Source organism: Enterobacter sp. UCD-UG_FMILLET, assembly GCF_000762975.1.
Classification (GTDB): domain Bacteria; phylum Pseudomonadota; class Gammaproteobacteria; order Enterobacterales; family Enterobacteriaceae; genus Enterobacter; species Enterobacter dykesii.
In genome coordinates this window covers 1-56,414 of sequence record NZ_JRJC01000040.1, presented here as the reverse complement: position 1 = coordinate 56,414, position 56,414 = coordinate 1, and the positions used below count along the sequence as shown (strand labels likewise).

Genomic DNA, 56,414 nt, shown 5'->3' with positions numbered 1-56,414 from the left:
GAATATGCGCCACCGAAAACCATTGATGCGCAAAAAGCGCGTCAGCGTATGCTGGACGTTATCGCGGCCACCATCGCCGTGCTCGGCATTGCGCCAAACAAGCTGGTGCTGAAAACCCGCGAGCGTCAGAAAGGGAAAAATCAGTACCAGAAGATGGGCGAGAAGGGCGACTTCATCGAAGTGGGCGAATACAACGCCCGCCTGTGGGTGAACCTGACCGACTATCTGGATACCGGCCTGTTCCTCGACCACCGTATCGCCCGTCGCATGCTGGGTCAGATGAGCAAGGGGAAAGATTTCCTCAACCTGTTCTCCTATACCGGGAGCGCCAGCGTGCACGCCGGTCTCGGCGGCGCGCGCAGCACCACTACGGTGGATATGTCCCGCACCTATCTGGAGTGGGCCGAGCGCAACCTGCGTCTCAACGGTCTGACAGGACGTCAGCATCGCCTGATGCAGGCAGACGTGCTGGGCTGGCTGCGCGATACCGACGAGCAGTTCGACCTGATCTTTATCGATCCGCCGACCTTCTCTAACTCCAAGCGTATGGAGGATAGCTTTGACGTTCAACGCGATCACCTGCGCCTGATGACCGACCTGAAGCGCCTGCTGCGCAAAGGTGGCACAATTATGTTCTCGAACAACAAACGCGGCTTCCGTATGGATCATGACGGTTTAGCAGCCCTGGGACTGAAAGCACAAGAAATCAGCCAAAAAACGCTGTCTCAGGACTTTGCCCGTAACCGTCAAATTCATAACTGCTGGTTGATTACCGCGGCCTGAAAGGAAATATAAATGTCTTTAATTAGTATGCACGGCGCGTGGCTCTCTTTCAGCGACTCGCCGCTTCTCGATAATGCAGAGCTGCATATCGAAGATAACGAACGCGTCTGCCTGGTGGGCCGTAACGGCGCGGGTAAATCCACGCTGATGAAAATCCTCAACCGCGAGCAGGGGCTGGATGACGGCCGCATCGTTTACGAGCAGGATCTGATCGTCTCCCGCCTCCAGCAGGATCCGCCGCGTCACGTGACCGGCAGCGTTTACGATTTCGTGGCGGAAGGCATTTCTGAGCAGGCCGAATACCTGAAGCGCTATCACGAGATTTCGCATCTGGTGATGACCGACCCGAGCGACAAGAACCTCAACGAACTGGCGAAAGTGCAGGAGATGCTCGATCACCACGGTCTGTGGCAGCTTGAAAACCGCATTAACGAGGTTCTGGCCCAGCTTGGTCTGGAAGCGGACATGGAGCTGTCGGCGCTCTCCGGCGGCTGGCTGCGTAAAGCGGCCCTGGGCCGCGCGCTGGTCAGCGGGCCGAAGGTGCTGCTGCTGGACGAACCGACGAACCACCTGGATATCGAAGCGATTGACTGGCTGGAAGGCTTCCTGAAAACCTTCAGCGGCACCATCATCTTTATCTCGCACGACCGTTCGTTTATTCGCAACATGGCGACGCGTATTGTCGATCTCGACCGCGGCAAGCTGGTCACCTATCCTGGCGATTACGACACCTATCTACTGGAGAAAGAAGAAAACCTGCGCGTGGAAGAGCTGCAGAATGCGGAGTTCGACCGCAAGCTGGCGCAGGAAGAGGTGTGGATCCGCCAGGGCATCAAGGCCCGCCGTACTCGTAACGAAGGTCGCGTGCGCGCTCTGAAGGCAATGCGCCGTGAGCGCAGCGAACGCCGTGAAGTGATGGGCAGCGCCAAAATGCAGGTGGAAGAAGCGTCCCGTTCCGGCAAGATTGTCTTCGAAATGGAAAACGTCAACTATCAGGTTGATGGCAAAGTGCTGGTGAAGGATTTCTCCGCCCAGGTTCAGCGCGGCGACAAAATTGCGCTTATCGGCCCGAACGGCTGCGGTAAAACCACGCTGCTGAAGCTGATGCTGGGCCAGCTGCAGGCCGACAGCGGCCGCATTCACTGTGGAACTAAGCTGGAAGTGGCCTACTTCGACCAGCACCGCGCGGAGTTGGATCCGGACCGCACGGTGATGGATAACCTCGCCGAAGGCAAGCAAGAGGTGATGGTAAACGGCAAACCGCGCCACGTGCTGGGCTATCTGCAGGACTTCCTGTTCCATCCGAAACGTGCGATGACCCCAGTGCGTGCGTTATCTGGCGGAGAGCGTAATCGTCTGCTGCTGGCGCGTCTGTTCCTGAAACCAAGTAACCTGTTGATTCTCGATGAACCAACGAACGACCTGGATGTCGAAACGCTGGAATTACTCGAAGAACTGATTGACGGTTATCAGGGGACCGTGATGCTGGTTAGCCACGATCGTCAGTTTGTGGATAACACCGTAACCGAATGCTGGATCTTCGAAGGTGAAGGGCGAATTGGACAATACGTAGGCGGTTATCACGATGCAAAAGGACAGCAATCGCAGTCTCTGGCGCAGAAACAGTCAAAGTCCAAAATAAGTCCAGAACCTGCTGTAACAAAAGCAGAAACTGTTAAAAAATCTCCTGCTAAAATGAGTTATAACCTGCAGCGCGAACTCGAGGGGCTGCCTCAGCGCCTTGAAGAGCTGGAGGCCGCTCTCGAAACGTTGCAGATGCAGGTCGCTGATGCGTCATTCTTTACGCAGCCGCACGACTATACTCAGAAAGTACTGTCAGAACTGTCCGCGGCTGAAAAAGCCCTGGAAGAAGCATTTGAGCGCTGGGAGTACCTTGAGTCTCTGAAGAACGGCGCATAAACAGGGATAACATATGTGTGACCAGCACCATGCCGACAGGCATATTTTATGCTCGCAATGCGATATGCTCGTGGCGTTGCCAGAGCTTGGTCACGGACATAAAGCCCTGTGTCCACGTTGCGGCGCAACGTTGACAACCGAGTGGGACGCGCCGCGGCAGCGTCCCACTGCTTACGCTCTTGCAGCATTGTTCATGCTGCTGCTCTCCAATCTCTTCCCCTTCATCTATATGAAGGTGGGGGGGATAACCAGCCAGGTGGATTTGCTTGAAATCCCGGGCGTGATGTTCTCGGAAGATTACGCCAGCCTCGGCACCTTTTTTCTCCTGTTTGTCCAGATAGTCCCGGCTTTCTGCCTTGTCGTTATCCTTTTACTGGTCAACCGCGTCAGGATGCCGGCATTACTGAAAATCCGGCTCGCGCGAATCCTGTTTCAGCTCAAAAGCTGGGGTATGGCCGAAATTTTTCTGGCGGGCATTCTGGTCAGTTTTGTGAAGCTCATGGCTTACGGCGATGTGGGGATCGGCAGCAGTTTTGTTCCGTGGTGCCTGTACTGTGTCCTGCAGCTGCGCGCGTTCCAGTGCGTGGACAGGCGCTGGGCGTGGGATGACATCGCCCCGGCACCGACGCTTGCGCAGACGGTAAAAGTCGGCGTGCCCGGCATTCGCCAGGGGCTGCGTTCCTGCCCATGCTGTACCGCCGTGCTGCCCGCCGATCTCGACGTTTGTCCGCGCTGCAAAACGAAAGGTCACGTACGCCGTAAAAATAGCCTTCAGTGGACGATGGCGCTGCTGGTCACGTCCATCATGCTGTATCTGCCTGCCAATATTCTACCGATCATGATCACCGATTTGCTCGGCGATAAAATGCCCTCGACGATCCTCGCCGGGGTGATCCTGCTGTGGGGCGAAGGTTCCTATCCCGTCGCCGGCGTGATCTTTATCGCCAGTATTATGGTACCAACCTTAAAAATGATCGCCATCGCCTGGCTCTGTTGGGACGCTAAGGGCCATGGAAAACGCGACAGCGAACGCATGCACCTGATTTATGAAGTGGTCGAGTTTGTCGGACGCTGGTCAATGATTGACGTGTTTGTCATCGCCGTTCTCTCTGCACTGGTGCGGATGGGCGGTTTGATGAGTATTTATCCCGCGATGGGGGCTTTAATGTTTGCACTGGTCGTGATTATGACCATGTTTGCGGCCATGACCTTCGACCCTCGTTTATCGTGGGATCGTGAGCCTGAATCAAGCCATGAGGAAGAGTAAGAGCATGGAAAATAAGAGTGGAGAGGCGAAAGTGCAGAAGGTCAAAAACTGGTCGCCGGTGTGGATTTTCCCCATCGTGACCGCGCTGATCGGTGCATGGATCCTGTTTTATCATTACAGCCATCAGGGACCCGAAGTCACGCTGATAACCACCAATGCCGAGGGGATTGAGGGCGGTAAAACGACCATCAAAAGCCGTAGCGTGGACGTGGGCGTGGTCGAAAGCGCAACCCTGACCGACGATTTAACCCATGTGGAGATTAAGGCGCGCCTTAATGCCGGCATGGAAAAACTGCTGCATGGCGATTCCGTTTTCTGGGTCGTTAAGCCGCAGGTGGGACGTGAAGGGATCAGCGGTTTGGGGACGCTGCTCTCCGGGGCCTATATCGAACTGCAGCCAGGTGCTAAGGGTAACCAGCCAGCCCAATACCAGCTTCTGGATTCACCGCCGCTTGCACCGCCTGATGCCAAAGGTATCCGCGTGATCCTCGACAGCAAAAAAGCAGGGCAGCTCACGGCGGGCGACCCGGTCCTGTTCCGCGGTTACCGCGTCGGGTCGGTTGAGAAAAGCACGTTTGATCCGCAGAAACGCGCGATCAGCTATCAGCTCTTCATTAATGCGCCAAACGATCGCCTGGTCACCAGCAACGTCCGTTTCTGGAAAGACAGCGGGATCGCCGTGGATCTGACCTCGGCAGGTATGCGCGTTGAAATGGGGTCGCTGACCACGCTGTTTGGCGGTGGCGTGAGTTTTGACGTGCCGGAGGGTCTGGATTTGGGCCAGCCGGTTGCAGAGAACACCGCTTTCCGTCTCTTTGACGATCAAAAAAGCATTCAGGATGCGCTCTATACCGATCACGTTGACTTCCTGATGTTCTTTAAAGACTCCGTTCGCGGCCTGCAGCCGGGGGCGCCTGTTGAGTTCCGCGGCATTCGTCTCGGTACGGTTGGGCAAGTGCCGTTCTTCGTTCCGGGCCTTCAGCAGGTGCTGGACGATGATTACCGCATTCCGGTACTGATTCGCATTGAACCAGAGCGTCTGCTTAACCAGATTGGTGAAAATCAGGATATCGCTACCCATATCACCCAACTGATGGAACGCGGTTTACGCGGGTCGCTGAAAACCGGCAACCTGGTAACCGGTGCGCTGTATGTGGATATGGACTTCTACCCGAAAGCACCGCCGATTACCGGTATCCGTGAATTCGGTGGCTACAAGATCATCCCAACGGTGAGTAGCGGTCTGGCTCAGATCCAGCAGCGTCTGATGGAAACGCTGGATAAGATCAACAATCTGCCACTGAATCCGATGATTGAAGCGGCGACGAACTCTCTTAGTGAAAGCCAGGCAACGATGCGTCGCCTGCAAACCACGCTGGATAACATCAACAAGATCACGGCGAGCCAGAGCATGCAGCAGCTGCCGCAGGATATGCAGAAAACGCTGCGTGAGCTGAACCGCAGTATGCAGGGCTTCCAGCCGGGTTCAGCGGCATACAACAAGATGGTGGCAGATATGCAGCGTCTTGATCAGGTCTTGCGTGAACTGCAGCCGGTGCTGAAAACGCTCAACGAGAAGAGCAATGCGCTGGTGTTCGAAGCGAAAGATAAAAAGGATCCTGAGCCGAAGAGGGCAAAACAATGAAAAAGTGGCTATTGATGGTTGGCGCTCTGCTGTTAACGGCGTGCAGTTCAGGGGTAGATAATAAAAGCTACTATCAGCTGCCTGTGGCTACCCACAGCGGTGGACAAAGCACGGCCAGCCAGGGAAACCGCCAGCTGTGGGTTGAGCAGGTTGCCGTGCCGGATTATCTGGCAGGGAACGGCGTGGTCTATCAGACCAGCGACGTTAAATACGTGATCGCGACGAACAACCTGTGGGCCAGCCCGTTGGATCAGCAGCTGCGCAACACGCTGGTGGCCAATCTGGGCAGTCAGCTTCCGGGCTGGGTTGTCGCGTCGCAGCCGCTGGGTAACGACCAGGATACGCTTAACGTCACGGTCACGGGCTTCCACGGCCGTTATGACGGTGCGGTGGTGATCAGCGGCGAGTGGTTGCTGAACCATCAGGGGCAGCTGATTAAGCGTCCTTTCCATCTGGAGCTGAAGCAGCAGAAAGATGGCTATGACGAAATGGTGAAAGTTCTGGCTCAGGGTTGGGCACAGGAGTCGGCCAGCATCGCGAGAGAAATTTCCCGGCTGCCATAAGTAAAATTCATCATCAAAAACCGCAGTTGGCCTGTTGCTGATTGCGGTTTTTTTTCGTTTTCAGTTCAGATTGTTACTTGTGCCACGTCACAATTTTTGTACAAATGAACTTCTGGCTAGCTCACAAATATGACACCCGTATGAATTTTGAACATTGACGATGCGACTAATTCGGGGTATTCGTTATCTGTGCCTGTGCAGATAGTGCAGACACTGTTTTCTTTCCACCAGACAAAAGAATGAGGGAAACGAGGCATGAAGAGACAGAAACGAGATCGCCTGGAACGGGCTCATCAACGTGGTTATCAGGCCGGCATCGCTGGACGTTCTAAAGAAATGTGTCCTTATCAGACGATAAATCAAAGGTCACAATGGCTTGGAGGCTGGCGAGAAGCCATCGGCGACAGGGCACTCATAGCCTGATAACGTCTCTTTTAAAAAAGAAACCTCCGCAATGCGGAGGTTTCGCCTTTCTGGGGGTGCCAAAAGCACGATCAGAAAGCTGAAGTGTCCTGGAACAGGCCAACTTTCAGGTCGCTTGCGCTATAGATCAGACGACCGTCAACAAGCACTTCGCCATCTGCCAGGCCCATAATCAGGCGGCGGGTTAACGATGCGCTTGAAGTGAATACGATAGGTCACTTTCTTCGCTGTAGGCAGAACCTGGCCAGTGAATTTTACTTCGCCCACGCCCAGCGCGCGGCCTTTACCTTCGCCACCCAGCCAGCCCAGATAGAAGCCAACCAGCTGCCACATTGCATCGAGGCCCAGGCAGCCAGGCATTACCGGATCGCCAATAAAGTGGCAACCGAAGAACCACAGGTCCGGGTTGATATCGAGTTCTGCTTCTACGTAACCCTTATCGAAGTTACCGCCGGTTTCGGTCATTTTCACGACACGGTCCATCATCAGCATGCTTGGGGCCGGTAACTGTGGGCCTTTTGCGCCAAACAGTTCACCGCGACCAGAGGCAAGAAGATCTTCTTTTGTATAGGATTCGCGTTTATCTACCATGTTCTCAGTAAGCCTTATTTTAGTGAAGGACGCAGGATAGCTAACACGTGTACGCTGAACAAGTCCGATCAGTTCGAACTAAACCAGCCCAACCAGCGTAACGGCCATGGATAACGATGACGAGCATCCTGCTGTGTCGCCTGAGCAATGCGCTCCTGGATAGTCTGCATCAGGGTAGTTTGCCCTTCGCCATCCCAAACCAGATTTGTCAGTAAGGGTAGCGCATCCTCAATCCCTTCGATGGCCCAGATGGCGAATTGCTCTTGCTCAACTGCATCCAGAATATCCTGACTGAGGCTCAAATGGCGTGCGTTGGGAGCAGGAATAATCACACCCTGTTTGCCGTTTAAACCGCGCTGCTGACAGATGGAGAAGAAGCCTTCAATTTTTTCGTTGAGGCCTCCCACTGGCTGGGCACGACCGAACTGGTCCACCGAACCGGTGATTGCGATGTTCTGATTGATGGGCACTTCCGCCAGGGCGCTGATTAAGGCGCACAGCTCGGCCATAGAGGCGCTATCGCCATCCACTTCGCTGTAGGACTGCTCAAACGTCAGCGAGGCGGAGAAGGGGATCTGTTGCTCAAGCTGCAGCTCTGACATCAAAAACGCCTGCATGATCATCATGCCTTTCGCGTGAATGTTGCCGCCCAGCTCGGCTTTCCGTTCGATATCGGTGAACTCGCCATCGCCAATGTGCACAACGCAGCTGATACGGGACGGTTCCCCGAATGCGCGCGGATGGCCGGGAAATTCAATCACCGACAGGGCGTTGATCTGCCCGACGCGTTCGCCTTCGGTCTCTACCAGAATTTGTTCCAGCAGAATTTCATCCTGCATACGGTCGGCAAGATAGCCTTCTCGCCACTCACGCTGAGCCAGCATCTGAGTGAGCTGTTCGCCGGTGAACGCTCCGTCACCGCTGATCACGCCCACTTCACGCAGCTGTTTACCGATCCAGAGCGGGCAAAGCGGCAGCGTTTCCTGGTCACCGGTGTAGCGCACGGCTTCGCGGATTAAGCCCGGCCACGCGTCAGCCGCAGGGGTTGGTAGCGCAAAACGTTCAGCAACGGCCATCACCCACTGGCACCACTGCGCCATATCGTCGGCGTCAGCAATCTGGATGTTGTCTTCGTATTCGCTATACACCGCCTGCTCAGCGAGTTCCGGCTCCATTTCCTGGAAGTCCGCCAGCGATTCGCGGTCGCCCGTCAGCACGACGGTCAGCGACAGCGGCATAGACGGAACGGAGACAGGAAGAGGACGAGACTCATCGTAGCCCACCCAGTCGAAACGCTGCTGGTGCACGATGGTTTTCAGACGCATCCACAGCAGCGGCTGCGAGAGCAGGGTACGCAGTGAGATGATGAGAACACCGCCATTTGCGCGATGTACCAGCCCCGGCTGCAGCGAAAGCTCGCCGTTAAACTGGCGCAGACAACCAAAGAGTTGTTCCGCCTCGACCCAGTTAGCGGTAATCACCTCGCCCTTAGCGGCAAAACGACCATCGGCCTGCGCCGCTGGTTCGAAAGTGACATCATGTCCCGCAATACGATACTGACCGCCAAAAACTGCGTTCGCTTCCGGCTTCAGCTGGCGCACGGCATCTCCGAGCAGCGTCAGGTATTCCGCTTCTTCCGGGGCCTTGAGCAGCATGAAGGGCGCGGTTGCCCATGGGCTTAACACCTGCTCCAGCGCATAATGCAAACGAGGCTGCGTATCGCTAAGGATGAATTCGTGTTCTTTTGCGAGTTCGGGCTGTGCAAACAGTTCCTGGTAACTTTCGGTATCCGGAACAAGGTCACGCCATGCAAGTTTCGTAATGGTCAAAGTTGATGTTTTTTAGTCAGATGTAAAAGCGTGGAGTATACCGTAAGCGGGGGGCTGTACCCAAGCAGGATTGGGTATTTCGGCAGGGCGATTGGCTGCATTCACTCACAGGATATGATTTCTTTTCAGCAGATTGCTAAAAAACTGATATTCTGAACAGAGTTACGTGGTAACACTGAGATAGCAATGAAATATCAACAACTGGAAAATCTCGAAAGCGGCTGGAAATGGAAGTACCTGGTCAAAAAGCACCGTGAAGGGGAGCTGATCACCTGCTACGTCGAAGCCAGCGCTGCGCAAGAAGCCGTGGATATTTTGCTGACCCTCGAAAATGAACCGGTACAGGTTAACGGCTGGATTGAGAAACACATCAATCCTGCACTGTTAAACCGGATGAAGCAAACTATCCGTGCGCGACGCAAACGGCATTTTAATGCTGAGCATCAGCACACTCGCAAAAAATCAATCGACCTGGAATTTGTTGTCTGGCAGCGACTGGCCGGGCTGGCACAACGACGGGGCAAAACGCTGTCGGAAACCATCGTGCAGCTGATTGAGGATGCAGAACATAAAGAGAAATACGCCAACCAGATGTCGACACTGAAGAACGACCTTCAGGCGCTGTTGGGTAAAAAGTAGATTAGTTTACTTTTCTTCAGACAATAAAAAACCCCGCATTGCGGGGTTTTTTTATAAGACGATAACTTATGCCGCTGGCTGAGTTACAACGTCTTTGATGCCTTTAACTTCGATCTCTACGCGACGATCTGGAGCCAGGCAGTCGATCAGTGCAGCGCGAGCTTTCACGTTGTCACAGGTGTTGCCAGTAACTGGGTTAGATTCGCCCATACCACGTGGGGAGATCTTGTTAGCTGGGATACCTTTAGAGATCAGGTAATCAACAACAGACTGAGCACGTTTCTCAGACAGTTTCTGGTTGTAAGCGTCAGAACCGATACGGTCGGTGAAGCCCAGAACCACTACGGAACCGTCTTTAGGATCCAGGTTGCTCAGCTGGGTGTACAGCTGATCCAGTGCCTGCTGGCCTTCTGGTTTCAGAGTCGCTTTGTTGAAGTTGAACAGAACGTCAGACTTCAGAGTGAAGTGCTTGGTCTGTACTTCTGGAGCTGGAGCCGGCGCTGGAGCAACAACTGGTGCTGCTTCTTCCTGCTGGCCGAAACGGTAGGAAACACCTACGCTCAGCATGCCGTTGTCTGGACGAACACCAACGGTGTTGCCGTCGCCGATGTTGTTAACCCACTGGTATTCCAGACGGGTAGCGATGTCACGGGTCATAGCCCACTCAACGCCACCAGCGAATACTGGGGAAACACCGGTGTCATGGTTGTCACCAGAAATGTTGTTGCTGGAGTCTGCACGCCATACCATGCCGCCCAGACGGGTGTACACGTCCAGATCGTCAGTGATTGGGTAGCCCAGTTTAGCGGTCAGTTGAACGCCCTGTGCTTTGAAAGCGCCGTTGATGGTGTCGCCTTTGTATGGCATACGACCTAACCAGTCGTAACCCATTTCAAAACCAACATACGGGTTAACCTGATAGCCACCGAACGCACCTGCACCAAGCTGGCTCTCGTGAGTAGGGCCATCATTGTTCAGGCTGCTGTTGTACCAGCCGGTGTCGTGGAACTGAGACCAGCCCAGTTTACCACCTGCATACCAGGTATTATCTTTCGGAGCGGCCTGCGCTACGGTAGCGAAGCCAGCCAGTGCCACTGCAATCGCGATAGCTGTCTTTTTCATTTTTTGCGCCTCGTTATCATCCAAAATTCGCCATGAAAGTCTCAGGAGAGAATCACGGTTAAATCCTTCACCGGGGGGCGTGGTCAAATATAAATCTACCGATATCTTCGGCTTAGGCCGAGCACCCCTGGCGATGTAAAGTCTACAACGTAGCTGAAAACTTACAAGTGTGAAGTCCGTCAGGCATATGAAAAAAAAAGTTCCGTATACCGATTATTTAACATTTTTCGAACGAATTTTGTGCAATAAAATTAAGAAGAACCGCACCAGACAAGCCTTGCCGCAATTTTCAGACCGGGAACTTAAATCCCATCTTGTGGTCAAAAAAAATTCCAGGAAAAATCTTAATTTCACTCAATGATACAAATTTGAGTGAATTTTTAGCCCAGAAAGTTGTCCTCTGCGGTAAGAATCCGATCGAACCGGACGCATAATGAACCCGATTGCATTCCCTTCTTCAGCTGCTTCAGTCAGACGGAAATGTTCCTCTTCCGTCAATTCTTCCGGTAACCATCCAATCACCACGCTGTAATTTCCGGTGCGTAACGCGCGGATCATCGACTCAACGGTATCGCACGGCGGAAGCTGGTTAATTTGCATGACCTTAGTTAGAGGAAGGCCTGCGGACTGAACCCACTCACGGCTCAGTTTTTGCTGAGGCGTGAGCCAGAGCTGCCAGCGCGATTGCTGACCAAGCTGTTGCAATAACGGCAACAACAGAAGTTGCGTCAACAGGGGCTGGTCTTCACGATAAACCACTTCACTGATAAGCCCCGTGGAAACACGCTCGACGGAATTCTGCGCGACATTGCCTGCGGTAGAAGAGAGAGAGGTTGAGCGATTTGCATAGCCTGAAGTGTGCATATTCATTCCAGCCCTGTAGTTACTGTATGGATATACAGTAACCCCTGTATGCATAAAGATCAACCTCATTTTCGGAAAGCGACTCGCAAAATTCATTCAATGTTGATGTCCCTCGAAAAATCATCTTGCTCATCGGCGATAAGTTGCCTATTTTCCTGCTAACGGATCCGCTAGTAAGAAATTTCGTTGTTACTTTATGATTTTGAAGGGAAATATCATGAAAAAGATATCTTATGAACGGATTTATAAATCCCAGGAATACCTCTCCCCGTTGGGCGAAATTCATCACCGGGCTCTGTTTGGAGGCTATACCCTGGCGGTAGATGATGCGGTGTTTGCCATGGTGTCAGACGGCGAACTTTATCTTCGCGCCTGTGAGGAGAGTGCGAAATACTGTGTAAAAAATGCCTCCTCTTTTTTGACGTTGATGAAGCGAGGCCGCCCGGTGCTGCTCAACTACTATCGTGTGGATGACGGATTATGGCAGGACAGGGAGCGGTTGCTTCAGCTCTCCTCGTTTGCGCTTAGTGCGGCAAGAAAAGAGCGCTATCAGCGCCATCAACGAAACCGCTTAAAGGATCTGCCAAACCTGACCTTTCAGCTTGAAGTCTTGCTCTTTGAAGCAGGCATCACTAATGAGGAAACGCTGCGGGCGCTGGGTGCCAGAGAGAGCTGGCTGAAGATGCGGGCAAAAAACAAAGCGCTCGGTATTAAGGTTCTCTTCGCGCTGGAAGGGGCTATCGAGGGGCTGCATGAGGCGGCACTCCCGGCAGGCATTCGCCGGGAGCTGACGGAGTGGTTTAATGCGCTGCCTGAGCCACAGGAGAATCACTCCTCCAGGTAGCGATTTGCTGTTGCAGCCGGCAAATTTCAGGCAGCAGAGCGATAAGCAGGCCTATCTGCTGAAGTACCAGCGGCGCTTTGCTGTCGTTTCCAGGGTCAAGATGCGCAATGCGTTGAGCCAGTTCATCCAGCGCCTGTTGCACGCGCGGCTCATCGGCCGGTCGGTGATGAAGTGCGTCATCGACATAACAGACGGCGTCATCGAGCAGATTGAGAATACCCGGGTTGGTGAGTTTCTCGCGGTGGGCACCGAGCGTCGAAATATAGCTGGTGAACGTATGGTTCAGGCAGAGCAGGCGGAACGCCGTCTCACGAATCTCCGCCGTAGCGCGAGGCTCCGTTGACATATTAGAGACAACGGAGGCCAGTTCTGCGTCACTGTTATGCGCGTCGCGACGGGCTATCCGGTAAGCCAGGCGGTTATCGCGCCCCTGGTGGTACTGCTCCAGGATTGCGTCAAGGTATCGACAGTTGGCGTTCATTGCCCTGTCTACCACGCGCGGCAAATTGCGGAAACGCCAGTCCGGCCAGATAAAGCTGACCGCGGCCCAGGCAATCGCACAGCCAATCAGGGTATCGATCACGCGGGGCAGGGCAACTTCAAACCCTTCACCCAGCAGGTTAAAGCAGAGCAGCACCAGCAGTGTGATGAACATGGTGGCGTGGGCGTACTGCACGTTGCGAAACGCGAAGAACAGCACGCCGGTGATCACAATCAGGATCAGTTGACCTTCTACGGAGGGCACAAAATAGAGCACCGGAAGGCCGATCGCGACGCCGACCAGCGTGCCGATAATGCGCAGCGCAAGACGGTGTCGGGTGGCGTTATAGTTCGGCTGGCAGACGAACAGGCTGGTCAGCAGGATCCAGTAGCCGTGGTGCAGCCCGGTTATCTGGATAAAGGCATACCCCACGCACAGCACCAGCGACATTCTCACCGCGTGGCGAAAGAGTGCCGACTCCGGCGTAAAGTTGCGGCTCAGCCGTAGCCACATATCGCTAACGCTGTGCACGCTGTCATCAGCAAGCTGATTTTCCACCTCACTGCCCGGCAGCGCCATCGCCTGTTCGGACTCGATTGTCGCCAGCTGAGCATCAATTGCCCGCAGGTTGTTCAGCAGAAAGCCCAGCGCTTTGATGTGCTCCGGTGACGTTCCGCTGGCCTGAACGCGGTCGAGCGCCGCATCAAGGTGGCTGAATACGCGTTCAAATCGGGGGTCATGTTGATAGGGCGTGCGCAGCAGAATGGAGCGCGAGAGCTGCTGGCACGCGTGAGACTGCATGGACAGCAGGCGCTGGAAGCGGAACATCACGTCGCTGTAGCGGAACTTCTCACGCAGGGCCGCGTATTGAACGTGCGAGGAGCTGGCACGTTCGTGAATGTCCTGGGCGGCAAAATAGTAGTGTAAGGTCCTTCGCGTTCCGCGCTGACCGCGATCGCCGCGCAGACGGGTAAGCAGAGAGGCTTTTGTCTGGTTAAGGGTGGCGACCAGCTGGCCGTTTGCCAGCGCCAGATCGTAGAGCGGAGCCTGGCTTTCTTCCTCAATATCCGGGTCGAACAGCCGGGATTTCAGTTCCAGATAGTGGGCTAACTGCTCAAAGCTGCGGGCAAGATTATCCTGCAGCGGGCGAACGGGGAAGATCAGATGACCGGTTAGCGTCAGCAGGTTATACCAGATGGCGCCCAGCAGCAGGAGAACCGGCTGCTGGTACCACTGGTCGTACAGGGAAACGCCCAGCATGGTGTAGATGGCAATCAGCAATGCACCAAACGCGATGGTGGCATAGCGCTGCCCGAGGCCGCCCAGCAAAATAAACCCGCTGGTTGAGAGCGTAAGACCCAGAGCAAACAGCCAGGGCCACGGAAAAAGCAGCTCAACGGACGCTGACGCAATGAAAAAGCAGACGAGCGTAATGACCAGGTTACGTAAGCGCCCGGCCAGACGATCGTCCAGGTCCGCCAGCGCCCCGGCTACAACCCCCAGCGTAAGCGGAATGGTGAGCTTGACATCATTCAGCCACCAGGGCAGGGCAACCGTGCCGCAAAGCGCGATAAATATCCTGACGTTGTATAGCCAGGTGCTGTTCCAGGTATAACGGCGAAGCAGTGGGCTTAGCATAAACGCGGCCGGTCCTTATTTACTGAAAACGACGACGCGCGTTTGCTTCACGCGCCGCCTGGGCCACTTCTACCGGAACAACCCTGCGACCGACGGGCCAAAGAGCGATAGCGGCGATCTTAAAATTCGCGATCCCCACCGGAATACCAATAATCGTGATGCACTGTGCAATACCGGCAAAAATATGCATGATGCAGAGCCACCAGCCGAAGAAAATCAGCCACAGTATGTTCAGCAGGGTTCCGCCCGTATTCATCAGGGCGTTTTTGCTCTCCGGATTCAGCTCGTCAACGTGGATGGCTTCATTCCCGTAGGGGATTAAGGAGAGTTTTGTGATTTCCCAGCAGGAACGGGTCAGGGGAAGCGTGAAAATCAGGACGATGCTCACCAGCGTGGCAAAAAGCCAGGAAAGGGTGGTGGCAAAACCGCCCAGCACAAAATTCAACACATTCAGAACGGTACGCATAAACCCTCACTTCCTTTCGATAAAATTAACGCCCAATGATTGTAACGTTTTTTTAGGCTGGAGCACCTTAAAACTGGCAGTTAAACTGTCAGGTAAATTATCTCTTCGTGGATTTGGCGGAACATGGAACTGAAAGCAACCTCGTTAGGCAAACGCCTGGCGCAACACCCTTACGACAGGGTGGTTCTCCTTAATGCCGGAGTGAAAGTCTCCGGGGAACGCCACGAATACCTTATTCCGTTTAATCAGCTTCTGGCTATCCACTGTAAACGCGGGCTGGTGTGGGGCGAGCTGGAGTTCGTTCTGCCTGACGATAAAGTCGTGCGTCTTCACGGCACCGAGTGGGCGGAAACCCAGCGTTTCCATCATCACCTGAACGCACTCTGGCAGCAGTGGAGCCAGGATATGAGCGTGATTGCCGCCCAGGTGCTCCAGCAGGTGCTGGACGATATCGCGCAGAGCAACGCGCAACACGCGTGGCTGACCCGTCAGCAGACTGCCGGGCTGCAGCAAAAGATTCGACAGGCACTCTCGGCGCTGCCGCTCTCCGTGACGCGTCTCGACGAATTTGACAACTGTCGCGACGCCTGGCGCCAGTGTCAGGCCTGGCTGAATGACAAGGATAAAAGCCGTCTCGCCCATAACCAGGCGTGGACGGACGCCATGCTCACCCAATACGCCGACTTTTTCAGTACGGTGGAATCTTCACCGCTCAATCCGGCCCAGGCGCGCGCGGTGGTCAACGGCGAGCAGTCGCTGCTGGTGCTGGCGGGGGCCGGTAGCGGTAAAACGTCGGTGCTGGTGGCGCGTGCCGGCTGGCTGCTGACGACCGGGGAAGCGGTAGCCGATCAAATTCTGCTTCTGGCCTTTGGCCGTAAGGCTGCTCAGGAGATGGACGAACGTATCCAGGAACGTCTGCACACCCGGGATATCACGGCCAGAACCTTCCATGCCCTTGCGCTGCATATTATTCAGCAGGGCAGTAAAAAAGTGCCTTCCATCAGTAAGCTGGAAAACGACGCGCAGGCGCGTCAGGCGCTGTTCATCAAAACGTGGCGCCAGCAGTGCAGCGAGAAAAAGGCGCAGGCGAAAGGGTGGCGTCAGTGGCTGGAAGAGGAGCTCAGCTGGGAGGTGCCAGAGGGCAGCTTCTGGCAGGATGACAAACTGGCGCGTCGGCTGGGTTCGCGACTTGACCGCTGGGTCAGCCTGATGCGAATGCACGGTGGATCGCAGGCAGAGATGATTGAAAGCGCGCCGGAGGCGATCCGCGATCTGTTTGCGAAGCGGGTCAAGCTGATGGCTCCGCTGCTGAAAGCCTGGAAAACCGCGCTGAAAGAGGAAAATGCCGTCGATTTCTCCGGTTTAATCCATCAGGCCATCATCATTCTTGAGAAGGGACGTTTTGTCAGTCCGTGGAAACATATTCTGGTGGATGAGTTCCAGGATATCTCACCGCAGCGTGCTGCATTGCTCTCGGCGCTACGGGCGCAAAATAAACATACGTCGCTGTTTGCGGTAGGGGACGACTGGCAGGCCATCTATCGCTTCAGCGGGGCGCAGCTCTCCCTGACGACCGCGTTCCACCACTATTTTGGCGAAGGAGACCGCAGCGATCTGGACACCACCTATCGCTTCAATTCACGCATTGGTGAGATCGCCAACCGCTTTATCCAGCAGAACCCGCATCAGCTGGCAAAGCCGCTCAATAGCCTGCGCCCAGGGGATAAAAAAGCGGTCACCCTGCTGGCGGATGACCAGCTGGAGCCGCTGCTGGACAAGCTCAGCGGCTACGCGAAGCCCGATGAACGTATTCTGGTGCTGGCGCGCTACCATCACCTTAAGCCCGCGGCGCTGGAAAAAGCCGCCACCCGCTGGCCGAAACTGCAGCTTGAATTTATGACCATTCACGCCAGCAAAGGGCAGCAGGCTGACTATGTGATTCTGGTGGGGCTGAAAGAGGGGAGCGACGGTTTCCCGGCCCCGGCCCGCGAGTCGGTGATGGAAGAGGCTCTGCTGCCTGTGCCGGAAGACTTCCCGGATGCCGAAGAGCGGCGTTTGCTGTATGTGGCTATCACCCGCGCGCGGCATCGCGTGTGGCTGCTGTTCAATAAAGAGGAGCCATCCGTGTTTGTCGATATTTTGAAGAGTATAGATGTACCGGTGGCGCGGAAGCCATAACGCCGCCGGGCAAGGATGGGTAGGCCGGGTAAGGCGTCGCCGCCACCCGGCAAAAAAGCTACTTCAGTCTGTCGGAAAGATAACGCTGATAGTCCGGAATAAGAATATCAACCGGCGAGTTAAACTGCGGCGATTCGATGATGAAATCCGCCGTCGACAGGTTTGTCGCCACCGGAATATTCCACACCGTCGCCAGGCGCAGCAGGGCTTTGACATCCGGATCGTGCGGAACCGCGTTCAGCGGGTCCCAGAAGAAGATCAGCACATCAATTTTCCCTTCGGAAATCTGCGCGCCGACCTGCTGGTCGCCACCCATCGGGCCGCTCAGCATGGCATTCACCTGCAGACCCGTTTCGCGCTGGATCAGGTTACCGGTTGTGCCGGTCGCCGACAGGGCGTGCTTTTCCAGCGAAGGCTGATGGCGGCGAACCCAGTTAAGCAGCATTTGTTTACAGTGATCGTGCGCCACAAGAGCAATGTGTTTGCGCTCAGGCAGCGTGCGTGTTGTCAGTTCCATAATCATATCCATCAGGTTAACTGACTACACGATGACGGGAACCGTGTGACGCTGCAAGAGAAAGGCGTAAAAAATGTGGCTTATGATGAAGGTTGTTGTTTTGCCCATTGTAAAAAACGGGCCCGCGTGTCGGGATCGGCCTGCTGGAACCAGAATTTAAGGCGCTGTTCCGTCAGGGTCTGGGACTGGGGAGGAATAACGTCCAGTTCAGAGACGCCGGATAAAAGCGTACTGTCATCCGCCATCATGGTGGCAAACTGCGGAAGCGATGCGCGTTTCCCCGCTTTGTTATAGGTCTGGGTCGCGGCCTCGTAACCCGGGCCTTTCGGCGAGGTCGTTAACGCCAGAATATCCAGCTTCACCGGAATCGGCATCGCATTCCCGTCCAGCAGTTCAACGCGGGGTGAAGCGTCGAAGGCCGCAGATTCCTTCTCCGTTTCAAGGCGAGGCAGGGTGATGTTCACCTGACTGATTTGCCGCGTATTAAAGCTGACGATTAGCGGCGGGGAGATGTACATGCGTTGCTCGTGATTCGCCAGACCGATCGACTTTTCTACCCGGAAGACCAGCTGATGAGGCCCGTTATCCAGCTCGATGCTGTCTGCACCGCGCAATAACGAGCTGGAGACCTTTTTTCCGTCCAGTACAAGAAGATCAATGTCGGTAGAGAGCCGGAGCGTGGTAGCAAAAACGCAGACCGGCATCACTAACGCAATCAGGGCAGTGGCAATACCGGTTTTCATAGAAGGCTCCCGTCAGAAATCCTGTCGCCGCATTAATGTATCTAAATTTTTCGATAATCACGTTTACTAACATATAGACATATTTCGCCGTTTTGCCCTCATGCATCTGTATGGGATGGATGGTTGAGATGTGCGGTTTGGCGTACACTTTTAAAAAAGCCAGGAGAAAAACCATGAAAGAGAACGATATTGCCGAGATTCTGACATCCACGCGTACTATTGCGCTGGTGGGCGCGAGCGATAAACCCGATCGTCCAAGCTATCGGGTGATGAAATACCTTCTCGATCAGGGCTATCACGTTATCCCGGTCTCGCCAAAAGTGGCGGGGAAAAACATTGCTGGGTCAGCAGGGTTATGCCACGCTCGCTGACGTGCCGGAAAAAATTGATATGGTCGATGTCTTCCGCAATTCCGAGGCGGCGTGGGAAGTGGCGCAGGACGCTATTGCCGTAGGGGCGAAAACGCTGTGGATGCAGCTGGGCGTGATTAACGAGCAGGCCGCCGTGCTGGCGCGGGATGCGGGATTGAACGTCGTCATGGACCGCTGTCCGGCGATCGACATCCCACGTCTGGGGCTGGCGAAGTAATAAAAAAAAAGCCCGTTCATCGGGCTTTTTTTACACGCTTAGTTCCGCAGGCGCGGAGCCTGTAACTGTTTGCGGATAGTCTGAGCAAGCTCATCCATTGTGGGTTGCTCCGGATGCTCTTCCTGCAGCTCGCTACTCAGCTGCGCTTCGGCCAGATAGGTGTGAACGGGTTGTCCATCATCACCTTCCATTACCACATGGTACCAGGGCGCGGCGCGAAGCTCTGCGTTCACCGCCAGCTCGTCTGCTGACGGTTCATCAAGGGAATACTCCGGGTCGATATCCACGACCACACCCAAATACCCTAGCAAAGTGTGGCGGACCTGCTGGCCGATACCGAATTTGCTGGCAATCATAGTCACCTCCCGGGAAATACGACTTACACGTTATGTGCGGGCAATATTTCTCTTTTCAAGTTACATGACGCGACAGGCAAACCCTTTCAGATACAGTCCTTCCGGGTAGGTAGCAATCACGGGGTGATCGGCTGCCTGACGGAACTGCTCTATAAATTGTACATCACGGCCAGCATCTATTGCGGCATCGGCGATGATTTTCTGAAATAAATCTGTGGTCATCAGGCCGGAGCAGGAGAAGGTGAGCAGAACTCCGCCCGGGTTCAGCAGCTGGATAGCCAGCATGTTGATATCTTTATACCCGCGGCACGCGCCCATCAGCTGGCTTTTGTTTTCCACAAACTTCGGCGGATCCATCACGATGACGTCGAACTTCTCGCCCTGGTCGCGATATTTACGCAGCAGCTTGAACACGTCATCGCGGACAAACTCCGCTTTGCTCAAGTCCAGCTTGTTGAGCTCGACGTTCTGTTTCGCCACGTCCAGCGCTTCCTGCGAAGTGTCCACGCTCACCACCTGGGCACAGCCACCCATCAGCGCCGAAACGGCAAAACCGCCGGTATAGGAGAAGCAGTTCAGCACGCGTTTGTCGGCAACGTACTGACGCGTAGCCAGACGGCTGTCGCGCTGGTCGAGGTAGTAACCCGTTTTGTGCCCGCCCTGAATATCCACCAGCAGCTTCATGCCGTGCTCTTCAATCGGCAGCAGGGCCGGTGGCAGTTCGCCCGTTACGGGCCCCTGAGTCAGCTCCATGCCTTCTTTTTTGCGCACCGCCACATCGCTGCGGTCGTAAATGGCACATTCCGGGAACAGCGTTTGCAGCGCGCCGATCAGCGCGGCACGCTGGTATTCCGCTCCGGCGCTCAGGAGCTGCAGCACCAGGAAGTTACCGAAGCGATCGATGGTCACGCCCGGCAGGCCGTCGGACTCACCGGCAATCAGGCGGTAGCTGTCCAGCCCGTCACGTTTTGCCAGCCAGTCGCGCCACTGCTGCGCCTGCTGCAGGCGGCGAACGAAGAAGTCGATGTCGATGGTTTCATCTTTATCAAACGTCCAGACGCGAGCACGGATCTGGGACGCTGGCGAGTAGGCGCCTCGCGCTAACCATTTCCCCTGATGGTCAACGATATCAATGGTTTCACCGAGGCTGGCTTTGCCTTCCATACGGGCAACCGCGCCGGAAAAGACCCAGGGATGACGGCGCAGTAATGATTTCTCGCGCCCTTTGGCTAACACTAAACGTACACTCATAATTTGCTGTTCTGTCGATTTCAGGAAATGGCGCGTAGATTACCACATTCAGCAAGGCGCAATCATCTGCGGATGCCGTTGAGCGTTTCGGCACAAAATCAAATCGCTTAGGCACATTACGATATTGCCGCTGGGTTTAGAGTGGGGCTTCCGGTACAGCAGAGGGAGCACCCATGAAAAAGCGCAGTGTGATAGCAATAACCGCTCTGGCGGCGATGAGTTTTCAGGTTTTAGCAACAACGCCTTTCGGCGTCACCAGCCGGGATATTTCCGGCGAAAAGCGGCTGGCGCAACAGCAGGTATTTGAGGGGTTTGGCTGCCACGGTGGGAATATTTCTCCACAGCTGGCGTGGAAAAATCCGCCCGCCGGTACGAAAAGTTTTGCCGTTACGGTATATGACCCGGATGCCCCCACCGGCAGCGGCTGGTGGCACTGGACCGTCGCCAATATTCCGGCGAAGACAATGACGCTGCCCGCTGATGCCGGTAACCCGAACGGCGAGAAATTACCTGCCGGCGTTGTGCAGGGGCGTAATGATTTCGGCTATTCTGGATTCGGCGGCGCATGTCCACCCGAAGGGGACAAGCCTCATCGCTATCAGATTACCGTCTGGGCCCTGAACGTGGATAAACTGCCCGTCGACAACAATGCCAGCGGCGCGCTGGTCGGTTTTATGCTTAATAGTCACGTTCTGGCAAAGGCTCAGTTAACAGCAACCTACAGCAGATAAGGATAGCAGGGTGCAGGAGTTTCATTTTCGACATAACCATCTTACCGCGGGTGAAGTGACTGCCAGCAAAATGCATCGCCTGCACCAGGTTAAACTGTTTTTTCCGGCTATTTGTCATATCACTCACGGCACTAAGGTGATAGTTCAGGATGATAACCGTCTGGAAGCGACACGGGATGAGCTCATTATTATCCCGGCCAATACGGCGATGGAGATAATCAATCAGCCTGTAAACGGTCTGTTTCACTCGGATTTGCTGATGTTATCCCCGGAGATCGTCGCCGAGTTTAAGGCGCATTACCTGAAATCCTGGCCGCGCACGACGCTGCATTCGCTCTGCGCCCCGCTGAGCGAGGGGTTGGCGTTTATGTGGGACAATCTGCTGCACGCCGTGCGTCAGGATTTACCGGAGGCGCTACAAAAGCATCAGGCTTTCGGCCTTTTGCTGGCCCTGCTGCATGATGGCGTGGCGGGTCCGCTGCTTGTTGAGCGAAACAGTAACCTGACCGAGCAGGTGCGGCAGTTCATTATGCTGTCGCCCGCCAGAGCCTGGACCGCCCAGGACGTCGCCAGCCGCCTCGCATTAAGCGTACCGACGTTGCGCAGACGCTTACGTGAAGAGTCGCAGAGTTTTCGCCAGATCGTGGAGGAGGTGAGGATGGCCGTTGCTTTGTCACAGCTACAGTCAACCCGATTACCAATTGGCGAAATCGCATTACAATGTGGGTATCTTTCCAGCTCTCGTTTCACCGCCCGTTTCCGGCAGCACTATGGCTGTTTGCCGAAAACGCTACGTTAAGGAGAAGAAAAATGTCAAAAGTCTGCACCATTGCCTGGGTTCACGGCGTTGTTCAGGGCGTGGGGTTCCGCTACAGCACCCAGCGCGAAGCGGTTGAGCTTGGGCTAACGGGATACGCGCGAAATAGGGATGACGGCAGCGTTGAGGTGGTCGCCTGCGGCGAAGCGGAGCAGGTCGACAAGCTGGTGGCGTGGCTGAAAGCGGGCGGGCCGCGCAGCGCGCAGGTTGATAAGGTGTTAACGGAACCGCATCAACCCGGGCGCGAATACGTAAACTTCGGGATTCGGTATTAAATACACTTCACCGGCTTAGGCAGGCCGGCAATTTTGGTGGCCTGTTTTGCCGGGCCTTTCGGGAACAGACGATACAGATAGCGGCTGTTGCCTTTCTCTTCGCCGAACTTATTGGCCATGGCTTTAACCAGCATGCGGATCGCCGGAGAGGTGTTGAATTCAAGATAGAACTCGCGAACAAAACGCACCACTTCCCAGTGTTCGGGGGAGAGGGTAATCCCTTCGTTTTCCGCAATTTTCTCCGCCAGCGGCTCGCTCCAGAGCGTCGTATCTTTCAGATAGCCTTCGCTATCGGTCTCAATTTCCTGGCCTGCAAAAATGAACATAATCTTCTGTCGTCTGTGAAAAAAACGGCGACAGTGTAGCAAAAAAGCGGCCGCAGGATAAGCCGTGCCCTACAGGAGTAGCTGCAGCAGATTGTTGGCATTAAGCTTTTTCAGTGCGTTGCATTTATGGGTCGAAACCTGCTTCTCAGACATACGCGTCACGATGGCAATGTGGCGTACCGGCAAGCCGGTAAGCATCAGATCGAGCACGTTGAATTCAAGGCCGGTAAGACAGCAGTCCAGGCTTCGAACGCGGCGAGGCTCTTTTGCCAGCAAATATGCCGCATCGGCAACGGCGATCCGGTCATCGATGATATAAAGGGTTAACGTACTGAAACGCTTGCGTAAGTGCGTCGCCAGCGCCCACCCCTTTTCATTGCAGACCAGATACAGGCTACCTTGCCAGCGGGCGGCTTCCAGTCTGAGCAAAATGTTAATCAGTGCCTGATGCGTAGCGGCCACGGAAAAACGACAGCGTACGACAACCACACGGCGGGTAAGCAGCGCTGGCTGCCATTGCACGGTGTCGCTTTGGACCTCTAACTGCACGCCCCGACGCAGCAGCGCGTAGCGCAACCCTTCGGCGTAAAATCGATTATTGTCGAGAATAGCGTAACTCACGGTGACCTCGTTATAACGTGCTGGGCGTATAGATAACGCGCAGCGTGCCGGTATAGTCGCCCGCGTTTTTGCTGCTGGCGGCAAACGCGGGGGTTTTCAGGATAATAGGGGCAGGGATGCACAGTACGCTCTCGCGTCCGCCGGGCAGCACGACCTGACGCAGATGCTGCGGATCGTTTGTGCCTTGCCAGACCAGGGTTTTACCGTTCGCGACGGCTTCGGTTGCGCCTGTTATTGGGTTGGTGACGGAGACCCGGTAATCGAGACGATCCCGCGCATCGGTCTGGCTACCGCCGCGTCGCCTGATAGAAAACGCGCCTTCGGCACGATCCGCTGAGGGGAGTCCGTCATCCTCAAAGCGAAGATAGGCGCGGGTGCTGGTGCTGTTTTTGCCGTCGTACAGGCACATATCCAGCGAGTTTTCACCCTGGATTTCACTACCTCCCGGCCGCCCCGGGAAGTTGGTCAGGTTGAGGTTAACGATGGGCGTTGAGTGCGGAAATGCCGGCAGATAAATCTGCTGATTACCCGGATCGACCACCTCAATGCGAATGTTTGCCTGCCACCTGGCGATGGTGAGGTAGCCAGGGCATCCGACGTTTACGTCATTGAAGTTCCCGCCGCAGTCGGCGCTCCCCCATTGACGCAGATTCTGCTTCAGCGTTGCGGTCCAGATCCCCGGCAGGGCGAGCTTATCCAGTTCACTTTTCACAATATAGAAATCAAAATACGGCTCTCTGTTCCAGTCAGCGATTGTGGCCGTTCCCCCTGTCACAAAGCTGGCGAAGGTAAAGACTTTATTGTTGATAAACATGTAGTGATCGCCATATACCTTGATATCCACCGTCTTGCTGGTGAGGGCATGCGTGAAACGTAAATTGATGGCATAGGGCGCGGCCGGGTTACCCGAGAACCAGACCGGGGCGGTCATGCAGGCCCCGTACGTGGCGTCAGTCCGGGACTGACAGGTCAGGGTATTACGTCCCCACTTTTGCGGGTCGGCGGCGTCAAAGCCGCCCGATTCATGAAACCAGATATCGAAACGCGCAGGCGGTGCCGTGCGATCGAAGCTGATCCCAACGCTGGTGTTTCGTCCCGCAGGGGCGCCCGCCAGCGCCTGGCCTGTCCACAGGCTTAAGAACAGTAAAATAAAGAAGCACTTAATCACATCATTTCCCTTTAGTGAGGTTGTCGGCGTTCATGGCAGTCGGACCGGTAGGTACCGATCGTCCGGCGAGCATCAGCTGCGCCTGCTGCTGGACGGCATCCGGCAGGGCGGAGAAGGTTAATTCCCGGCAAGGAATGGAACCTACATAGCGCACCACGTCGCGCATACTTTTCACGTTGAGTTCGCACTGATAGAACTGCTGCTGGCGCACCAGGTAGAGGTTATGCAGCAGGGCATCGCTCTGGGCGCTGAATCCGCCGTTGCCGAGATCGCTCCAGCCGTTAACGTTCAGGGGCACGCCGCCGATAAACGGCGAATGACGCTCGTCGGTTAACTGGCCGAGCCAGGTGTAGCTTGCGGTGGTTTGCACGTCCCGACGCAGCAGTTTGCCAGGCACCATAAACAGCGTTCTGCTGCCTGAACCTTGCGTGATCTCACTGCTGGCCCCCCGGGATACGTCCAGCGATTCGTTAATCGTCAACGTCGTCTGCTGGTAGCCCGGCACTGCGAAGAGGGCGCGGCTATTGCCCGGAATGTCTGCGCTCCCGCTGTTATCCAACGACACGGCAACGCTCGGAGCCTGGGTATCTTCCGGTGTGGCAACGTTAACCGCGACGGCGGAAGCAGGACGACCGTCGCTCCAGCGGCCGAGCCACAGGCCAGAACGCGACAGCGCAAGGGTCGAGCCGTAGTTGCCGCTGCTGCTCAGCGTATGGCGCCTGTCCTGACGATCCCAGGCGTCACTGACGGTCAGACTGCCGTTGCCGTATCGCCCGCCCTGGCGCGTATAGGCTGAAGTATTGAGCGAATCGCTGTTAATGCCCGACGCGCTCAGACCGTACTCGTTTTCGCCGCGTGCATCGGCGTACCAGTTATGCGCCACGTTGTAGCTCAGCTGATTTTTTTCACGCTGCTGGTGCTGCCATGTCGCGCCCATAGAGGTATAGCTCGACGCATCACCCTGACGGTTATGCGCCATGGACAGGCTTACGCTCAGGTAGCCGCCTTTGTCCCTGCCGTCGCGGGCGTCATCGTTACGCATGAACAGGTTAATGCTGCTGTTAATGTTCAGGCCTCGGGTGCTAAAGGCATTGCTCAGCCCTCCCTGCCAGGCGCGCGAGCGCGAGCGGGTCATATAGACCGATTCCCACGGCAAACCCGCATCGTGGCGATCGTCGCTGTCCGGGAGCTCCCGACGTGAAACGTAACGTCCTTCGTTGCGGTTATCCGAATATCCGAGGCTCGCATACCAGCCTCCGACAGGGACGGAAAACATCACCGAGAGGGTGCGATAACAGCCGTTCACGGCGTCAAACCCCGCGCTTCGGGTGTTGCAGTTTTCGGCTGATAACGCGTTGCGATAGAGGCTCAGTGAAAAACCGTCGTTGTAGCTGATTTGCTGAATATTGCCGCGCTGGCCTTCGCTGCCGTAAAGGTAGCTAAACCGGGTACTCAGCACGCCGTCGATCGGGCCCGCGTTGAAGCCCCGGCTCCAGTCGAGCGCATTTTCCAGGAAACGCTGGTTTTTCTTGACTGTTGCGCCGCTGGTCAGCGCCAGGGTCGGGGTGACGGGCAGGCGTACGCCCGCCTGCGCAACCGCGCGACGTTCTTCATTTTGATCGCTATTGTCGGTTTCACCCGCCTGCAGGAACCACTCGACGCGGTCAAATGGCGTAATGCCGGTTCGGGTAAACGGCACCTGCTCGGTACGCGTCAGCCGGTTATTTTCATAGACCGACAGCGTGACGGTGTAGCTCCCGTCCGGAAACGATCGCGTGTCGAGGGTTTGCGCCCCGGCATTCAGGTAAAAGCTGGCCAGCAGCTGATTGCCACGGCGGGCGTCGATACGCGCGTCATGGGAAAGCAGCACGGTGACAGGTGTTCCCTTTGACTGCTGAACCGGATTAATCCACGCCCGTGTTGAACCCGTGCGCAGACCACGAATTTTGCCCAGCGGCAGCTGGCTGAGGTTGATATTCCCGCCGGCATTACTGAACAGATCGCGGGTATCCATCTCGCCCAGCTGGACATAGTACTGACGCAAGATATCCTGGCGGAACCAGGCGTTGTTGACGGTTATCTCCTGTTGCTGCTGGCGCCTTGAACGCTGTCCCAGCCAGGTCCAGTCAAGGTTAACATAGCCGTCCTGGGTGAGCGCCAGCGCGCCGTTGCCCTGTACGGTGGCTGACTGATAGTCCCTGTCGGCAACAAAATTAATATTCTGCTGATGGATTAGCGCATTTTCGGTGTTCTGCGTGGGCTGATACCACTGATTTTCCGCGGTGGCTTTAGGCAGAAATTTCTTGTCCAAAAACAGGCTAATACGGGCGTTATTCTCGTCATAGATAATGGCCGCGCGGTCGGTATCAATGTAATCGCAGCCAGCCGCGGAGCCGTTGCTGCTGCAGGCCAGGTTGCCGTTACGGGCAAGCGGAACGGCCAGCGCGGCAGAGACGGTGGCAACGAGAGCAGGGGCGTCGTTAAACCGTCGTTTGATGGCCGCCACGACGGTTTCAGGTGCGACAAAACTGACCGTTTCAAGCGTGATATCCGTTTCAAAAAGTCCAAGCGACTCGCCGTAGAGGTTGACCTCTGTCCACAGGCGCTGCGTTTTCGCCAGATCTTCAAAACCTGCCGGGACGGCCATCCCGGCGCAGGCGAGTTGGATGGATGCGGGTAACAAAGCAACAAAGAGGAGAGTATTTCTGTGAAACGCCATGAACGAGCCTCGACATCATCCTGACGTCAGAGGGTGGGCACCCTCTGACGTTATTCCTTAGGTGCTGTGGTGTTACGCACCGCCTTCCGTGGTCGTCGCCTGCGTCAGCATCAGGCTGACAACGCCGCTGTACTGACCGGTTTTCAGAATGCCTTTGGTGGTCTGAGAAATGGTGAGCGGCAGTACCGCTGAACCGTTTTCGATGCTCCCCGGGAACAGTTCAGTACCGGTATATTCAACATCGGCGGTAGAGAGGGTTTTATCGCCCAGCTTCACCGTCATTGGGATGGTCTCAGCACCGTCGGCATTTGCCAGCTTCGCGGCGCTTACCAGACGGACTTTCACGTTGCTGGTGGCGGAGTTAGACCACACCTTGGTATTCAGGCGATAGCTTTCAAGACCGCGGCCAGGCAGGTACTGCATATCGATGCTTGCCGGCAGCGGCGTGTTATCGGCCTGGGTCATATCGAGCTGTGAATCAACGCTGGCGTTGACGGTAATATCTTTTTGGATCGCCAGCGCGCTAACGGACGTGGTCATCGCGGCAACAATCATCAGAGGTTTAAAGTACTTACGCATTGATATCTCCATATTTACAAATGAGCACCCTGGCTCTTTAAACAAACCCTTTGGGGTCTTTACGGTAACGTCGTGTTATTGCACGACGGGTAAATCAGCTTCTTCAGCGGTTTTATTCACCCAGTTGAAGTAGCGGAATTTATATTTCTGGCCTTGTGTCTTTGTGAGCGTTTTTAATTTCCGTTCGGTGTCCGGATAAATCGTCGCGTCTTCTTTAATCCATTTACACGCCGAATCTGCGTCACAAATACCGATCTCTCTCAGCGGCACGCGCAACGTACCGTTGTTTTTTAACGTGCCCCTGCGAGGGTCTATCGAGAGTGAAACCACACTTTTTTCCGGGGCGAGGTGGATCAGGGCGCCCCAGATCACATTGACGCCCAATGTCGCCGTCGCAGCCGGGCTTTCTGCCTTGCCCGGAATAATGCTGTCAGGCTGCTTTACTCCTTCAAAATAGACGCGCCAGGTGGTCTCTTTTTCCGGTGGCGTAAGCGATACCAGACGAACGACGCGCATTGCGCCTGCCGCGAGGGCAAATTTTTCGGGCGTGACAACAACGCCGCCTTCTTTCCACGAGGCCACATCAACCTCTTTTTCCTGGGCGGTGCCGGGATTAAGAATTTTCTTTTGCCTCACCCGAATGAACTGAATATCATCCGTTTTCGACGCTACCTTAATTTGCGCCGCACCGGACTTGTCCACATTCAGTTCCATCGGGTACACGCTCATATTGGCCATTGCCATTTCTGAGAAAAATGGCAATGACAGCGCGGCGACATAAAAGGCGGTTGTCATGTTCACTCTATTTTTCTGTTTCACATTCAGTCTGCCTGCTCTGAGTTCATCGGCGGCGCGTTAACACCAGGACACCGTCTGCTTTCGTATTGCTTCAGGGCAGGGAAACTTTAACCAGAACAGCGGTTTGTGAAAATTTGTATTAATTAACTCGTTAAATACAGGTTTTTATCCTGCTTTTCTGGCTTTAAGGTTGTATAGTTAAGCGAAAATACCGCGACCAGGGATAGGAAGAAAATTCCTTCTGACGAAAAAATAAGCAGGTCAGGAGGCGGTTTTCATGTCGATGTACCAGGGATTAAAAAAGCATGCGGTAACAGTCGAGAATAAAAGATGTTTTTTATATGCAATAATTCGTTGTTATTCGATCCTGAAGCACATTCAATAAGTCTTGTTGGACAACCAGAATCTGTATTAACGCTTTCGGCCCCAGCCGTGCGGCTTTTGCAGGAATTTATAAAACACAAAGGATGCGACCTGAGTCGGGAGGAATTAATCACTCGCGTGTGGGAGGAATTTGGCTTTACGCCCTCAGGAAATAATCTCAATAAAGCGGTTAGCGAATTACGTAAAAGCTTCCAGTCTCTGGGAGAGGGGCACGAATTTATCGTGACCGTGCCCCGTTACGGATTTCGTTTTGATGCTGAGGTGATTTTTCAGCCCGGAGAGAAAACTCCATCCGTCGATCCGCAGCCTTCGTTCGCACCGCAAGAAGTAAAGCCTCAACGCGGCTCCATGAAAAAATGGGCGATTGTGGCCGTATTGATCGTCGCTGCGCTGGGGACGAGTCTCTACTTTAGCCGACAGCAGGGGATTTTCATTCCGGCGAAACTCAAGCCGGTTAAGGAAAAAATCGCGCTTTGCAGCATCTGGATTGTCAACGATCACGGACGACCGCTGGTGCTATCGAAATTAGCGGAGCGGCTGGAGGCTAATAACGTAGCGTGCGAACGTGAGGCGTACGACATTTATTATTTCAGCGCCCGTTTTACTATTTCCGCTGCAGATGAGGTGTTTATTGGTGCCTGTCCGGTCAGCCAAACCAGCCTGTGTAAAACCATACGTTATAAAAGCGGGGCACAAAAATGAAAATAAAACTTCTTTTTGGCGTGGGCGGTATCCTGGTTGGTTGTTCGCTGGCATTTTTTTACTTTTCCGGCAGCGTGGGTAAAAAGGATGTGCTGGCCTGCAGCACTGAATTTAATTTCACGCGCAATGAGGGAAAACCCAGTGAAGTAAAGGTCAATACTGTTGCCCAGTTCTTTTTCCATCGGGACGGGACCGGGTTGACCACCTATAAAGGGGCGGCAAGGGCTGGCGGGCAATGTTTGATCGTTGACAGGGATGTGGACTTTACCTGGCAGCAGCGGGAGGATGATAACGTTATAGTATTGAGCTACACCAAAACCTGGCGTCGGCACAATGACAATACGCCTGATGCTCAGTGGGGTAGCTTCGCCAATCCGACCGCACGCTACTATCTGACGATCTCTGAGCTCGCGCCTTCCGTGTGGCTGATTCAGGACCGGCGTTATCCCACCTATATTTGCCGGGGTGAGTAGGGCATAAAAAAAGGAGAATGCCAGAGGCATTCTCCTTTTTCGTATCCGTTGTGCTTAATCGCGGCTGGCGAAGCCCAGGATGCTCAACAGGCTGACGAAGATGTTGTACAGCGACACGTACAGGCTCACGGTGGCGCGGATATAGTTCGTCTCACCGCCGCGAATGATGTTGCTGGTTTCGAACAGGATTGCGCCTGAAGAAATCAGAATAAAGACGGCGCTGATCGCCAGATGCAGGGCAGGCAGTTGCAGGAAGATGTTTGCCACCATGCCCACCAGCACCACCACGACACCCGCCATCAGCATACCGCCGAGGAAGGACATGTCCTTACGCGTGGTCAGCACGTAGGCCGAGCAGCAGAAGAACACCAGCGCGGTACCGCCCAGCGCCAAGCCGATAAGGTCGCCCATACCGGCAGACAGATACGCATTCAGCATCGGCCCCAGGATGTAGCCCAGGAAGCCGGTGAAGGCAAACGCGGACAGAATACCGACGGGCTTGTCAGCGGTTTTGTAGGTCAGGAACATCAGACCATACATACCCACCAGCGTCAGGATCAGCCCCGGAGACGGCAGCATCAGCACGGTGCTGGCGGTGGCGGTGATCGCTGAGAATGCCAGCGTCAGGCTGAGCATGAAATAGGTATTGCGCAGCACCTTGTGGGTGCTGAGTAGCGATGTGCGGTCGCGTGAAGAAGTAATTATACGATCCATGAGTCACTCTCTTATGACAGATGTAATTAGTGGAAAGAATAGGAAACGGCACGCCAGTCTCAAAGTGGTTTTACCCATCTTTACTCAGCACGTTAGCGCCGGAGGTGGTTATTTCTTCTGCAGAAATCCGTTTCGCCAGTATGAACAGCGGTTTGCGACAATTTACCAGATCAAGCTCTTATAGGTTACTGAAAAATATTGCGTTATTACCGTTCGGGCGCTAAGAGTTATTTCCGGATCGTCATAAAACAGACAATAAGGCGAAGGAAATGAAACCACAAACACGCACGAACTTTACGCTCTCTTTACTCACCGCCGGGATCCTGTGCGCCAGCACGGCAGCCTGGGCGGCTAACGTGCCGGCAGGAACCGCGCTGGCCGACAAACAGGAACTGGTTAGAAACAACGGCAGTGAACCGGCTTCGCTCGACCCGCATAAAGTCGAAAGCGATGTCGAATTCAATATTATCAGCGATTTATTCGAAGGGCTGGAGGGCGTCTCCCCGACAGGAGAAGTCCAACCCCGACTGGCGGAAAAATGGGAGAACAAGGACAACACCGTCTGGACGTTCCATTTGCGCCCGGGCATCACCTGGAGCGACGGCACGGCGATTACCGCAGAGGATGTAGTCTGGAGCTGGCAGCGCCTGATCGATCCGAAAACGGCTTCGCCGTATGCCAGCTATCCGGGCAATATGCATATCGTCAACGCGGCCGATATTGCTCAGGGGAAAAAAGCGCCCGATACGCTGGGCGTAAAAGCGATTAACGACACCACGCTGGAAGTGACGCTTACCCAGCCAAACGCGGCCTTCCTCGCGATGCTGGCGCACCCGTCTCTGGTGCCGGTGGATAAAGTGCTGATTGGCCGTTTCGGCGATAAGTGGACCAAACCGGAACATTTCGTCAGCAGCGGGGCGTATAAGCTGTCGCAGTGGGTGGTCAACGAACGCATCGTGGCGGAGCGCAACCCGCGCTACTGGGATAACGCGCATACCGTGATTAACAAGGTCACCTACCTGCCCATCACCTCCGAGGCCTCGGATGTGAACCGCTATAAGGCGGGCGAAATTGACATCGTGTACACGGTGCCGATTAACCAGTTTGCCCAGCTCAAGAAAACCCTGGGCAGCGAGCTGGACGTTTCACCTCAGTTGGCGACCTATTACTACGAATTCAATACCACCCGGCCGCCGTTCAACGACGCGCGCGTGCGTAAGGCGCTGAACATGGCGCTGGATAAAGACATCATTGCCGGAAAAGTATTAGGGCAGGGGCAGCGTCCGGCGTGGCTCATCAGCCAGCCGGATATTGGCGGCGTGAAGCTACAGAACCCGGATTACGCCAGCTGGCCGCTGGACAAGCGCATCGCTGAGGCGAAAAAGCTGCTGAACGAGGCCGGATATAACGCCAGCCATCCTCTGAGCTTTAACCTGCTCTACAACACCTCTGAATCGCACCAGCGCATCGCGATTGCGGCCAGCTCCATGTGGAAGAAAAACCTTGGCGTGGAGGCAAAGCTGCAAAACCAGGAGTGGAAAACCATGCTGGATACCATGCACACCCACAACTTTGACGCGGTGCGGTACGCGTGGATTGCCGATTACGACGATGCGGCGACCTTCCTGAACAACTTCCGCACGGGCGACAGCGAAAACACCAGCCAGTACAGCAATCCGGACTACGATCGGGCGCTGATCGATGCCGCGAAAGCCAAATCAGCGGAAGAGCGGGGTAAGTACTACCAGCAGGCGGAAGATCTGCTGGGACGCGATGTGCCGGCCATTCCGGTTTATCACTACGTGCGTACGCACCTGGTGAAACCGTGGGTGGGCGGATTTACGCCGGATAAGCTGGGGTACTATTTCACGAAAGACATGTACATCAAAAAACACTAGGCCTGTGCTGATAAAATCGTCGATGTGTCGTCAGTTCAACCGATTAAACACGTTTTGACTATTTTTACAGCGAACGAGTGCAGCCACTCTTTACAGCACGCGGTGAGGTGTTTATAGTTCGCCTCACTCAGGAAGTGTGGCCGAGCGGTTGAAGGCACCGGTCTTGAAAACCGGCGACCCGAAAGGGTTCCAGAGTTCGAATCTCTGCGCTTCCGCCAGATATAAACCCCAGGTTACTCGTGAACCTGGGGTTTTTCTTTTTACGTGAATCTCAAACCTGACGTTTATGAGCGGATAAAGGCCAGGATGTCCGCGTTGATGGTATCCGCGTGCGTGGTATGCATCCCGTGCGGGAAGCCCGGATAAATTTTCAGTACGCTGTTCGCCAGCAGCTTGTCCTGCAGCAGGGCAGCATTCTTATACGGCACGACCTGATCGTCGTCGCCCTGCATCACCAGAACGGGAACCGTGATGGTTTTTAAATCCTCCGTCTGATCGGTTTCAGAAAACGCCTTAATCCCCTCATAGTGGGCCTTGGCGCTGCCGATCATGCCCTGACGCCACCAGTTCTGAATCGTACCCTGTGAAACCTCTGCTCCCTCACGGTTAAAACCGTAGAAAGGACCGCTGGCGACGTCGAGGTAAAACTGGGCGCGGTTAGCCGCCAGCGCTTTGCGGAAGCCGTCGAAAACATCGATGGGCGTTCCGCCGGGGTTAGTGTCCGTTTTAACCATCAGCGGCGGCACGGCGCTGACGAGCACCGCTTTGGCGACGCGCCCCTGCGGTTGCCCATACTGCGCAACATAGCGGGCGACCTGGCCGCCACCGGTGGAGTGACCGACGTGCACGGCATTGCGCAGATCCAGGCTTTCAACCACGGCTGACGCGTCGGCCGCATAATGATCCATATCGTGCCCTTCACTCACCTGGTCCGAACGCCCGTGACCACGACGATCGATAGCGATAACGCGATAGCCTTCTGCGAGGAAGAAGAGCATCTGGTTATCCCAGTCATCGGCACTTAGCGGCCAGCCGTGGTGGAAAACAATGGGTTGAGCCTCTTTTGGGCCCCAGTCTTTGTAGTAAATATTGACGCCGTCTTTCGTTGTTACGAATGCCATACCGCAGACTCCTCTGTTAAAGGCAAAACGTTCCCCGGCTGAGCGCTCAGCGAATCATTAATGCCTTAATTAAGTTGGCTTTTTTCTGTTTCCCGTACCGACAGTACTCCTAAAGTGTAGGAGAAATAGTAAAAGCAGTCGGTTTCATTCCTGTGAAAGGGAGCGGAACAGCGTTCAGGCGGCAGAAGGAGAACGAATGAAGGCTCTGGCGAGATCCTCCAGAGCCTTCAGGGCAGCATTAACAGTAGGGGCGTTTAGCGGTTTTCTTCAATATAGCGAGCCAGGTCCGCCGGGGTTTTCAGCACCGTCGCCACGTCAGTTGGCGGGATCATGCAGCCGTAAACGTCCTGCACTTCCAGCACCATATCGACCGCCAGGATGGAGTCGAGAATGTCGGATTCAATCAGTTCATCGTGAAAGCCCACCTTACGGGATAACACTTTTTCGAACAGGGCGAGAATTTCTTGTTCCATAATTTTTCCTGGAGTCATTAATTTGTGCGGGCGTAAGCGTCCAGCAGCTTGCGGTCAATTTTGCCGTTAGGATTCAGCGGCAAAGCGTCTTTTACGATAATTTGTGAAGGCACCATATAGTGCGGAACGACCTTCGACAGCGATGTTTTGATGGTGTCCGGCGCCATATCCGTCACGCAGAACGCGGCAATGCGCAGCACGCTGCCGCAGGATTTCATCAGCGGCAGGACCACCGCTTCGTTAATGCCTGACATCGCCAGCAGGCGGTTTTCAATCTCATTGATTTCGATACGGTAACCGTTCAGTTTGACCTGGCTGTCGTTGCGGCCCTGGCAGTAAATCAGCCCCGCTTCATAACCCAGATCGCCGGTCCGGTAGCCGCGAAACGCTTCATCTTCCCGACGGAGTAATTTCGCCGCGTTCTCCTGCGGCAGGCCGAGATAGCCGCGCATGACGTTTTTACCCCAGATAATCAGCTCGCCGTCGGCGGAAATTTCCATTTTGCTCTCAGGCATCATGACGCCCACCGGCAGCACGGCGCTGTCGCTGTTCAGGATCGCATCCGTGATTTCAACCACGGTCGTCGCAATCGTCGCTTCCGTAGGGCCATAGGAGTTAATGATTTTGGCCTGCGGGAAGCGGCGGCGGAGTTGTTTAACCAGCGCTTTATTGAGCACTTCACCAATGAAGATAAAGACGCTCAGCGCTGGCAAATACTCGCTGTTGAACTGCGGGGAAAGCAGCTGTTGGTATGCAAAAGAGGGGGTGGAAACCCAGGCGGAGACCGCGCTGCTTTTCAGTCGTTCCAGCCAGTTCTCTTTCTGAATGTCCTCTTTGGCGTTCAGCACGATGTGCCCGCCCATCGCCAGATTCGCCAGCAGAGGGATCAGGGAGAGGTCAAAGCTGAATACCGCGTGGTTCATCAGGACCGGTTTTTCCGGCAGTGAAAAGTCCTGGCTGACCCATTTCATGAAGTGCCAGACGCTTTCACGCCCAATCTGCACGCCTTTAGGTTTACCGGTACTGCCTGAAGTAAACATGATGTAGGCCAGATCCTGCTCCTCCAGCACCTTGCCCGCTTCGCCGGTGGCGATAAACTGCCGGGTCGCGACGTCGTAATAGTAAGGGGCGCTGGCCAGATGGCAGATCTCCCGCAGGCGCTCCTGCGGATAGATGCAGTCCACCGGGATGTACGGAATGTTGTGCAGCAGACAGCTATAAATCGCCACCGCGAATTCGGCCTGCTGGTGTCCGTACAATACGACCGGCGTACCGGCAACAGGCTGGCAGCGCTGATAGCGCTGCGCCCAGTCCGTCACGGCAGCGGAAAGCTGCAGCCAGCTTAAGGCTTCGTCGCTGCCGCTGATGGCCAGCTGCTGCGGGGAGGCGGGATCGCATAATGCCGCACGTAAGAAATCCTGCAGTTCCTGAAGATCGGAGTGATTTTTCATAGAGGTGACATTCCACTAAAGATGTAAAGGGATCCCGCGGCGCTTCCCAGCGTCAGAATTCGCCCTAAAAACGCAACGGCCGGATACTGCAGGCCGCGGTGCAATGCCGGGCTGCGTTTGGCTGACCACAGCAGCATGTTGTGAGCGACGGAAATCGCGCCAAACAGCGCGCCGCTGATAACGTAATGGCGCTCCAGGCCATTCCATGCCCCCATGCAGAATAAGGTGCAAAAAATACCGATATTTTGCGCCAGCGTTTTGTTCTGACGGAAAAAGTTGAACTTCATCAGGTTCATATAAACGGGCATAAAGACCACATCGCGCAGCCATTCAGACAGGCTGATGTGGAAGCGGCGCCAGAAATCCTGCGGATTCTTTGCCAGAAGCGGCATATTGAAGTTTGCCGGAATGTTGAGCCCAAACAGGCGGCCTGCGCCGATGGCCATATTGCTGTAGCCCGCAAAATCAAAGTACAGGTAGGCGCTGTAGGCAATCGACATCACCACGCCCACGGTCAGCGTAAACGGCTTATGGCTCCAGGGCTGCACGACAAGCGAATCAATCAGCATGGCAAACAGGAACTTCTGGACAATCCCGGTAATGATTTGCTCTAACGCGACTAAAAACTGTTCGCGGTTAAGGGCAAATACGGGCTTGCTGACGTCACTCATCCATGTCCGCCAGCGGTACATTGGGCCGGCCAGGATAATAAAGGGCATAAACAGATAACAGAAATAGTGCAGGAAATTCTGACCTTCTTTTTTACTGCGATAGAGCAGTACGTCCAGCGCGCGGAACGTCATAAAAGAGAGGCCGATCATGCCCCAGTGGTTATTTAAATGTAATTTCACCAGCAGCAGCGGCAATAATGTCAGAACGACCGCCTGCCACGTTTTTAACCATCCCTTCTCTTTTAGCGTGGCAAAAACATAAAAGCTGAAAAAAACGGCGGCGGGGACAATATAATCGCCCTGAAATATATATCCCCATCCCAGCGCCGTCAGCACCGATAGCGCAGATAACCAGGTCAGACGATGGCGTAATATGCGATTAACCAGCGCAAACGCCAGCGCGGATGAAAACAAATAAACAAAAAACATCCCTGAGCTGTACATCATTCGGCCTCAGAACTTTTGATATTCAAAATGCAGCTGCATACTCATGCTGTCATCGACAGAGGTCCACGCGACGATGGTGATCGCCAGCAGGAGATAAAGAAAAAAAAGACGGATCGCGATTTTCATCATTTAAAACTCTGTGCAATAAAGCGAATCATAGGAACCCAGGCCAGTTCGGAAGGGTGCAAACGATCCCAGTTCCAGCCATTCTGATAAGGCATGGCGTACATATCTAAATAAGGGATCTGGTTCTTTTCCAGAATGGTTTTAATTTGCTTATCCACCGGGCGGAAGGTATCGGTATTGTAAAGCGCCCAGGGATTAACCGGGTCGACGATAGCAATCACCTGCACGTGACGTTCTTTTAGCAGCTGGACGGTTTTACTGAACGCGGCGATTTGCGCAGGCACGACCGGCGTGTCATCCCACTGTTGCCGCGAACCGTCCTCTTCGTAAATCGTTTTGTCCATCCACAGCGTAGCCGGGCTCTGCTGGCGTTTTTTATTTAACTCGCGCGCATTCGCCAGCTCTTTATCCCAGTCAGGGGCAACGTGGGTGGTTGGCTGCTCTGGGGCGTGACGTGAAGAAGCGCCAGCCAGTCGTTTTTTATCAGGGTGCAGACGTTGGCAAACTGGAAGCTCAGCTCGTCCCACATCAGATCGGGGTGCCAGCCAAAGACGCGCATTTGGCCAAAGGTTAAATGGCTTATTTCTTTACTATCAATATGCTTTAAATAATTAACCAGCAGCGGGCGCGCCTGCGGATCCTTCATTAGCGGATTAAAAATAGAACCGGGAAAATTATCGGCATAGATAGCCGGTGGCAGCCCTTTTGAGTAAAAACTGTCAGGAGCCAAAAGCAGAACAACTTTACTGTTTGCGTTAAGGCTATTTTTAAAACGTGAGAACAGTAAAAATTGCGTTTCATCATCGACGAACGCATCACCATACGCCACGACGGGTTTGTGCAATTGCTTATTAAAGTAATTATATACGGCGTAATGTTCATCTTCTGAGGTGGCAACCTCAGACGCGCCAATGAAGAAAATAGCATTCCCTTCTAAGGCATGGGAAATAGTCGCAATTTTTTCCGCCTGTTCTTTAGGCGTGCCCGCCATTGATTTAATCAGCGGCTGAAAGGTGAGGGGCGGATTGAAGCTCGTCACCAGCGGGTGAACACAAAGGAACAAAATGGCCAGGGTCGCCATCAGGATATGTAAGCAAAGCGTATTTTTGATTTTCATCATCAACCAGTAACACTGCATGGCAGTAATTTCTAAATCTGTGAGTACTCAGATTTATAACAATTACACAACAAATGACCGTTTATTTTTGTGGCATTCTATACCAGAGCGATTTAAAAGGATGAGCGTTGCTGTGTAACGGTATGTACAAGTGGGCTGTGACCGGTGTGCGGCAAGCATATGGGTGATTTTTGCGCAGTCAAACGCCGGCAGGTCAAAATAGAAAAATTCCTGCTTTACAAGGGGCTAATAGATGTTTATAGTGCGCCTCACTTTGGAAGCGTGGCCGAGCGGTTGAAGGCACCGGTCTTGAAAACCGGCGACCCGAAAGGGTTCTAGAGTTCGAATCTCTACGCTTCCGCCAAATTCGAAACCCAGGTCGTTATGCGACCTGGGTTTTTTTATGCACAGAATCCCCTCCTTTTGATTGGTTAAAAATTCCTTAACGGGGAATCCTGGTGCAGCGGATACTGCGCCGATACTGCAGTGGCGTCTGACGCATCATCTTTTTAAAGCAGGTAATGAAATAGGTCACCTCGCTAAACCCGACTGCCAGAGCAATGGCGTCAACAGGCTCATCGCCGTACCGTAACAGCTCGCAGCTGCTTTTTATTCGCCGGGTCAGCAAATATTCGTGGAGGGTACCGCCGGTCTGCTGGCGGAAAATTCGTGAGGTATAGCTGCGCGAAAGCCCCAGGTCGTGGGCTAGCTGGTCGAGCGAAAACTTGCTGGCATAGTGGGCTTCGACCCAGCTCATAATCCGCGAGGCGACGGTCTGCTGGCGCGGCGGGTAGGGCTGCGGCTGCTCGGGCAGAAACGTCATGAGCTGCATCACCAGAAATGCCACCTCGCAGGCCTCGGTCTGCTCGTAGCCCTCCAGGCGCTGAAACTGTTCAAGGATCCTCTCGATAAACGCCGCGTGCTCGCTGAGATCGTAAACCTGCGCCGCCAGATTGCTGGCAGCCAGCGCGGCGAACCGGGCCTGATGGCGCGGAAAAGCGCCGAGCGCGCTGTCGACGACCGATTGTTCAATGTGCATGGTGGTGCGGTGATAAGGGTTCTTATCGCTATGATCGACCTGCACTTTGTGCAAACGGAAGGGCGGGAAGATAAACAATCGCCCCGGACGGGCGGTGTAGTGCTGATTATCCACCACCACGATGCCGTAGCCGCTGGAAATATAGAGCAATTCAACGCATTGATGCCAGTGGTAGTACATCGCGCTGGTGGCGTTCAAGCGGTTAAATGAAATGGCCTGCCGATCGAGCGTAATGCGTTCCAGCAGTTGCGTTTCACCCATATTACCTCCAGAACAACAGATTTAAATTTTTAAGCCATCATTTGTAATTTATCCCCCTCGCGGCCGACAAAATCCAGTGAAAATGAAATGGCGGTTTAATTTTGTGAGTCTGCTCACTCAGCGCCAGGAATAAAAGCAGTTACTCTTCATTCAGACGTCGCACTCGTGGCTTTAAAAAGCCTAATAACAATAGCTTATCTCTACCCTCGTGTAATGCGGGAGGACCCTGTGCAACCTGAAAATATTCATCTGGATAATCCACTGACAAGCCGGGAAGAGGTGCTACGGCTGGTCAACGACATGCTGAACGCGGTGACGCCTTATTTTAAAAAAGACGCCAGCCGCATTGATTTAGCGAACTTTACCGCTCACTACGGTCAGCAGGTGGCGAGCATGGAAACGTTTTCCCGCCTGCTGTGGGGCGTGACGCCGCTGTTGGCTGGCGGCAGCGAGCCGCAGCACTTCTCATTCTATTTACAGGCGATAAAAAACGGCACCGATCCGCAGCATGCCGATTACTGGGGCGACGTCGGGTCTTACGATCAGCGAATCGTCGAGATGGCGGCCTACGGGCTGCTGCTGGCGCTGGCGGGTGAAACCGTACTGGCACACTTCACTGAGACGGAGAAAGAGCATTTATGGCGCTGGCTAAAGCAGTGCGAGACCCAGGAAATCCCCGATAACAACTGGCACTTCTTCCCGATTCTGGTGCAGGTCGGCTTCCATTATTGCGGCATGCCGACCAACCCGCAGGCGCTGGAAGATCATTTTGCTGCCATGGAGCACTACTATCTCGGCGATGGCTGGTACGCCGATGGTCCGGGACGGCCGCGCGACTATTACATCTCGATGGGGTTCCATTTCTATGGCCTGATTTACGCGAAGCTCATGGCCGGGGTCGATCCACAGCGCTGTGCTACGCTGAGTGACCGGGCCGCGCGTTTCTCCTCTGACTTCATCCATTTCTTTGCCGAAAACGGCGCGGCGATCCCGTTTGGCCGTAGCCTGACCTACCGCTTTGCCGAGGCGGCGTTCTGGAGTGCGGCGGCCTTCGCCGGGCTGGAAGTCTTTTCGCCCGGCGTGATGAAGGGCATCGTCCTGCGCCATCTGCGCTGGTGGCTGAAGCAGCCGATATTCGACCGCGACGGCATACTGAGCGTCGGTTACAGCTATCCGAACCTGGCGATGGCGGAAGACTACAACGCGCCGGGGTCGCCGTACTGGGGCCTGAAGACCCTGCTGGTGCTGGCATTAGATGAGGGCGATGCCTTCTGGCAGGCGGCTGAGCTGCCGCTGCCGCCGTTGCCCGCGCAGCACACGATAGCCCACGCGGATCAGGTGGTGGTACATCAGGCCGACCACCTGTGGATGCTGACGTCCGGCCAGCTGGAGCTGAACAACTTCGTGAACACCGAAGCGAAATACTGCAAATTTGCCTATTCCACCCGCTTTGGCTTTTCCATCGAACGCGGCCGCTACGGCCTGAACCATGCCGCGCCCGATTCGATGCTGCTGCTGGCCGAAAAGGATAACTACTGGCGTGGCCGCCGCGAGTGCCAGCACGTGGTCACCGCTGACGGCACTATTTACAGCCGCTGGCTGCCGTGGCGCGACGTGGTGATTGATAGCTGGCTGCTGGCGCTGGGCGACTGGCAGCTGCGCGTTCATCGTATCAATACCCGGCGCGCGCTGGACTGCGCGGAAGGCGGCTTTAGCCTGGCAAACCGCCCGCAGCCGCAGGTCCACGAGAGCGACAGCGCCTGCTGGTTACGCAATGCCCGGGATGTCTCAGCCATTTTCTGTTTACATCCGCACGCTCGCCGCGGCGAGACGGTGGTGACGCCGCCAAACAGTAATCTGCTGTTCGCCGAGCGCGCAGCGGTGCCAGTGCTGCGCGGCGAGCTCGACCCCGGTAAGCATGTGTTAATCAGCGCGGTATGGGCAGGAAATGCCGCCGACTTCGATCCGCAACGCTGCCCGCAGGCCTTCATTAGCGATGACGCGGTACGCTTCGTGACGGCACGACAGGAAACGACGCTCGTTCAGGCTCCGGAGGCATCGCTATGAGCACATCATCGTCCGTACGCGTCGCGCAGTACAAAATGAGTACCTTTATTTTCCTTTACTTCTTCACGTGGTCATCCAGCTTTGGCCTGTACGCCCTGTGGCTGAGCCAGAAAGTGGGCCTCGATAGCGTCACCATCGGCAGCGTGTTCGCTATTAATGGCGTCTTCGCGGTGGTCCTGAAGCCGGTGTACGGCTACATCATGGACAAAATCGGCATGAGCAAGTGGCTGCTCTATTTTGTCTGCGCCATTTCTGCGCTGATGGCGCCGTTTTTTGCGCTGGTGTACCAGCCGCTGCTGCAAAGCCATGCGATGGCGGGGATTATCATCGGCGCGCTGTATCTGAGCCTGGGCTGGTACGCCGGCGTGGCGGCGTCTGAATCTTACGCCGACCGCTTTAGCCGCCTGTACGGACTGGAGTTTGGCCGCATCAGAATGTGGGGTTCACTGGGCTGGGCGATGGCGGCGTCGGTCTCCGGGCTGTTGTTTAACGTCACCCCACTGGCAAACTTTCTCCTCAGCAGCGGTACCTCGATACTGATGCTGCTGGTGCTGATTAGCCTCAAAATCGGGGATGAACAGCTGAGCAATAACAGCGTCATTTCCGCTAATAAGATCGTCTTCGCCGATGTGCTGATGCTCCTGAAAAACCGCAAATTCTGGATGTTCAGCCTCTATGTCGCCGGGGTGGCGTGGATGATGTTTATCGCCGAACAGCAGTTCCCCCGCTACTTCGTCTCGTTCTTCGCCACCAAAGAGCAGGGGAATGCCTGGTACGGCTACCTGAGTACCGTCCAGTCGGGGATGGAGTTCGTGATGATGATGTTTATCCCGTGGCTGGTGAACCACTACGGCGCTAAGCGCGGCCTGCTGTTCTGCGGCTGCGTGGTCGGGGCACGGTTGATAGCCTCCGGGCTGACCAGTGACCCGATTGTTATCTCCATCATCAAACCGTTTTATGGCGTCGAGATCGCGCTGCTGCTCATCTCGGTCTTCAAATACATCGCCGAACATTTCCATCGTCGGGTTAACGCCACGATGTACCTGCTGGGCTACCAGGCGATGATTTACGTGGGTTCGATTGTGGTCGCCCCACCTGCCGGCTATCTGTACGACAGGATAGGCTTTGAGCATACCTATCTGCTGATGGGCAGCTGCGCCCTGGTATTTACGCTGATTTCCGCCTTTACGCTGTCGCGCTGCCAGTCGAAGCGCGATGACTCACGATCCTTTGCTCCGGCTTTAGATACCGCCCCGGTTGAACCGGCCAAACATTAATTCAGGAGTTGTTATGACCAAATCTGTTATCACCGAAGCGCTGCGGCCGATCGAACTGCATCAGGTCGATCGCCTGGCGCTGAGCCAGAAGCTGGAAGCGGCGTTAACCCGCATCACGCGCAAGCTCGACAAAAATATTGTCGCCTTCGGCGATAAGTTCCCCGGTGAGGCCTGTGAGAAGGGCGTCTGGCCGCGCACCGATAACGTGGAATGGACCACCAGCTTTTGGCCTGGCCAGCTGTGGCTGGCGTGGGAGATGACCGGCAAAGCGCATTATCGTGAAGCCGCCGAACGCTATTTACCGTCGTTCGCCCGGCGTATTGAGCAGCGCATCGACACCGCAACGCACGATCTCGGGTTCCTCTATTCGCTCTCCTGCATCAGCGCCTGGCGCCTCACCGGCAACGAAGCCGCTCGCCAGTCGGCGCTGCTGGCAGCCGAGCGCCTGATGGAGCGTTTTAACCCGACGGCCAACATTATTCAGGCGTGGGGTGATTTAAACGACCCGGAGCAGCAGGGGCGAATGATCATCGACTGCAATATGAACCTGCCGCTGCTGTACTGGGCCAGCGAACAGACCGGGGATCCGCGCTATGCGCAGGCGGCGACGGCTCATGCAGGACAGGCCGCGCACTATATCGTGCGTGAAGATGCCTCGACTTATCACACTTACTATATGGATGTGCAGACGGGTGAGCCGCGCTTTGGCAACACCCATCAGGGCTACAGCGATACCTCGTGCTGGTCGCGCGGCCAGGCATGGGGCATTTACGGCTTCCTGCTCAGCTATCAGCACACCGGCGATAAGCAGATGGTGGAGCTGTCACGCAGCCTGGCGCACTACTTCCTCAACCGTCTGCCGGAAGATGATGTTTGCCACTGGGATCTGGCCCTGCTCGGTACCGACGCTGTGCGCGACAGTTCAGCGGCGGCGATTGCCGCCTGTGGCCTGCTGGAGCTGGTCAAGGCGCTGCCGACGCTCGACGCAAACCGTGCGTATTATGAAGAGATGGCGCTGCGTATTGCGCTGTCGCTGACCGATAACTACCTTGCTCACGACGACGATCCTACCGAAGGGCTGCTGCAGCACTCGGTTTATCATATGGGCAGCGGTAAGGGCGTCGATCAGTGCTGTAGCTGGGGAGACTATTTCTATCTTGAACTGCTGGCGCGGCTGCGACAGATCTGGCACCCGTACTGGTAACCCTTAAGCAATGGAGAGCAAAATGAAAAGCGTAGCCGTGCTATTAGCCCCTGGTTTTGAAGAAGGGGAAGCGATTGTCACTATCGATATCCTGCGCCGCCTGAATATTACGGTGCAGACGATTGCCTGCGGCGAGAGTCGCGAAGTGGTGAGCTATCACGCCATCCCTGTGGCGGCGGACAGTACTCTGCAGGCCAGTTTCGATCGGACTTTTGACGCCGTGGTGTTACCGGGCGGCCCGCAAGGCAGCGTAAACCTGGCGAAAAGCGCGGAGGTCATTGCCTTCGTCCGCCGCCACGATGAAGCGGGCAAATATATCTGCCCGATTTGCTCCGCAGCCGCCCGCGTGCTGGGCGGCAATGGACTGCTGAAGGGACGTCGCTATGTCTGCTCCGGCGATCTGTGGAAAACAGTCAGCGATGGCATCTACGTCGATGCCGACGTGGTGGAAGACGGCAATCTGCTGAGCGGCCGTGGGCTGGGTAAAGTATTTGATTTCGCCTTTACCCTGGCGGCGCGATTGCAGGGCGATGACGCGTTGGCGCGCGAGCAGGCCAGCCATATTGATTATGCGTGGCAGCCGGGAGGCGTCTGATAACAAAGCCTTACTGACATATCTGAAAAACCTCCGGCTGTGCCGGAGGATATTTATGGCGTTTTACAGCCCGATCACCAGCTCCCCGGAATGGCTCCGCGAACAGCAGAGCGCCACCTGCTGGTCTGCCGCGCTTTTTTCTGCGTCCGACTGCACGCTATCACGATGATCCGCCACGCCGTCAATCACCGGCGTCAGGCACGCCCCGCAGATCCCCATTTCGCATGACAGCGGCACGTCCACGCCGTTTTCCTGTAATACCTGAGCGATGGTCTTATCCGCGGGCACCGGCCAGCGCTCCCCGGTGGAGGCGAGTTTGACCGTAAAGATCTCGCCCGCGTCACCGCCTGCGGCAGGCGCTGCGGGCTGGAACGCCTCGCTGTGAAGATGGGCGTCATCCCATCCCTTCGCCGTGGCGACCTCACGCACTTTTTCCATAAACCCTGCCGGGCCGCAGCTCCAGGCTTGAAGGCCTGCCTCAGCCGCCGGGAGATGCTCTGCCAGCGCCGAGCGCGGGCTGATGGTATGAATGTGGCACTCACCGAACCGGGAGAGTTCGCGCGCAAACGCCGCGCTTTCGCGGTTTCTGACGTAATAGTGCAGCGTAAACGGCGTTCCGGCCGCCTTCAGCTGCAGGGCCATCGCATACAGCGGCGTAATGCCAATGCCCGCCGCCAGCAGCAACACCCGCTCAGCCTGATGCAGCGGAAACAGGTTTCGCGGGGCCGATATGGCCAGCTTCTGCCCGGGGCGCAGCGTCTCGTGAACGTAGCGCGATCCGCCGCGCGATGCGGTTTCCCGCCCCACGCAGATAAGATAGCTCTCGTCCTCGCATGCTCCGGTCAGGGAATACTGGCGCACCGCGCCGCAGGGCAGGTGGACATCAACGTGCGCGCCGGGCTGCCACGCCGGCAGCGCGGTACCGTCTTCCGCCACCAGCCTGACGGCGAGGCTTTTGTCGCCCTCGCGCCACAGTCCGTCAACAATTACGCTCAGCATATCGGCCTCCGTCATACGAGGAAAAATTCGCCAAAGCCCATCTTCTTCAGTCCCCGACGGTAGGCAATTGAGCTTTTATCGGCGGGAATATGGGCTTCCAGGGTGAGGTCCAGCGGCAGACTTTCCGGACGCTGGGTTTCGACCATCAGGCGATCCTCTTCAAAAATGCGCAGATTGAAGGCATGTACATCCTCCACCGGAATATGCAGGTCAAAGTTACGCGCAATCGGCGCGAACATGCGGGTTACCCGTGACGAGACGGGCGATGCGGCGTTCATAATGACCAGCCTCGATTCTCCCGGAAAATGAATCGTCAGGGTGGCGGTAAACGGCAGGTGCATTTCAAAATGGCGCAACCACTGAAACCCTTCCGGCGCCTGCACGTCCGAACTGGCGGGATAGTTGCTCACGGAACTCCAGTAATCCGCCACGAAGCCGAACGGCGTCTCCTGCGGCTGATAGGCGGGCACAAGCTGATTATTGGGATCGGCAAAGGTATCGGTGTGGATCCACGCAAAGTGCGCCACGTCCAGAAACCCCTCTACCTGACGACCGGCAAAGCCGTTCACCTCAAACGCCGGGCAGTTGATCTGCTGAAACCCGTCGTCATCCCAGTGCGGCATGGTGGGCAGCGGCACAGGATTGTCCGGGTCAAACGCCAGGCAGGTCCAGATCAGGCCGAAGCGCTCCTCCACGGCGTAGTTAATCAGGTTCAGCTTCGCCGGAACGGGCTGGTCGGGGCTGGACGGAATACGGTTGCAGCGCCCGTCTTCTCCAAAGCGTAAGCCGTGGTAAGGACAGATAATCCCGTGCTCGTCGTGAAAGCCGAGCGTCAGCGGCACGCCGCGGTGCGGGCAGACGTCACGGGCGACCACGACCTGGTCGTGGATCCGGTAAATCACCAGCTGTTCGTCCAGCAGGGTCGCCTTGACCGGCGCCGGGCCGACGTCGCAGGCGCGCGCAACGGGATGCCAGCATTTCGCGAGGCGCAGCCAGTCCTCTGGCTCAAACGTGCAGTGGGCGGGTGGAGTCGGTTCTCTTTTCATGGTTATCCCTCTTACGTTCAGCCCAACGGGCCGCCCTGAATGGTCTCGCACAGGCCGTTTATGATGCGCTCTCCGGTCTCCTCTTTGAGCTCCTGATACCAGGCCTGCGTCAACGCCATGTCTTTCCCGTGGGTGACGTCGCAGCGCTTACGCGCCTTCAGCACCAGGTCGCGTACCCGGTCGCAGCGCAGCGCCTCGTACTGCCGCAGCGCCAGCGTAATGCTGTGGTTTTCGCGCAGGCATTCACCCAGCACCACGGCGTCTTCCATCGCCGCACAGCCGCCCTGGCCGATATCCGGCGTGGTGCTGTGCGCGGCATCGCCGAGCAGCGCGACGTTGCCTCGCACCAGGCTGTCGAACGGTTCGATATCGTGGATTTCAATGCGGTTGGTCGTTTCCGGATCCAGCGCCGCGATAAGCTTCTGCACCGGCGGCGCCCAGCCGCGGAAGTAGCCCGTGAGATCGGCGCGCAGGGTGGTGCGATCTTCCGCCAGGCCTGCGGGCAGCGGCACGTCAAAAAAGAAGTAGAAGCGTCCGCCGGAGACGGGCATCAGCGACACGCGTTTGCCTTCGCCAACGAAGGTGGTCCACTGGTGCGCCGGGGCGATCTCTTCGTCAATCTTCACCAGCCCGTTCCAGTTCACGTACCCGGCGTAGCGGCGCTCCGGGGTATACCCCAGCACGTAAGGGCGAACCGCCGAGTGGCTGCCGTCGGCGGCAATCAGAAAATCCCCGGCTGCCGTGGTGCCGTCGGTGAAGGTCACGCTTACGCCCGCGTCGTCTTCGCTTACGCGTTCGACGCGTTTGCCGAACTGCACCTTGTCGCGCCCCCAGAAGTCCAGCATTTCGCGCTGAAGCTCAGCGCGCGAGACGGGGCAGGGACGCCCGCCGGTACGCTCAACCAGCGGGGCAAGGCTAAAGCGGGTCAGGGTATCGCCGCGCCGGTAATCCTTGTAGGCCATAAAACGCATCGGACCGCCGTAGGTCTCGATGATGTCGCCCATGCCGAGGTGCTGCATGCATTTCACGCCGTTCGGCCAGATGGAGATGGCCGCCCCGACGGGCCTGATCTCTTTGACGGCTTCAAACACGGTACAGTCGATGCCCGCTTTCTTCAGCGCGACGGCGGCGCTCAGGCCGCCAATACCCGCACCAATGACGATTGCTCTCATGCTTCTCTCCTTTTGCAGGGTGTAATGACATTCAGCAATTTGCGTACCAGGCTGCAGAGTGGCGAAAACGGCGTTGTGAGAGAGATGTTTGCACTGCTAAGGTGCGTAAACGCGGTGAGCATGCCTTTTTTTGAATCAAAAATTTCCAGTTGAGCTATACGGAATCGACTGTTTCACGCCTGCGGTCAGTGTGGCGTGGTTTGTGCAATAGCCCGGAGGAAGACAATAAAGGAGATATTATGATCGCACTGCACGACTTCAATCATCTTCCCCACGAAAAGGCGTTAGCGCTGATTCTCCCCTGCGTGGCGCTCCCCGGCTGGGCCGATGCGCTGGCGCTGGGGCGGCCCTACGCCAGCCGGGACGAATTGTTCAGTACGGCAAACGCGCTGACGCAAAACTGGGACGAAGCGGCGCTGGCGCAGGCCCTGAGCGCCCATCCGCGCATCGGGGAAAAACCTGCAGGTTCACAGGCGGAGGCGGCGCTGTCGCGCCAGGAGCAGGGTGCGGTGAACGATCGCGATGCTGCCCTTGCCCGGGCGCTGCGCGAAGGCAATGCCCGCTACGAGGCCCGCTTCGGACGCGTGTTTCTGATCCGCGCGAAGGGCCGCAGCGGCGAGGAGATTTTACAGGCGCTGCACGCGCGGCTGGAGAACAGCGACGCGCAGGAAATCCATGCCGCGCTGGAACAGCTGCGGGAAATTACGCTGCTACGGCTGGAAGGAGTTATTAGCGAATGAGCACACTTAGCACCCATATTCTCGATATTTCGACGGGCAAACCCGCAGAGGGCGTGACGGTGCATCTCGAACGGGAGGGCGAAATCATGGCGACGGGCGTGACCAACGTAAATGGTCGCATCACCGAATTTGTCCCATTCCTGCCAAAAGGACGCTATCGGCTGGTGGCGGAGATCGGCGAATGGTTTAGCGAAACCGGTCGCGACACGCTATACCCCTGCGCGCAAATTGATTTTGTGACGGGAGAAACGGCAGACGAGCATTTCCACCTGCCGTTTGTGATTGCGCCCGGCGGGTGGTCAACCTACCGGGGAAGTTGACCACACCCGCTCGCCGTTGACCCAGGTCTCGCTGATGTTGCGCTCGTCGCCGAGGGTCATCAGCACAAAAAGCTGCTCGTAGATATCCTTGCAGCGGCGATTGCGCAGGCGCTGCAGCGGCGTCACGTCAGGGTCGATCACCACGAAATCCGCCTCTTTACCGGGTGCGAAGTTGCCAATCTTATCGTCGAGCCGGAGGGCGTGCGCGCCGCCCAGCGTGGCGTGGTAAAAGGCCTCGCTGGCGCGCAGGCGGTAGCTCTGAAGCTGGCCGACCTTGTAGGCTTCCCCCAGGGTGCGCAGCATGCTGAAGGTGGTACCCGCGCCGACGTCGGTGCCGATGCCCATTCGCACCCTGTGCTGCCAGCAGGCGGGCAGGCGAAACAGCCCGCTGCCGAGAAACAGGTTAGAGGTAGGGCAAAACGCCACCGCCGAACCGGTGTCATGCAGGCACTGCCACTCGCTGTGGTGAAGATGAATCGCGTGGGCAAATACGCTGCGCTCGCCGGTCAGGCCGTAGTGGTGATACACGTCCAGATAGCGCTCGTGCTCCGGCCAGAGGTCGCTCACCCAGGCCACTTCGTTGGGGTTTTCGCTCAGGTGGGTCTGCATCCAGGTATCCGGAAACTCCTCTCTGAGCAGGCTGACCGCCGCAAGCAGCTCGGGGGATGACGTCGGGGCAAAGCGCGGGGTAATGGCGTAGCCAAGGCGTCCCCGATGGTGCCAGCGCTGGATCAGCTCCCGCGTCTGCCGGTAGCTCTGCTTCGCGTCTTCGCTCAGGTAGTCCGGCGTGTGTCTGTCCATCATCACCTTTCCGGCGATAAGGCGCATGTTCAGGCGCAGGGCTTCGGTAAACAGCGCCTCGACCGATTCCGGATGCAGCGTACAAAACACCAGCGCGGTGGTGGTGCCGTTGCTCACCAGCTGGCTAATGAAAAATTCGGCGATCTCTTTCGCGTAGGTTTCATCGGAAAACTGGCTCTCCACCGGGAAGGTGTAGGTGGTCAGCCACTCCAGCAGCTGCTCGCCAAAGGCCCCGATCATCTCCGTTTGCGGATAATGGACGTGGGTATCGACAAAACCGGGCAGCAGCAGCCTGCCGCGCAGGTCGGTGTAGCCCTTGTGGGGGTCGAGATACTGCTCGCCCTCCTGCCACGGCATCTGCGCCAGAATTTTTCCGTTCTGTATAAACAGCACCCCGTCGTCAAGATAGCGCGCGTGTTGGGCAATCGCGTCTGCGCTGTCGCAGACCTGGGCAATATCAAAAAATGCGCCGCGGATTGCTGTCTGATAATCCATCATGGTTCCTGCCTTAGTGTATGCGTAGCGGGGTGATAAGGCGCAGCAAGAACGGTGCCAGAATGAACGGGCCGCAGATAGGCTGCGGCCGGAGGAGGAGGGGTTACTCTTTTTGCGTTGCCACGCGGGAGGTGAACGACGTCGAGCCCGCCGTCTCGCGATCTTCCCGCGCCAGCCAGCGGTAGGTCACGCCGCCAAGGAAGACGCCGATGAACCAGCTGAAGTTCGCCACCTCATGCAGGGCCGGGATGAAGCTAATCACCAGGCCCACGGCAACGGACGGGATCAGCGCGCCGATGGCTTTCGGGTTGAAGCCGTTGCGGTACCAGTATTTGCCCTTTGGCGTGTCGTCGAACAGATCGTCAACCGACACCTTGCCGCGCTTAATCAGGTAGAAGTCGGCAATCAGAATGCCGAACAGCGGGCCGATAAACGCCCCGAGCACGTCGAGAGTGTAGTGGATAAGCTCCGGCGAGTTGAACAGGTTCCACGGGGTTAACAGAATAGAGCCGACGGCGGCAATCATTCCCCCGGTGCGGAAGCTGATTTTCTGCGGCGAGCAGTTAGAGAAATCAAACGCCGGGGAGACGAAGTTCGCGACGATGTTGATCCCGATGGTAGCGGTGATCATCGTCAGCAGGCCAATCGCCACGGCCAGATCGTTGCCCACGCGGCTGACGGTTTCGATCGGGTCGGTGATCATGCGGCCAAACAGCGACTGGGTGCCGGAGACAATCACCACGGTGACGATGGAGAACAGCAGGAAGTTAAACGGCAGCCCCCAGCGGTTGCCGCGGCGGATCTCGCCCATGCTTTTGCCGTAGCGGGAGAAATCGCCAAAGTTGAGCAGCGGGCCGGAGAAGTAAGATACCACCAGCGCGGTCGCGGTAATCATCTGCCAGGTCTGCTCGCCCGCGCTCAGGGATTTGCTGGCGAGGGTGAAGGAGATCCCGTCAAAGCCGGTCTTGTATACAATCCAGCCTGCAAGGGCCAGCATCACCACGTAGACCGCCGGACCGGCGATATCAATAAAGCGCTTGATGGCGCTCATGCCGTGCCAGAAAACCATCGCCTGCAGTACCCACATAATGGCAAAGCAGATCCAGCCGAGATGCGACAGGCCCAGGAATGCGCCGGTAGTGAGCGAAGAGAGCGACGGCCAGAACTTCAGCGCCACCAGCATCAGGGCGTTGGCGGCCAGATAGGTCTGAATGCCGTACCACGCGAAGGCAATCAGCCCGCGGATCACCGCCGGAATATTGGCTCCAAACACGCCAAACGCCTGACGGCTGATCACCGCGTAGGGCACGCCCGCCATCTGGCTCGGTTTGGCCACCAGGTTGGCGCACAGCTGCACGATGCAAATCCCCACCAGCAGGCAGAGCAGCACCTGCCAGCTTGCCAGCCCGAGCGTAAAGAAGCTCGCGGCGACAACATAACCCCCCATGCTGTGTACGTCCGACATCCAGAACGAAAAGATGTTGTACCAGCTCCAGTTCTGGTCACGCGTCGGTGCCAGATCCTCATTGCAAAGACGTGGGCTGTAAACCGCACCGGAATCAGCGGCCGTACCCTGCTGCGCGTTTTGACTGTTTGGCATGAAACCTGCTCCTGTGAATGAAAACCCGTTGAGTGGGAGTGCAAACGGTGTTGCAGGATCCAGGCCAAAATAATAAATCTTGTATGCAATATTTTATTTTTATGTATACGATTCGATAACGAAGAGTAAAAGACGGAGTGGTGAATGAACAACATAAACGCCCTGCAGACCGCGCCAGACCTGCATGACAAAGACGAATCGATCTTTCAGGCGCTGATGACCGCGATTGTCGAACATCAGCTGCTGCCGGGGAGCAAACTGCCGGAGGAGGCGCTGGCCGAGGTGTTTGGGGTAAGCCGCACGGGCATCCGCAAGGTGCTTCAACGACTCGCCGCTGTGCAAATGGTCACCTTAACGCCCAAGCGTGGTGCACACGTTGCCAGCCCGACGGTGGAAGAGGCGCAGCACATCTTTCGCACCCGCGCCCTGCTGGAGGTCGCCAACCTGCCGGACGTGCTGGCCCGCTGCCAGCCGCCGCACCTTGCCGCGCTGGACGCCATCATTCGCCAGGAGCAGCAGGCGCACGAGGCCTACGACGGCCCGGCGGCAATTCGCCACTCCGCCAATTTCCACATTCAGCTGCAGGCCATCTCCGGCAACCAGGTGCTGACGGAGATGGTGACCGGCCTGAGCCAGCGCTCCTCGCTGGTGATTGCCACCTGGGGCGCGCCGTGGCGTCAGGGGTGCCGCTGCAACGATCACGAACAGCTGGTGGATCTGCTGCGCCAGAAGGCGCTCCAGCCGCTAAGTGATGCCTTAATGCACCATTTTGAACATATCGTCGCCAGCCTCTGCTTCGAGCGGGCGGGCGAGTGCCTGCCTGATTTTGCCCGGCTGTTTGCCGGCCACAAGGAGTCGTAATGTCTGTCTGTATACAAGTGATCAACCCCAACACCAGCCTCGCCATGACGGAAACCATCGGCGCGGCGGCCCGCGCGGTGGCGGCGCCGGGGACGGAGATCCTCGCGGTCTGCCCGAGCGCGGGCGTGCCGTCTATAGAAGGCCACTTTGATGAAGCCATCGCCGCCGTCGGCGTCCTCGAACAAATCAAAAAAGGCAGAGAGCAGGGCGTGGACGGTCACGTGATTGCCTGCTTTGGCGATCCGGGCCTGCTGGCGGCGCGCGAGCTGGCGCAGGGGCCGGTGGTCGGCATCGCCGAAGCCGCCATGCATATGGCGACGCTGGTGGCGACGCGCTTTTCGGTGGTGACCACGCTGCCGCGCACGCTGATTATTGCCCGCCATCTGCTGCACCAGTATGGCTTTCACGATCGCTGCGCGGCGCTGCACGCTATCGATCTCCCGGTGCTGGCGCTGGAGGACGGCAGCGGTCTGGCGCAGGAGAAGGTGCGCGCGCGCTGTATACAGGCGCTGAAAGAGGACGGCTGCGGCGCCATCGTGCTGGGCTGCGGCGGCATGGCGACCCTGGCGCAGGAGCTGACCCTCGAGCTGCGCGTGCCGGTCATCGACGGCGTCAGCGCGGCGGTGAAGATGGTGGAATCGCTGGTGGCGCTGGGGCTGTCGACCAGTAAGCACGGGGATCTGGCGTTCCCCGAGAAAAAAGCGTTAAGCGGACATTTTCAGGCACTGAATCCATTTTAATTTTTTGGGGGTGGCAATGGGGCTTTTTGAACAGGATTACCCGCGGGATCTGCGCGGCTACGCGGGCAACCCGCCGCACGCGCGGTGGCCGAATCAGGCGCGCGTCGCCGTGCAGTTTGTGCTCAATTATGAGGAAGGGGCGGAAAACCACGTTCTGCACGGCGATGCCGGATCCGAGCAGTTCCTGTCGGACATTATCGGCGCGGCCAGCTACCCGGATAAACACATGTCGATGGACTCCCTCTACGAATACGGCAGCCGCGCCGGGTTCTGGCGGATCCACAATGAATTTCAAAAGCGCGGCCTGCCGCTGACGGTGTTTGGCGTGGCGATGGCGCTGGCGCGTCACCCGGAGATCGTCGAGGCAATCAAGGGAGCGGATTACGACGTAGTCAGCCACGGCTGGCGCTGGATCCACTACCAGAGCATGGATATCAGCCAGGAGCGCGAACACCTGCACAAGGCGGTGCACGTGTTGACCGACCTGTTCGGCAAGCCGCCGACGGGCTGGTACACCGGGCGCGACAGCCCCAACACCCGCCAGCTGGTGGTGGAGCACGGCGGCTTCGACTACGACAGCGACTACTACGGCGATGACTTGCCCTTCTGGACGGAAGTGGCCTGCAGCGACGGCTCCCGCAAGCCGCACCTGATCGTGCCGTATACGCTGGATGCGAACGACATGCGCTTCGCCACCGCGCAGGGGTTTAACACCGCCGAGCAGTTTTACACCTATCTGAAGGACAGTTTTGACGTGCTGTACGAAGAGGGGGAAAGCGCGCCGAAGATGATGTCCATCGGCATGCACTGCCGCCTGCTGGGGCGGCCGGGGCGTTTTCGCGCGCTGCAGCGTTTCCTGGATTACGTGCAGCAGCACGAGCGGGTGTGGGTCTGTACCCGCCAGCAGATTGCCGACCACTGGCGGGAGGTGCATCCGTTTCAGAAATAACTGAGCCGTGTTTTGCCGGGTGGCGGCTGCGCCTTACCCGGCCTACGACATCAAACTCACCTGCGCCGCCACGATCCGCCACCCGTAGGCAAACCGCACCCACGTCTGCTGCTGGCGGCCAATGCGTTCCGTCCCCTCACGAGTAAACTCGGTGCTGCATACGGCATAATCCTCCCCGAAGGTGGTAATCACGGTGTGACGCAGCGTCCGCTGCAGCCCGGAGGCGGGGCGCGCTGCGCGGAAGGCGCGGATTTCATCAATCCCATACAGGTTTTCACCCGCCCCCAGACGCACCGTATTTTTGTCGTGCCAGAACAGCTCGTCCAGCACCGCAACGTTGTTGCTCACCAGCGCGTCTTCATAGCGGTAAAACGCAGCGGTTACCTCGGCAACCACCCACGGGAGGTTAATGTCATCATGATTCATCATGCGGCCACCTCCGCCGGACGCGCCTCGGCGATCCCACTCTCTTCCAGCACGCGCGCGACGCGCAGGCAGGCCTGCTCGTTAAACGGCGCGGCAATCAGCTGCAGGCCAATCGGCGCACCCTGCGCGGTGCGCAGCGGAACGGTGGTCACGGGCAGGCCCAGAAATGATATCGGCTGGGTCAGCATCCCCATGCTGGCGCGGATGGGGAGCGGCTGACCGTTAATCTCCATGGTCTGCTCACCCGCGAGCGTCGCGCTACGCGGCGTTGCCGGGGCGATCAGCACGTCGGCCTGCGCGAACAGGGTTTTAAACGCCTGCCGGGCGTGCGCGCGAAACCGCTGGGCCTGAATGTACCAGGCGGAGGGGATCATCGCGCCCGCCAGGAGGCGTTCCCGGGAATGCGGCTCAAAACGCTCGGGCTCGCGGCGAAGCGCGGGCAGGTACTGATTTCCCCCTTCGGAGGCGCTGATGATAAACGCCGCGGAACGCGCCAGCTCTGCGTCCGGGAACTGCAGCTCATCCTGCACGTCGAGCGCCTTCGCCACCCGCGCCAGGGCGTCTCTGGCATCCGCGTCGCACCAGGTGGTGAAGTAGCCGCCGAGCACTGCGCAGCGCAGGCCGTCAAGCCCGCGGTCGAGCAGGGGACGCGTTTGCTCGCGGGAGCTCTCTGCCTGGAAAGCGTCGCTGCTGTCCCGGCCCTGCAGCGCGTCGTACACGGACGCCAGATCGCACACGCGGCGGGCGAAAGGACCGATATGATCCAGGCTCGCGACAAACGGATGGCTGCCGGATCGCGACAGGCGGCCAAAGGTGGGCTTCAGGCCGTAGATGCCGCACAGGGAGGCCGGAACGCGAATCGAGCCGTTGGTGTCGGTGCCGAGCGAAAAGTGCACCAGCCCGGCGGCCACGGCGGCCGCTGAACCGCCGGACGACCCGCCCGCAATGCGTGTCAGATCGTGCGGGTTACGCGTCGTGCCGTAGTGGCTGTTTTCGGTGGTAAAACCGTAGGCGTAGGCGTCCATATTCACCATCCCGGTCAGCAGCCCGCCCGCGCTGCGCAGCTGGCGCACCGCGAAGCTGTCAGCGGCCGCGGCAGGGCGCTGGCTGAACAGCTCTGCCCCGGCGAGGGTGGTGTGGCCGGCAACGTCGAACAGATTTTTTACCGCGTAGGGCACGCCCGCCAGCGGCGGCAGGGGGCGCTTTTCGCGGCGCAGGGTATCGATGCTCTCGGCTTCGGCGAGCATGCGTGCTTCCGTCACGGCGGTCCAGGCATTGATCTGCGGGTTAACGCGCGCAATTGCCTCCAGCGTCTGGCGGGCTATCTCCTGGGCACTCAGCTCGCCCGCGCCCAGCGCATGCTGGATCGCGCTGATACTCATCTCGTGTAGCCTCATGCTTTGTACACTCCTGCGATCTCCAGACGGTCGTCGAGCGGCAGCTCCATCAGAGGGGCGGCCATGCTTGCAATGCGGCTGAACTGCACCTGTAGCTCGGCGCGGC

The 56,414-nt window shown here is 56.6% G+C and carries 53 protein-coding genes, 2 tRNA genes and 4 pseudogenes (1 of these 59 running past the window's edge); 27 read left to right on the top strand and 32 right to left on the bottom strand.

Annotated elements, in window-relative coordinates; all coding sequences use genetic code 11:
• The 6 genes from rlmKL to rmf form a co-directional block, all read left to right on the top strand.
• Positions 1-783, top strand: the final stretch of a protein-coding gene (rlmKL, locus tag LA04_RS19580) for a bifunctional 23S rRNA (guanine(2069)-N(7))-methyltransferase RlmK/23S rRNA (guanine(2445)-N(2))-methyltransferase RlmL (protein WP_047652844.1). 1,326 nt of this gene lie to the left of the window's left edge; the window shows 783 of its 2,109 coding nt (coding positions 1,327-2,109); its start codon lies off the left edge, out of view; the stop codon is at positions 781-783.
• Positions 784-795: 12 nt separating this feature from the next.
• Positions 796-2,703 carry an ABC transporter ATP-binding protein gene (locus LA04_RS19575; RefSeq protein ID WP_047652841.1) on the top strand — a complete coding sequence of 636 codons (1,908 nt, stop codon included), beginning with the start codon at positions 796-798 and terminating at the stop codon, positions 2,701-2,703.
• Positions 2,704-2,716: 13 nt separating this feature from the next.
• On the top strand, positions 2,717-3,970 hold the full coding sequence (gene pqiA / locus LA04_RS19570) for a membrane integrity-associated transporter subunit PqiA (RefSeq protein WP_047652840.1): 1,254 nt from the start codon (positions 2,717-2,719) through the stop codon (positions 3,968-3,970).
• 4 nt (positions 3,971-3,974) lie between these two features.
• The gene (pqiB, locus tag LA04_RS19565) at positions 3,975-5,615 is read left to right on the top strand and encodes an intermembrane transport protein PqiB (RefSeq protein WP_047652839.1); all 1,641 of its coding nucleotides are present in this window, start codon (positions 3,975-3,977) and stop codon (positions 5,613-5,615) included.
• The gene (gene pqiC, locus LA04_RS19560) at positions 5,612-6,178 is read left to right on the top strand and encodes a membrane integrity-associated transporter subunit PqiC (RefSeq protein ID WP_024907767.1); all 567 of its coding nucleotides are present in this window, start codon (positions 5,612-5,614) and stop codon (positions 6,176-6,178) included. The genes pqiB and pqiC overlap by 4 nt, the downstream gene beginning before the upstream one ends.
• 255 nt (positions 6,179-6,433) lie before the next feature.
• A complete protein-coding gene (rmf, locus tag LA04_RS19555) occupies positions 6,434-6,601 on the top strand; it encodes a ribosome modulation factor (RefSeq protein ID WP_013097261.1) in 168 nt (55 codons plus the stop codon).
• A gap of 71 nt (positions 6,602-6,672) precedes the next feature.
• Here the strand turns inward: rmf and fabA are convergent.
• Together fabA and LA04_RS19545 are read right to left on the bottom strand one after the other, a co-directional pair.
• A pseudogene (gene fabA / locus LA04_RS19550) lies at positions 6,673-7,192 on the bottom strand (3-hydroxyacyl-[acyl-carrier-protein] dehydratase FabA).
• 68 nt (positions 7,193-7,260) lie between these two features.
• Positions 7,261-9,021 carry an AAA family ATPase gene (locus LA04_RS19545; RefSeq protein ID WP_047652838.1) on the bottom strand — a complete coding sequence of 587 codons (1,761 nt, stop codon included), beginning with the start codon at positions 9,019-9,021 and terminating at the stop codon, positions 7,261-7,263.
• Positions 9,022-9,207: 186 nt separating this feature from the next.
• Between LA04_RS19545 and matP the strand changes: the two genes are divergently transcribed.
• Complete coding sequence (gene matP, locus LA04_RS19540; RefSeq protein WP_032658161.1) at positions 9,208-9,660, top strand: macrodomain Ter protein MatP; 453 nt, start codon at positions 9,208-9,210, stop codon at positions 9,658-9,660.
• 66 nt (positions 9,661-9,726) lie between these two features.
• Here matP and ompA read toward each other — a convergent pair whose 3' ends face one another.
• The gene (ompA, locus tag LA04_RS19535; protein WP_023311028.1) at positions 9,727-10,782 is read right to left on the bottom strand and encodes a porin OmpA; all 1,056 of its coding nucleotides are present in this window, start codon (positions 10,780-10,782) and stop codon (positions 9,727-9,729) included.
• Positions 10,783-11,136: 354 nt separating this feature from the next.
• Entirely contained in the window at positions 11,137-11,646 is a 510-nt protein-coding gene (gene sulA, locus LA04_RS19530) for an SOS-induced cell division inhibitor SulA (protein ID WP_033145120.1), read from the bottom strand.
• A gap of 217 nt (positions 11,647-11,863) precedes the next feature.
• Between sulA and LA04_RS19525 the strand changes: the two genes are divergently transcribed.
• A complete protein-coding gene (locus LA04_RS19525) occupies positions 11,864-12,490 on the top strand; it encodes a TfoX/Sxy family DNA transformation protein (RefSeq protein WP_047652837.1) in 627 nt (208 codons plus the stop codon).
• Here LA04_RS19525 and yccS read toward each other — a convergent pair.
• On the bottom strand, positions 12,447-14,609 hold the full coding sequence (gene yccS, locus LA04_RS19520) for a YccS family putative transporter (protein ID WP_047652836.1): 2,163 nt from the start codon (positions 14,607-14,609) through the stop codon (positions 12,447-12,449). The two genes, LA04_RS19525 and yccS, sit on opposite strands and share 44 nt — an antisense overlap.
• Positions 14,610-14,628: 19 nt before the next feature.
• On the bottom strand, positions 14,629-15,075 hold the full coding sequence (locus LA04_RS19515) for a YccF domain-containing protein (RefSeq protein ID WP_023311032.1): 447 nt from the start codon (positions 15,073-15,075) through the stop codon (positions 14,629-14,631).
• Positions 15,076-15,198: 123 nt separating this feature from the next.
• On the opposite strand from LA04_RS19515, the gene helD reads away from it, so the two are divergent.
• Positions 15,199-17,253 (top strand): DNA helicase IV, encoded by a 2,055-nt coding sequence (gene helD, locus LA04_RS19510; protein WP_047652834.1) that lies wholly within the window; start codon positions 15,199-15,201, stop codon positions 17,251-17,253.
• Positions 17,254-17,311: 58 nt separating this feature from the next.
• On the opposite strand, the gene mgsA is transcribed toward helD, so the two are convergent.
• Both mgsA and csgI read right to left on the bottom strand, forming a co-directional pair.
• A complete protein-coding gene (gene mgsA, locus LA04_RS19505; RefSeq protein WP_033145124.1) occupies positions 17,312-17,770 on the bottom strand; it encodes a methylglyoxal synthase in 459 nt (152 codons plus the stop codon).
• An 80-nt stretch (positions 17,771-17,850) separates the two neighbouring features.
• The gene (gene csgI, locus LA04_RS19500; protein WP_047652833.1) at positions 17,851-18,513 is read right to left on the bottom strand and encodes a curli synthesis inhibitor; all 663 of its coding nucleotides are present in this window, start codon (positions 18,511-18,513) and stop codon (positions 17,851-17,853) included.
• A 173-nt stretch (positions 18,514-18,686) separates the two neighbouring features.
• Between csgI and LA04_RS19495 the strand changes: the two are divergent.
• Positions 18,687-19,101 (top strand): annotated as a pseudogene (locus tag LA04_RS19495) (CoA-binding protein).
• A 38-nt stretch (positions 19,102-19,139) separates the two neighbouring features.
• Here the strand turns inward: LA04_RS19495 and hspQ are convergent.
• Together hspQ and rlmI are read right to left on the bottom strand one after the other, a co-directional pair.
• Positions 19,140-19,457, bottom strand: a complete 318-nt coding sequence (gene hspQ, locus LA04_RS19490) for a heat shock protein HspQ (RefSeq protein WP_008499919.1) — start codon at positions 19,455-19,457, stop codon at positions 19,140-19,142.
• Between the two features lie 60 nt (positions 19,458-19,517).
• A complete protein-coding gene (gene rlmI, locus LA04_RS19485; RefSeq protein WP_047652832.1) occupies positions 19,518-20,708 on the bottom strand; it encodes a 23S rRNA (cytosine(1962)-C(5))-methyltransferase RlmI in 1,191 nt (396 codons plus the stop codon).
• A 173-nt stretch (positions 20,709-20,881) separates the two neighbouring features.
• On the opposite strand from rlmI, the gene LA04_RS19480 reads away from it, so the two are divergent.
• From LA04_RS19480 to yccX, 3 genes are read left to right on the top strand one after another with little or no spacing between them, the layout of a single operon-like run.
• The gene (locus tag LA04_RS19480; protein WP_023311038.1) at positions 20,882-21,439 is read left to right on the top strand and encodes a kinase inhibitor; all 558 of its coding nucleotides are present in this window, start codon (positions 20,882-20,884) and stop codon (positions 21,437-21,439) included.
• Positions 21,440-21,449: 10 nt separating this feature from the next.
• Complete coding sequence (locus LA04_RS19475; protein WP_047652831.1) at positions 21,450-22,238, top strand: AraC family transcriptional regulator; 789 nt, start codon at positions 21,450-21,452, stop codon at positions 22,236-22,238.
• Between the two features lie 11 nt (positions 22,239-22,249).
• A complete protein-coding gene (gene yccX / locus LA04_RS19470; RefSeq protein WP_047652830.1) occupies positions 22,250-22,531 on the top strand; it encodes an acylphosphatase in 282 nt (93 codons plus the stop codon).
• Here yccX and tusE read toward each other — a convergent pair.
• The 6 genes from tusE to LA04_RS19440 all read right to left on the bottom strand — a co-directional run bounded on the left by tusE (position 22,528) and on the right by LA04_RS19440 (position 28,763).
• Positions 22,528-22,857, bottom strand: coding sequence for a sulfurtransferase TusE (gene tusE, locus LA04_RS19465; protein ID WP_008499913.1), 330 nt, complete (start codon positions 22,855-22,857; stop codon positions 22,528-22,530). The two genes, yccX and tusE, sit on opposite strands and share 4 nt — an antisense overlap.
• A gap of 69 nt (positions 22,858-22,926) precedes the next feature.
• Entirely contained in the window at positions 22,927-23,478 is a 552-nt protein-coding gene (locus LA04_RS19460) for a LuxR C-terminal-related transcriptional regulator (protein ID WP_047652829.1), read from the bottom strand.
• A 10-nt stretch (positions 23,479-23,488) separates the two neighbouring features.
• Positions 23,489-24,646: a CfaE/CblD family pilus tip adhesin gene (locus LA04_RS19455; RefSeq protein ID WP_047652828.1), complete on the bottom strand. Its 1,158-nt coding sequence runs from the start codon at positions 24,644-24,646 to the stop codon at positions 23,489-23,491.
• Between the two features lies 1 nt (position 24,647).
• Positions 24,648-27,365 (bottom strand): TcfC E-set like domain-containing protein, encoded by a 2,718-nt coding sequence (locus LA04_RS19450; protein WP_047652827.1) that lies wholly within the window; start codon positions 27,363-27,365, stop codon positions 24,648-24,650.
• A gap of 72 nt (positions 27,366-27,437) precedes the next feature.
• Positions 27,438-27,944 carry a CS1 type fimbrial major subunit gene (locus tag LA04_RS19445; RefSeq protein WP_021240847.1) on the bottom strand — a complete coding sequence of 169 codons (507 nt, stop codon included), beginning with the start codon at positions 27,942-27,944 and terminating at the stop codon, positions 27,438-27,440.
• Between the two features lie 75 nt (positions 27,945-28,019).
• Positions 28,020-28,763 carry a fimbrial protein gene (locus tag LA04_RS19440; RefSeq protein ID WP_047652826.1) on the bottom strand — a complete coding sequence of 248 codons (744 nt, stop codon included), beginning with the start codon at positions 28,761-28,763 and terminating at the stop codon, positions 28,020-28,022.
• A 309-nt stretch (positions 28,764-29,072) separates the two neighbouring features.
• Between LA04_RS19440 and LA04_RS19435 the strand changes: the two genes are divergently transcribed.
• Both LA04_RS19435 and LA04_RS19430 read left to right on the top strand, forming a co-directional pair.
• On the top strand, positions 29,073-29,828 hold the full coding sequence (locus tag LA04_RS19435) for a winged helix-turn-helix domain-containing protein (RefSeq protein WP_047652825.1): 756 nt from the start codon (positions 29,073-29,075) through the stop codon (positions 29,826-29,828).
• A complete protein-coding gene (locus LA04_RS19430; protein WP_047652824.1) occupies positions 29,825-30,301 on the top strand; it encodes a hypothetical protein in 477 nt (158 codons plus the stop codon). Before LA04_RS19435 ends, LA04_RS19430 begins: the two co-directional genes overlap by 4 nt.
• 54 nt (positions 30,302-30,355) lie before the next feature.
• Here LA04_RS19430 and yccA read toward each other — a convergent pair whose 3' ends face one another.
• Positions 30,356-31,015: an FtsH protease modulator YccA gene (gene yccA, locus LA04_RS19425; protein ID WP_023311042.1), complete on the bottom strand. Its 660-nt coding sequence runs from the start codon at positions 31,013-31,015 to the stop codon at positions 30,356-30,358.
• A 269-nt stretch (positions 31,016-31,284) separates the two neighbouring features.
• Between yccA and LA04_RS19420 the strand changes: the two genes are divergently transcribed.
• Together LA04_RS19420 and LA04_RS19415 are read left to right on the top strand one after the other, a co-directional pair.
• The gene (locus LA04_RS19420) at positions 31,285-32,913 is read left to right on the top strand and encodes an ABC transporter substrate-binding protein (RefSeq protein WP_047652823.1); all 1,629 of its coding nucleotides are present in this window, start codon (positions 31,285-31,287) and stop codon (positions 32,911-32,913) included.
• A 130-nt stretch (positions 32,914-33,043) separates the two neighbouring features.
• Positions 33,044-33,131: transfer RNA gene (locus LA04_RS19415), tRNA-Ser, on the top strand.
• A 66-nt stretch (positions 33,132-33,197) separates the two neighbouring features.
• Here LA04_RS19415 and LA04_RS19410 read toward each other — a convergent pair.
• The 6 genes and pseudogenes from LA04_RS19410 to LA04_RS19390 all read right to left on the bottom strand — a co-directional run bounded on the left by LA04_RS19410 (position 33,198) and on the right by LA04_RS19390 (position 38,319).
• Positions 33,198-34,034, bottom strand: coding sequence for an alpha/beta fold hydrolase (locus LA04_RS19410; RefSeq protein ID WP_047652822.1), 837 nt, complete (start codon positions 34,032-34,034; stop codon positions 33,198-33,200).
• A gap of 254 nt (positions 34,035-34,288) precedes the next feature.
• Complete coding sequence (locus LA04_RS19405; protein WP_008499867.1) at positions 34,289-34,507, bottom strand: acyl carrier protein; 219 nt, start codon at positions 34,505-34,507, stop codon at positions 34,289-34,291.
• A 17-nt stretch (positions 34,508-34,524) separates the two neighbouring features.
• Complete coding sequence (locus LA04_RS19400) at positions 34,525-35,958, bottom strand: AMP-binding protein (protein ID WP_047652821.1); 1,434 nt, start codon at positions 35,956-35,958, stop codon at positions 34,525-34,527.
• Positions 35,955-37,073 (bottom strand): MBOAT family O-acyltransferase, encoded by a 1,119-nt coding sequence (locus tag LA04_RS19395; protein WP_047652820.1) that lies wholly within the window; start codon positions 37,071-37,073, stop codon positions 35,955-35,957. Before LA04_RS19395 ends, LA04_RS19400 begins: the two co-directional genes overlap by 4 nt.
• 9 nt (positions 37,074-37,082) lie before the next feature.
• Positions 37,083-37,205: a hypothetical protein gene (locus tag LA04_RS25125; RefSeq protein WP_023335174.1), complete on the bottom strand. Its 123-nt coding sequence runs from the start codon at positions 37,203-37,205 to the stop codon at positions 37,083-37,085.
• A pseudogene (locus LA04_RS19390) lies at positions 37,202-38,319 on the bottom strand (D-alanyl-lipoteichoic acid biosynthesis protein DltD). Before LA04_RS19390 ends, LA04_RS25125 begins: the two are co-directional and overlap by 4 nt.
• A 276-nt stretch (positions 38,320-38,595) precedes the next feature.
• On the opposite strand from LA04_RS19390, the gene LA04_RS19385 reads away from it, so the two are divergent.
• A tRNA-Ser gene (locus tag LA04_RS19385) sits at positions 38,596-38,683 on the top strand.
• A 78-nt stretch (positions 38,684-38,761) separates the two neighbouring features.
• Here LA04_RS19385 and LA04_RS19380 read toward each other — a convergent pair.
• Complete coding sequence (locus LA04_RS19380) at positions 38,762-39,619, bottom strand: AraC family transcriptional regulator (RefSeq protein ID WP_047652819.1); 858 nt, start codon at positions 39,617-39,619, stop codon at positions 38,762-38,764.
• A gap of 228 nt (positions 39,620-39,847) precedes the next feature.
• Between LA04_RS19380 and LA04_RS19375 the strand changes: the two genes are divergently transcribed.
• The 4 genes from LA04_RS19375 to LA04_RS19360 are packed head-to-tail and all read left to right on the top strand — an operon-like array spanning position 39,848 to position 44,762.
• On the top strand, positions 39,848-41,686 hold the full coding sequence (locus LA04_RS19375) for a DUF2264 domain-containing protein (protein WP_047652818.1): 1,839 nt from the start codon (positions 39,848-39,850) through the stop codon (positions 41,684-41,686).
• Positions 41,683-42,963, top strand: coding sequence for an oligosaccharide MFS transporter (locus LA04_RS19370; RefSeq protein WP_047652817.1), 1,281 nt, complete (start codon positions 41,683-41,685; stop codon positions 42,961-42,963). The genes LA04_RS19375 and LA04_RS19370 overlap by 4 nt, the downstream gene beginning before the upstream one ends.
• 13 nt (positions 42,964-42,976) lie before the next feature.
• Complete coding sequence (locus LA04_RS19365; RefSeq protein ID WP_047652816.1) at positions 42,977-44,167, top strand: glycoside hydrolase family 88 protein; 1,191 nt, start codon at positions 42,977-42,979, stop codon at positions 44,165-44,167.
• A gap of 22 nt (positions 44,168-44,189) precedes the next feature.
• The gene (locus tag LA04_RS19360) at positions 44,190-44,762 is read left to right on the top strand and encodes a DJ-1/PfpI family protein (protein ID WP_047652815.1); all 573 of its coding nucleotides are present in this window, start codon (positions 44,190-44,192) and stop codon (positions 44,760-44,762) included.
• A 63-nt stretch (positions 44,763-44,825) separates the two neighbouring features.
• Here LA04_RS19360 and LA04_RS19355 read toward each other — a convergent pair whose 3' ends face one another.
• Genes LA04_RS19355 through hpxO form a run of 3 tightly spaced genes read right to left on the bottom strand, consistent with a single transcriptional unit; the run spans position 44,826 to position 47,979 of the window.
• The gene (locus LA04_RS19355; RefSeq protein ID WP_047652849.1) at positions 44,826-45,761 is read right to left on the bottom strand and encodes a PDR/VanB family oxidoreductase; all 936 of its coding nucleotides are present in this window, start codon (positions 45,759-45,761) and stop codon (positions 44,826-44,828) included.
• An 11-nt stretch (positions 45,762-45,772) separates the two neighbouring features.
• Positions 45,773-46,807 (bottom strand): molybdenum cofactor-independent xanthine hydroxylase subunit HpxD, encoded by a 1,035-nt coding sequence (gene hpxD, locus LA04_RS19350; RefSeq protein ID WP_047652814.1) that lies wholly within the window; start codon positions 46,805-46,807, stop codon positions 45,773-45,775.
• A gap of 17 nt (positions 46,808-46,824) precedes the next feature.
• Positions 46,825-47,979, bottom strand: a complete 1,155-nt coding sequence (gene hpxO / locus LA04_RS19345; RefSeq protein ID WP_047652813.1) for an FAD-dependent urate hydroxylase HpxO — start codon at positions 47,977-47,979, stop codon at positions 46,825-46,827.
• Positions 47,980-48,218: 239 nt separating this feature from the next.
• On the opposite strand from hpxO, the gene uraD reads away from it, so the two are divergent.
• Both uraD and uraH read left to right on the top strand, forming a co-directional pair.
• Positions 48,219-48,719 (top strand): 2-oxo-4-hydroxy-4-carboxy-5-ureidoimidazoline decarboxylase, encoded by a 501-nt coding sequence (uraD, locus tag LA04_RS19340; protein ID WP_047652812.1) that lies wholly within the window; start codon positions 48,219-48,221, stop codon positions 48,717-48,719.
• Complete coding sequence (uraH, locus tag LA04_RS19335; protein ID WP_047652811.1) at positions 48,716-49,039, top strand: hydroxyisourate hydrolase; 324 nt, start codon at positions 48,716-48,718, stop codon at positions 49,037-49,039. Before uraD ends, uraH begins: the two co-directional genes overlap by 4 nt.
• On the opposite strand, the gene guaD is transcribed toward uraH, so the two are convergent.
• Both guaD and LA04_RS19325 read right to left on the bottom strand, forming a co-directional pair.
• Positions 49,019-50,335, bottom strand: a complete 1,317-nt coding sequence (guaD, locus tag LA04_RS19330) for a guanine deaminase (protein ID WP_047652810.1) — start codon at positions 50,333-50,335, stop codon at positions 49,019-49,021. The two genes, uraH and guaD, sit on opposite strands and share 21 nt — an antisense overlap.
• A 103-nt stretch (positions 50,336-50,438) precedes the next feature.
• A complete protein-coding gene (locus LA04_RS19325) occupies positions 50,439-51,935 on the bottom strand; it encodes an NCS1 family nucleobase:cation symporter-1 (protein WP_047652809.1) in 1,497 nt (498 codons plus the stop codon).
• A gap of 144 nt (positions 51,936-52,079) precedes the next feature.
• On the opposite strand from LA04_RS19325, the gene LA04_RS19320 reads away from it, so the two are divergent.
• From LA04_RS19320 to puuE, 3 genes and pseudogenes are all read left to right on the top strand, one after another.
• Positions 52,080-52,796, top strand: a complete 717-nt coding sequence (locus tag LA04_RS19320) for a GntR family transcriptional regulator (protein ID WP_047652808.1) — start codon at positions 52,080-52,082, stop codon at positions 52,794-52,796.
• Positions 52,796-53,668, top strand: a pseudogene (gene hpxA / locus LA04_RS19315) (allantoin racemase). The gene LA04_RS19320 and the pseudogene hpxA overlap by 1 nt, the downstream one beginning before the upstream one ends.
• Positions 53,586-54,485, top strand: coding sequence for an allantoinase PuuE (gene puuE / locus LA04_RS19310; protein ID WP_235211350.1), 900 nt, complete (start codon positions 53,586-53,588; stop codon positions 54,483-54,485). Before hpxA ends, puuE begins: the two are co-directional and overlap by 83 nt.
• Positions 54,486-54,527: 42 nt before the next feature.
• On the opposite strand, the gene hpxZ is transcribed toward puuE, so the two are convergent.
• From hpxZ to hpxX, 3 genes are all read right to left on the bottom strand, one after another.
• On the bottom strand, positions 54,528-54,914 hold the full coding sequence (gene hpxZ, locus LA04_RS19305; RefSeq protein ID WP_047652805.1) for an oxalurate catabolism protein HpxZ: 387 nt from the start codon (positions 54,912-54,914) through the stop codon (positions 54,528-54,530).
• A complete protein-coding gene (locus tag LA04_RS19300; RefSeq protein ID WP_047652804.1) occupies positions 54,911-56,308 on the bottom strand; it encodes an AtzE family amidohydrolase in 1,398 nt (465 codons plus the stop codon). The genes hpxZ and LA04_RS19300 overlap by 4 nt, the downstream gene beginning before the upstream one ends.
• Positions 56,305-56,414: oxalurate catabolism protein HpxX (hpxX, locus tag LA04_RS19295; RefSeq protein WP_047652803.1), on the bottom strand; the 110-nt coding region annotated here is incomplete at its 5' end. The genes hpxX and LA04_RS19300, both read right to left, overlap by 4 nt.

Excerpts from the sequence above, each read along its gene's own strand:
- LA04_RS19575 (WP_047652841.1), top strand. The coding sequence starts at position 796 with ATGTCTTTAATTAGTATGCACGGCGCGTGGCTCTCTTTCAGCGACTCG.
- pqiA (WP_047652840.1), top strand. The coding sequence starts at position 2,717 with ATGTGTGACCAGCACCATGCCGACAGGCATATTTTATGCTCGCAATGC.
- pqiB (WP_047652839.1), top strand. The coding sequence starts at position 3,975 with ATGGAAAATAAGAGTGGAGAGGCGAAAGTGCAGAAGGTCAAAAACTGG.
- pqiC (WP_024907767.1), top strand. The coding sequence starts at position 5,612 with ATGAAAAAGTGGCTATTGATGGTTGGCGCTCTGCTGTTAACGGCGTGC.
- rmf (WP_013097261.1), top strand. The coding sequence starts at position 6,434 with ATGAAGAGACAGAAACGAGATCGCCTGGAACGGGCTCATCAACGTGGT.
- matP (WP_032658161.1), top strand. The coding sequence starts at position 9,208 with ATGAAATATCAACAACTGGAAAATCTCGAAAGCGGCTGGAAATGGAAG.
- ompA (WP_023311028.1), bottom strand. The coding sequence starts at position 10,782 with ATGAAAAAGACAGCTATCGCGATTGCAGTGGCACTGGCTGGCTTCGCT.
- sulA (WP_033145120.1), bottom strand. The coding sequence starts at position 11,646 with ATGCACACTTCAGGCTATGCAAATCGCTCAACCTCTCTCTCTTCTACC.
- LA04_RS19525 (WP_047652837.1), top strand. The coding sequence starts at position 11,864 with ATGAAAAAGATATCTTATGAACGGATTTATAAATCCCAGGAATACCTC.
- yccS (WP_047652836.1), bottom strand. The coding sequence starts at position 14,609 with ATGCTAAGCCCACTGCTTCGCCGTTATACCTGGAACAGCACCTGGCTA.
- LA04_RS19515 (WP_023311032.1), bottom strand. The coding sequence starts at position 15,075 with ATGCGTACCGTTCTGAATGTGTTGAATTTTGTGCTGGGCGGTTTTGCC.
- helD (WP_047652834.1), top strand. The coding sequence starts at position 15,199 with ATGGAACTGAAAGCAACCTCGTTAGGCAAACGCCTGGCGCAACACCCT.
- mgsA (WP_033145124.1), bottom strand. The coding sequence starts at position 17,770 with ATGGAACTGACAACACGCACGCTGCCTGAGCGCAAACACATTGCTCTT.
- csgI (WP_047652833.1), bottom strand. The coding sequence starts at position 18,513 with ATGAAAACCGGTATTGCCACTGCCCTGATTGCGTTAGTGATGCCGGTC.
- hspQ (WP_008499919.1), bottom strand. The coding sequence starts at position 19,457 with ATGATTGCCAGCAAATTCGGTATCGGCCAGCAGGTCCGCCACACTTTG.
- rlmI (WP_047652832.1), bottom strand. The coding sequence starts at position 20,708 with ATGAGTGTACGTTTAGTGTTAGCCAAAGGGCGCGAGAAATCATTACTG.
- LA04_RS19480 (WP_023311038.1), top strand. The coding sequence starts at position 20,882 with ATGAAAAAGCGCAGTGTGATAGCAATAACCGCTCTGGCGGCGATGAGT.
- yccX (WP_047652830.1), top strand. The coding sequence starts at position 22,250 with ATGTCAAAAGTCTGCACCATTGCCTGGGTTCACGGCGTTGTTCAGGGC.
- tusE (WP_008499913.1), bottom strand. The coding sequence starts at position 22,857 with ATGTTCATTTTTGCAGGCCAGGAAATTGAGACCGATAGCGAAGGCTAT.
- LA04_RS19450 (WP_047652827.1), bottom strand. The coding sequence starts at position 27,365 with ATGGCGTTTCACAGAAATACTCTCCTCTTTGTTGCTTTGTTACCCGCA.
- LA04_RS19445 (WP_021240847.1), bottom strand. The coding sequence starts at position 27,944 with ATGCGTAAGTACTTTAAACCTCTGATGATTGTTGCCGCGATGACCACG.
- LA04_RS19435 (WP_047652825.1), top strand. The coding sequence starts at position 29,073 with ATGTTTTTTATATGCAATAATTCGTTGTTATTCGATCCTGAAGCACAT.
- LA04_RS19430 (WP_047652824.1), top strand. The coding sequence starts at position 29,825 with ATGAAAATAAAACTTCTTTTTGGCGTGGGCGGTATCCTGGTTGGTTGT.
- yccA (WP_023311042.1), bottom strand. The coding sequence starts at position 31,015 with ATGGATCGTATAATTACTTCTTCACGCGACCGCACATCGCTACTCAGC.
- LA04_RS19420 (WP_047652823.1), top strand. The coding sequence starts at position 31,285 with ATGAAACCACAAACACGCACGAACTTTACGCTCTCTTTACTCACCGCC.
- LA04_RS19410 (WP_047652822.1), bottom strand. The coding sequence starts at position 34,034 with ATGGCATTCGTAACAACGAAAGACGGCGTCAATATTTACTACAAAGAC.
- LA04_RS19405 (WP_008499867.1), bottom strand. The coding sequence starts at position 34,507 with ATGGAACAAGAAATTCTCGCCCTGTTCGAAAAAGTGTTATCCCGTAAG.
- LA04_RS19400 (WP_047652821.1), bottom strand. The coding sequence starts at position 35,958 with ATGAAAAATCACTCCGATCTTCAGGAACTGCAGGATTTCTTACGTGCG.
- LA04_RS19395 (WP_047652820.1), bottom strand. The coding sequence starts at position 37,073 with ATGTACAGCTCAGGGATGTTTTTTGTTTATTTGTTTTCATCCGCGCTG.
- LA04_RS25125 (WP_023335174.1), bottom strand. The coding sequence starts at position 37,205 with ATGATGAAAATCGCGATCCGTCTTTTTTTTCTTTATCTCCTGCTGGCG.
- LA04_RS19380 (WP_047652819.1), bottom strand. The coding sequence starts at position 39,619 with ATGGGTGAAACGCAACTGCTGGAACGCATTACGCTCGATCGGCAGGCC.
- LA04_RS19370 (WP_047652817.1), top strand. The coding sequence starts at position 41,683 with ATGAGCACATCATCGTCCGTACGCGTCGCGCAGTACAAAATGAGTACC.
- LA04_RS19365 (WP_047652816.1), top strand. The coding sequence starts at position 42,977 with ATGACCAAATCTGTTATCACCGAAGCGCTGCGGCCGATCGAACTGCAT.
- LA04_RS19360 (WP_047652815.1), top strand. The coding sequence starts at position 44,190 with ATGAAAAGCGTAGCCGTGCTATTAGCCCCTGGTTTTGAAGAAGGGGAA.
- LA04_RS19355 (WP_047652849.1), bottom strand. The coding sequence starts at position 45,761 with ATGCTGAGCGTAATTGTTGACGGACTGTGGCGCGAGGGCGACAAAAGC.
- hpxD (WP_047652814.1), bottom strand. The coding sequence starts at position 46,807 with ATGAAAAGAGAACCGACTCCACCCGCCCACTGCACGTTTGAGCCAGAG.
- hpxO (WP_047652813.1), bottom strand. The coding sequence starts at position 47,979 with ATGAGAGCAATCGTCATTGGTGCGGGTATTGGCGGCCTGAGCGCCGCC.
- uraD (WP_047652812.1), top strand. The coding sequence starts at position 48,219 with ATGATCGCACTGCACGACTTCAATCATCTTCCCCACGAAAAGGCGTTA.
- uraH (WP_047652811.1), top strand. The coding sequence starts at position 48,716 with ATGAGCACACTTAGCACCCATATTCTCGATATTTCGACGGGCAAACCC.
- guaD (WP_047652810.1), bottom strand. The coding sequence starts at position 50,335 with ATGGATTATCAGACAGCAATCCGCGGCGCATTTTTTGATATTGCCCAG.
- LA04_RS19325 (WP_047652809.1), bottom strand. The coding sequence starts at position 51,935 with ATGCCAAACAGTCAAAACGCGCAGCAGGGTACGGCCGCTGATTCCGGT.
- LA04_RS19320 (WP_047652808.1), top strand. The coding sequence starts at position 52,080 with ATGAACAACATAAACGCCCTGCAGACCGCGCCAGACCTGCATGACAAA.
- hpxZ (WP_047652805.1), bottom strand. The coding sequence starts at position 54,914 with ATGATGAATCATGATGACATTAACCTCCCGTGGGTGGTTGCCGAGGTA.
- LA04_RS19300 (WP_047652804.1), bottom strand. The coding sequence starts at position 56,308 with ATGAGGCTACACGAGATGAGTATCAGCGCGATCCAGCATGCGCTGGGC.